53 protein-coding genes and 3 pseudogenes (2 of these 56 only partly in view) are annotated in these 56,817 nt (G+C 61.6%); 25 read left to right on the top strand and 31 right to left on the bottom strand.

Annotation, left to right across the window (positions count from 1 at the left end; translation table 11 throughout):
- The 3 genes and pseudogenes from arsB to AC13FW_RS00300 all read right to left on the bottom strand — a co-directional run.
- On the bottom strand, positions 1-9 hold the 5' end (the start) of the coding sequence (gene arsB, locus AC13FW_RS00290) for an ACR3 family arsenite efflux transporter (RefSeq protein ID WP_482987801.1). The gene continues 1,050 nt to the left of window position 1, outside the view; only the first 9 of its 1,059 coding nucleotides appear in the window; it begins with the start codon at positions 7-9; its stop codon lies beyond the left edge, outside the window.
- Between the two features lie 20 nt (positions 10-29).
- A pseudogene (locus AC13FW_RS00295) lies at positions 30-525 on the bottom strand (arsenate reductase ArsC).
- 24 nt (positions 526-549) lie between these two features.
- Positions 550-864: an ArsR/SmtB family transcription factor gene (locus AC13FW_RS00300; protein WP_482987802.1), complete on the bottom strand. Its 315-nt coding sequence runs from the start codon at positions 862-864 to the stop codon at positions 550-552.
- Positions 865-902: 38 nt separating this feature from the next.
- On the opposite strand from AC13FW_RS00300, the gene arsH reads away from it, so the two are divergent.
- The 4 genes from arsH (at position 903) to chrA (ending at position 3,893) form a co-directional block, all read left to right on the top strand.
- Positions 903-1,640 carry an arsenical resistance protein ArsH gene (arsH, locus tag AC13FW_RS00305; RefSeq protein WP_296248002.1) on the top strand — a complete coding sequence of 246 codons (738 nt, stop codon included), beginning with the start codon at positions 903-905 and terminating at the stop codon, positions 1,638-1,640.
- Positions 1,637-2,059, top strand: a complete 423-nt coding sequence (gene arsC / locus AC13FW_RS00310; RefSeq protein ID WP_296248004.1) for an arsenate reductase (glutaredoxin) — start codon at positions 1,637-1,639, stop codon at positions 2,057-2,059. The genes arsH and arsC overlap by 4 nt, the downstream gene beginning before the upstream one ends.
- A gap of 36 nt (positions 2,060-2,095) precedes the next feature.
- Complete coding sequence (gene arsN2, locus AC13FW_RS00315) at positions 2,096-2,524, top strand: arsenic resistance N-acetyltransferase ArsN2 (protein ID WP_296248007.1); 429 nt, start codon at positions 2,096-2,098, stop codon at positions 2,522-2,524.
- 166 nt (positions 2,525-2,690) lie between these two features.
- Positions 2,691-3,893 (top strand): chromate efflux transporter, encoded by a 1,203-nt coding sequence (gene chrA, locus AC13FW_RS00320; RefSeq protein WP_296248008.1) that lies wholly within the window; start codon positions 2,691-2,693, stop codon positions 3,891-3,893.
- Between the two features lie 842 nt (positions 3,894-4,735).
- Here the strand turns inward: chrA and AC13FW_RS00325 are convergent.
- The 10 genes from AC13FW_RS00325 to AC13FW_RS00370 all read right to left on the bottom strand — a co-directional run bounded on the left by AC13FW_RS00325 (position 4,736) and on the right by AC13FW_RS00370 (position 17,721).
- On the bottom strand, positions 4,736-5,485 hold the full coding sequence (locus AC13FW_RS00325) for a hypothetical protein (RefSeq protein WP_296248009.1): 750 nt from the start codon (positions 5,483-5,485) through the stop codon (positions 4,736-4,738).
- Positions 5,486-5,548: 63 nt separating this feature from the next.
- The gene (locus tag AC13FW_RS00330; RefSeq protein WP_296248012.1) at positions 5,549-6,274 is read right to left on the bottom strand and encodes a response regulator transcription factor; all 726 of its coding nucleotides are present in this window, start codon (positions 6,272-6,274) and stop codon (positions 5,549-5,551) included.
- A gap of 2 nt (positions 6,275-6,276) precedes the next feature.
- A complete protein-coding gene (locus tag AC13FW_RS00335; RefSeq protein ID WP_296248014.1) occupies positions 6,277-8,271 on the bottom strand; it encodes a heavy metal translocating P-type ATPase in 1,995 nt (664 codons plus the stop codon).
- 77 nt (positions 8,272-8,348) lie between these two features.
- On the bottom strand, positions 8,349-11,576 hold the full coding sequence (locus tag AC13FW_RS00340) for an efflux RND transporter permease subunit (RefSeq protein WP_296248016.1): 3,228 nt from the start codon (positions 11,574-11,576) through the stop codon (positions 8,349-8,351).
- Between the two features lie 11 nt (positions 11,577-11,587).
- On the bottom strand, positions 11,588-12,835 hold the full coding sequence (locus AC13FW_RS00345; RefSeq protein WP_296248018.1) for an efflux RND transporter periplasmic adaptor subunit: 1,248 nt from the start codon (positions 12,833-12,835) through the stop codon (positions 11,588-11,590).
- A complete protein-coding gene (locus AC13FW_RS00350) occupies positions 12,832-14,085 on the bottom strand; it encodes a TolC family protein (protein WP_296248020.1) in 1,254 nt (417 codons plus the stop codon). The genes AC13FW_RS00345 and AC13FW_RS00350 overlap by 4 nt, the downstream gene beginning before the upstream one ends.
- A gap of 59 nt (positions 14,086-14,144) precedes the next feature.
- A complete protein-coding gene (locus tag AC13FW_RS00355; RefSeq protein WP_296248022.1) occupies positions 14,145-14,483 on the bottom strand; it encodes a hypothetical protein in 339 nt (112 codons plus the stop codon).
- Between the two features lie 138 nt (positions 14,484-14,621).
- Positions 14,622-14,993, bottom strand: a complete 372-nt coding sequence (locus tag AC13FW_RS00360; protein WP_296248024.1) for a diacylglycerol kinase — start codon at positions 14,991-14,993, stop codon at positions 14,622-14,624.
- Between the two features lie 60 nt (positions 14,994-15,053).
- The gene (locus tag AC13FW_RS00365; protein ID WP_296248027.1) at positions 15,054-16,709 is read right to left on the bottom strand and encodes a phosphoethanolamine transferase; all 1,656 of its coding nucleotides are present in this window, start codon (positions 16,707-16,709) and stop codon (positions 15,054-15,056) included.
- Between the two features lie 820 nt (positions 16,710-17,529).
- Positions 17,530-17,721 carry a DsbA family protein gene (locus AC13FW_RS00370; RefSeq protein ID WP_296248029.1) on the bottom strand — a complete coding sequence of 64 codons (192 nt, stop codon included), beginning with the start codon at positions 17,719-17,721 and terminating at the stop codon, positions 17,530-17,532.
- A 134-nt stretch (positions 17,722-17,855) separates the two neighbouring features.
- Between AC13FW_RS00370 and AC13FW_RS00375 the strand changes: the two genes are divergently transcribed.
- The 5 genes and pseudogenes from AC13FW_RS00375 to AC13FW_RS00395 all read left to right on the top strand — a co-directional run.
- The gene (locus tag AC13FW_RS00375) at positions 17,856-18,221 is read left to right on the top strand and encodes an ArsR/SmtB family transcription factor (protein ID WP_296248031.1); all 366 of its coding nucleotides are present in this window, start codon (positions 17,856-17,858) and stop codon (positions 18,219-18,221) included.
- A 138-nt stretch (positions 18,222-18,359) separates the two neighbouring features.
- Positions 18,360-19,325, top strand: coding sequence for an arsenic resistance protein (locus AC13FW_RS00380; protein ID WP_296248033.1), 966 nt, complete (start codon positions 18,360-18,362; stop codon positions 19,323-19,325).
- Between the two features lie 277 nt (positions 19,326-19,602).
- Positions 19,603-19,839: pseudogene (locus AC13FW_RS00385) on the top strand (integrase core domain-containing protein); the annotation flags it as partial.
- A gap of 153 nt (positions 19,840-19,992) precedes the next feature.
- Entirely contained in the window at positions 19,993-20,406 is a 414-nt protein-coding gene (locus tag AC13FW_RS00390; protein WP_482987803.1) for a hypothetical protein, read from the top strand.
- A 138-nt stretch (positions 20,407-20,544) separates the two neighbouring features.
- A pseudogene (locus AC13FW_RS00395) lies at positions 20,545-20,736 on the top strand (arsenical-resistance protein); the annotation flags it as partial.
- 98 nt (positions 20,737-20,834) lie between these two features.
- Here the strand turns inward: AC13FW_RS00395 and AC13FW_RS00400 are convergent.
- From AC13FW_RS00400 to AC13FW_RS00415, 4 genes are all read right to left on the bottom strand, one after another.
- Positions 20,835-21,710 (bottom strand): hypothetical protein, encoded by an 876-nt coding sequence (locus AC13FW_RS00400; RefSeq protein WP_482987804.1) that lies wholly within the window; start codon positions 21,708-21,710, stop codon positions 20,835-20,837.
- On the bottom strand, positions 21,707-22,279 hold the full coding sequence (locus AC13FW_RS00405) for a hypothetical protein (protein WP_296251230.1): 573 nt from the start codon (positions 22,277-22,279) through the stop codon (positions 21,707-21,709). Before AC13FW_RS00405 ends, AC13FW_RS00400 begins: the two co-directional genes overlap by 4 nt.
- Before the next feature lie 116 nt (positions 22,280-22,395).
- Positions 22,396-22,875, bottom strand: a complete 480-nt coding sequence (locus AC13FW_RS00410) for a hypothetical protein (RefSeq protein WP_296251231.1) — start codon at positions 22,873-22,875, stop codon at positions 22,396-22,398.
- 60 nt (positions 22,876-22,935) lie between these two features.
- Positions 22,936-24,021, bottom strand: a complete 1,086-nt coding sequence (locus AC13FW_RS00415) for a hypothetical protein (protein WP_482987805.1) — start codon at positions 24,019-24,021, stop codon at positions 22,936-22,938.
- Positions 24,022-24,337: 316 nt separating this feature from the next.
- Between AC13FW_RS00415 and AC13FW_RS00420 the strand changes: the two genes are divergently transcribed.
- Positions 24,338-24,766: a hypothetical protein gene (locus tag AC13FW_RS00420; RefSeq protein ID WP_482987806.1), complete on the top strand. Its 429-nt coding sequence runs from the start codon at positions 24,338-24,340 to the stop codon at positions 24,764-24,766.
- 171 nt (positions 24,767-24,937) lie between these two features.
- On the opposite strand, the gene AC13FW_RS00425 is transcribed toward AC13FW_RS00420, so the two are convergent.
- Complete coding sequence (locus tag AC13FW_RS00425) at positions 24,938-25,306, bottom strand: hypothetical protein (RefSeq protein WP_482987807.1); 369 nt, start codon at positions 25,304-25,306, stop codon at positions 24,938-24,940.
- Between the two features lie 139 nt (positions 25,307-25,445).
- Between AC13FW_RS00425 and AC13FW_RS00430 the strand changes: the two genes are divergently transcribed.
- Complete coding sequence (locus tag AC13FW_RS00430; RefSeq protein WP_482987808.1) at positions 25,446-26,567, top strand: hypothetical protein; 1,122 nt, start codon at positions 25,446-25,448, stop codon at positions 26,565-26,567.
- 86 nt (positions 26,568-26,653) lie between these two features.
- On the opposite strand, the gene AC13FW_RS00435 is transcribed toward AC13FW_RS00430, so the two are convergent.
- A complete protein-coding gene (locus tag AC13FW_RS00435) occupies positions 26,654-27,367 on the bottom strand; it encodes a hypothetical protein (protein WP_482987809.1) in 714 nt (237 codons plus the stop codon).
- Between the two features lie 644 nt (positions 27,368-28,011).
- On the opposite strand from AC13FW_RS00435, the gene wecB reads away from it, so the two are divergent.
- The 11 genes from wecB to AC13FW_RS00490 are packed head-to-tail and all read left to right on the top strand — an operon-like array spanning position 28,012 to position 43,563.
- Complete coding sequence (gene wecB, locus AC13FW_RS00440; RefSeq protein WP_296251237.1) at positions 28,012-29,199, top strand: non-hydrolyzing UDP-N-acetylglucosamine 2-epimerase; 1,188 nt, start codon at positions 28,012-28,014, stop codon at positions 29,197-29,199.
- A gap of 59 nt (positions 29,200-29,258) precedes the next feature.
- Positions 29,259-31,412 (top strand): cellulose biosynthesis cyclic di-GMP-binding regulatory protein BcsB, encoded by a 2,154-nt coding sequence (locus AC13FW_RS00445; RefSeq protein ID WP_282266443.1) that lies wholly within the window; start codon positions 29,259-29,261, stop codon positions 31,410-31,412.
- A gap of 6 nt (positions 31,413-31,418) precedes the next feature.
- Positions 31,419-33,563, top strand: coding sequence for a glycosyl transferase family protein (locus AC13FW_RS00450; RefSeq protein WP_282266442.1), 2,145 nt, complete (start codon positions 31,419-31,421; stop codon positions 33,561-33,563).
- Positions 33,560-36,265 (top strand): NfrA family protein, encoded by a 2,706-nt coding sequence (locus AC13FW_RS00455; protein ID WP_482987810.1) that lies wholly within the window; start codon positions 33,560-33,562, stop codon positions 36,263-36,265. Before AC13FW_RS00450 ends, AC13FW_RS00455 begins: the two co-directional genes overlap by 4 nt.
- 29 nt (positions 36,266-36,294) lie before the next feature.
- Positions 36,295-37,275, top strand: coding sequence for an alginate O-acetyltransferase AlgX-related protein (locus AC13FW_RS00460; RefSeq protein ID WP_482987811.1), 981 nt, complete (start codon positions 36,295-36,297; stop codon positions 37,273-37,275).
- A 4-nt stretch (positions 37,276-37,279) separates the two neighbouring features.
- The gene (locus tag AC13FW_RS00465; RefSeq protein ID WP_482987812.1) at positions 37,280-38,404 is read left to right on the top strand and encodes an alginate O-acetyltransferase AlgX-related protein; all 1,125 of its coding nucleotides are present in this window, start codon (positions 37,280-37,282) and stop codon (positions 38,402-38,404) included.
- Between the two features lie 13 nt (positions 38,405-38,417).
- Positions 38,418-39,998 carry an MBOAT family O-acyltransferase gene (locus AC13FW_RS00470; protein WP_482987813.1) on the top strand — a complete coding sequence of 527 codons (1,581 nt, stop codon included), beginning with the start codon at positions 38,418-38,420 and terminating at the stop codon, positions 39,996-39,998.
- 15 nt (positions 39,999-40,013) lie between these two features.
- Entirely contained in the window at positions 40,014-40,247 is a 234-nt protein-coding gene (locus AC13FW_RS00475) for an acyl carrier protein (protein WP_282266432.1), read from the top strand.
- A 23-nt stretch (positions 40,248-40,270) separates the two neighbouring features.
- Positions 40,271-41,743, top strand: a complete 1,473-nt coding sequence (locus tag AC13FW_RS00480) for an AMP-binding protein (RefSeq protein WP_482987814.1) — start codon at positions 40,271-40,273, stop codon at positions 41,741-41,743.
- Complete coding sequence (locus AC13FW_RS00485) at positions 41,740-42,426, top strand: alginate O-acetyltransferase AlgF (RefSeq protein ID WP_482987815.1); 687 nt, start codon at positions 41,740-41,742, stop codon at positions 42,424-42,426. Before AC13FW_RS00480 ends, AC13FW_RS00485 begins: the two co-directional genes overlap by 4 nt.
- A gap of 3 nt (positions 42,427-42,429) precedes the next feature.
- Entirely contained in the window at positions 42,430-43,563 is a 1,134-nt protein-coding gene (locus tag AC13FW_RS00490) for an acyl-CoA dehydrogenase family protein (RefSeq protein ID WP_482987816.1), read from the top strand.
- 3 nt (positions 43,564-43,566) lie between these two features.
- Here the strand turns inward: AC13FW_RS00490 and AC13FW_RS00495 are convergent, their stop codons facing one another.
- From AC13FW_RS00495 to AC13FW_RS00540, 10 genes are all read right to left on the bottom strand, one after another.
- Positions 43,567-44,562, bottom strand: a complete 996-nt coding sequence (locus AC13FW_RS00495; protein ID WP_296251251.1) for a DUF4434 domain-containing protein — start codon at positions 44,560-44,562, stop codon at positions 43,567-43,569.
- 408 nt (positions 44,563-44,970) lie between these two features.
- Positions 44,971-45,480 (bottom strand): lipocalin family protein, encoded by a 510-nt coding sequence (locus tag AC13FW_RS00500; RefSeq protein WP_482988039.1) that lies wholly within the window; start codon positions 45,478-45,480, stop codon positions 44,971-44,973.
- Between the two features lie 37 nt (positions 45,481-45,517).
- Complete coding sequence (locus AC13FW_RS00505) at positions 45,518-46,594, bottom strand: SAM-dependent methyltransferase (RefSeq protein WP_482987817.1); 1,077 nt, start codon at positions 46,592-46,594, stop codon at positions 45,518-45,520.
- Positions 46,591-47,376, bottom strand: a complete 786-nt coding sequence (locus AC13FW_RS00510; protein ID WP_482987818.1) for a DUF1295 domain-containing protein — start codon at positions 47,374-47,376, stop codon at positions 46,591-46,593. Before AC13FW_RS00510 ends, AC13FW_RS00505 begins: the two co-directional genes overlap by 4 nt.
- Positions 47,373-47,921, bottom strand: a complete 549-nt coding sequence (locus AC13FW_RS00515) for a DUF2878 domain-containing protein (RefSeq protein ID WP_482987819.1) — start codon at positions 47,919-47,921, stop codon at positions 47,373-47,375. The genes AC13FW_RS00510 and AC13FW_RS00515 overlap by 4 nt, the downstream gene beginning before the upstream one ends.
- 1 nt (position 47,922) lies before the next feature.
- Positions 47,923-49,182, bottom strand: coding sequence for a class I SAM-dependent methyltransferase (locus tag AC13FW_RS00520; RefSeq protein ID WP_482987820.1), 1,260 nt, complete (start codon positions 49,180-49,182; stop codon positions 47,923-47,925).
- Positions 49,179-49,946 (bottom strand): DUF1365 domain-containing protein, encoded by a 768-nt coding sequence (locus AC13FW_RS00525; RefSeq protein ID WP_482987821.1) that lies wholly within the window; start codon positions 49,944-49,946, stop codon positions 49,179-49,181. The genes AC13FW_RS00520 and AC13FW_RS00525 overlap by 4 nt, the downstream gene beginning before the upstream one ends.
- Positions 49,943-51,220 carry an NAD(P)/FAD-dependent oxidoreductase gene (locus AC13FW_RS00530; RefSeq protein WP_482987822.1) on the bottom strand — a complete coding sequence of 426 codons (1,278 nt, stop codon included), beginning with the start codon at positions 51,218-51,220 and terminating at the stop codon, positions 49,943-49,945. The genes AC13FW_RS00525 and AC13FW_RS00530 overlap by 4 nt, the downstream gene beginning before the upstream one ends.
- Before the next feature lies 1 nt (position 51,221).
- The gene (locus tag AC13FW_RS00535; protein ID WP_482987823.1) at positions 51,222-52,178 is read right to left on the bottom strand and encodes an acyl-CoA desaturase; all 957 of its coding nucleotides are present in this window, start codon (positions 52,176-52,178) and stop codon (positions 51,222-51,224) included.
- 83 nt (positions 52,179-52,261) lie between these two features.
- Entirely contained in the window at positions 52,262-53,029 is a 768-nt protein-coding gene (locus AC13FW_RS00540) for a hypothetical protein (RefSeq protein ID WP_482987824.1), read from the bottom strand.
- Between the two features lie 132 nt (positions 53,030-53,161).
- Between AC13FW_RS00540 and AC13FW_RS00545 the strand changes: the two genes are divergently transcribed.
- From AC13FW_RS00545 to AC13FW_RS00555, 3 genes are read left to right on the top strand one after another with little or no spacing between them, the layout of a single operon-like run.
- Positions 53,162-53,785 carry a sigma-70 family RNA polymerase sigma factor gene (locus AC13FW_RS00545; protein ID WP_481512910.1) on the top strand — a complete coding sequence of 208 codons (624 nt, stop codon included), beginning with the start codon at positions 53,162-53,164 and terminating at the stop codon, positions 53,783-53,785.
- The gene (locus AC13FW_RS00550) at positions 53,782-54,456 is read left to right on the top strand and encodes a ChrR family anti-sigma-E factor (protein ID WP_296252094.1); all 675 of its coding nucleotides are present in this window, start codon (positions 53,782-53,784) and stop codon (positions 54,454-54,456) included. The genes AC13FW_RS00545 and AC13FW_RS00550 overlap by 4 nt, the downstream gene beginning before the upstream one ends.
- A gap of 17 nt (positions 54,457-54,473) precedes the next feature.
- Entirely contained in the window at positions 54,474-55,160 is a 687-nt protein-coding gene (locus tag AC13FW_RS00555) for a Rossmann-fold NAD(P)-binding domain-containing protein (RefSeq protein WP_482987825.1), read from the top strand.
- Positions 55,161-55,199: 39 nt separating this feature from the next.
- On the opposite strand, the gene AC13FW_RS00560 is transcribed toward AC13FW_RS00555, so the two are convergent.
- Positions 55,200-55,685 (bottom strand): TspO/MBR family protein, encoded by a 486-nt coding sequence (locus AC13FW_RS00560; RefSeq protein ID WP_482987826.1) that lies wholly within the window; start codon positions 55,683-55,685, stop codon positions 55,200-55,202.
- Between the two features lie 207 nt (positions 55,686-55,892).
- On the bottom strand, positions 55,893-56,817 hold the 3' portion of the coding sequence (locus tag AC13FW_RS00565; protein ID WP_282266399.1) for a TerC family protein. It continues 611 nt past the right edge of the window; only the last 925 of its 1,536 coding nucleotides appear in the window; its start codon lies beyond the right edge, outside the window; the stop codon is at positions 55,893-55,895.

Genomic DNA, 56,817 nt, shown 5'->3' on the forward strand with positions numbered 1-56,817 from the left:
AGTGGTCATGGGGCTTTCCGGGAAGACGGTCAGTGGATCTGCGCAATCGGATCAAGCTGGGCCTTGAGAGACTCACGGTCATCCCATGCCCCGTCAGGAATCTCCAGGAAGGCCTTCAGCCGGGCCTTGATGATCTGATGTGCCCGGTCGAACGCTTCAGCCTTCTGTGCATCCGAGCCTTCCACACCGGCCGGGTCGAACAGGCCCCAGTGCACGCGCACAAAATCGCCAAACACAACCGGGCACGCCTCAGCGGCCGCGCTGTCGCACACGGTGACAATCAGATCCATGGCAGCAGCATCCGCTTCGGCAAATTCGTCCCAGGACTTGCTGCGCAGGCCCTCCACCGGGAAGCCCTCGCGCTGCAATTGGGCAATGGCGAACGGATTGACCCGACCGGCTGGCTGGCTGCCTGCCTGCACTGAAGGACTGATAGCGGCCTTCGCCCCACATCTTCAGGGTCGATTCGGCCAACACGCTGCGCGCGGAATTGCCGGTACAAAGGAACAGAATACGACGGATCATTTTGGCGATCTCTGGGATATGGGGTCAGCAGCCTGCGGGGCGTTCACAGGCCTGTTCGTCGGCACAGCAGTTTTCGGTTAGGTAGGCCACCAGCTCGTTCATCGCCACGAACTCAGCTCGGTAGCAGATGGTCCGGCCACGTTGCTCGGCGCTGATCAGTCCCGCAGCCAGCAGTTCCTTCAGGTGAAAGGACAGCGTGGCACCGGGGAGGGCAAGTGCCTCGGCGATCTCACCGGCCAGCTTGCCGCCGCGACCTGCTTCGACAAGTAAACGGTAGATCGACAGCCTTGTGCCATGACCGAGGGCTGCTATAGCTCGCGTTGCAGTTTTATGTTCCATAGATCTAGAATAATGGAAATAAAGAGAAGGAACAAGTTATGCCCAATCTCCCGAACATCCATGCCGAGTCCCTGCAGTCGCCTTCGTGCTCAGACCTTGATGTGGCTGATCCGAGCAAGCATCGACCGCGCATCCTGATTCTCTATGGTTCGCTGCGTCCACAGTCCTTCAGCCGGAAGCTCGCTTTGGAGGCACAGCGCCTACTGGAACAGTTCGGCGCGGAGACTCGGCTGTTTGATCCACACACGCTGCCGATGCTGGATGCGGTACCGGCCGATCACCCCAAAGTGATCGAGCTGCGTGAAGCCTCCACGTGGTCAGAAGGCCAGGTCTGGATCAGTCCGGAGCGTCACGGGACGATGACCGCCGTGTTCAAGAATCAGATCGATTGGTTGCCGCTGGAGGAGGCTGGCATTCGCCCAACCCAGGGCCGCACACTCGCAGTGATGCAGGTCAGCGGGGGCTCACAATCTTTCAATGTGGTGAACGCGTTACGCGTGCTGGGCCGTTGGATGCGCATGGTCACCATCCCGAACCAATCGTCAGTACCCAAGGCTTGGCAGGAATTTGACGAGCGAGGTCGAATGAAGCCATCTCCGTACTACGATCGGGTTGTCGATGTAATGGAAGAGCTGGTGAAATTCACGTTGCTGGTCAGAGATCGCAGTGACTATCTGGTTGATCGCTACAGCGAGCGCAAAGGTGACGCAGCAGCAGCCGCTCTGGCGACAGCGTCCGGAGCCAAATCCTCTGCAACAGCGGGAGCCGCAGCATGAAGGCAACGATCTACCACAATCCCAACTGCGGAACCTCCAGGAACGCGCTTGCTCTGATCAGACATGCAGGCATCGAACCGGTGATCGTCGACTATTTGATCGAAACCCCTACCAAGACACGCTTGGCGGGCCTGATCGACCAGGCCGGATTGAGCGTACGCGAGGCGATCCGGCAGAAGGGCACACCTTACGAAGCGCTGGGTCTGGCTGATCCAGCTTTAAGCGACGATCAATTGCTTGATGTCATGCTGGCTCATCCGATCCTGATCAATCGACCGTTTGTGGAAACCGATCTAGGCGTGCGACTTGCTCGCCCCTCTGAAGTCGTTCTTGAGATATTGCCTGCAGTAGATGCTCCATTTATGAAAGAAGACGGTGAGGTTGTCATCGATGAACACGGTAGTCGTCCTAAATCCTGATCACCGCCAGATGGCCAAACCCCTGAAGGAAACGCCATGACTACGTTCGCGCCTGTTGCCTTGAACGCCGCGGTCGTGTCCATGCTGGTGGACGCCGGTTTGCCAGTGAGTGACCTGGAGGACGGCAGACGCAAGATCTTTGGTGGGCTCCACGACAAAGGCGAACTCATTGGTGTTGTCGGTGTCGAGCTGCACCTGCCTGTCGGCTTGCTGCGCTCCCTTGCGGTCGTCCAGAGTCACCGAGGACTGGGCTACAGTTCGGTGCTGGTGAGCCATGCAGAACAAATGGCAGCCAAGGAGGGAATCACAGAACTGTTCCTACTGACGGGTACTGCAGCACCTCTATTCGAACGTTGCGGATACAGTCATGCGTCCCGGATCGATGCGCCTGAATCGATCAGTCGGTCGGCGCAGTTCGCAAGCATATGTCCGGAGACCGCGGCATTCATGGTTAAGCACTTGTAGTCATCGTGGCCGGAGGAATTGCTCAGCAGGGCAGGGAACTGGGATTTTTTCGGAGCTTGCGTTGACTACCGCTGGTGACCGAAGCGGATACGTCTGGACTTCGATGCAGTAGAGCCTTTTCCGGGTTGAGCTAACCCTCGTTAATAACTGCAGGAGGCCATGCCTAGTGTCGTCGCTCGATCCCACAACAAGAGAAAGCGCTTGGCACGTATTCCTGGCGTTCCTGCGACTAGGCCTGACATCGTTCGGCGGTCCGATCGCACACTTGAGCTACTTCCGTCTTGAGTTCGTCGAGCGCCGCCGTTGGCTGACCGACCGCAGCTACTCCGATCTGGTGGCCCTTTGCCAATTACTGCCAGGTCCCGCCAGCAGCCAAGTAGGAATGGCGTTGGGCTTGTGCCGCGCAGGCTGGCCCGGTCTGCTAGCCGCTTGGGCGGGCTTTACCCTGCCATCGGCCGTGCTGATGATTCTGTTTGCCTTGGGAGTTGCCAGATACCAAGGCATCGTTGAATCCGGCTGGCTGCATGGCCTGAAGATCGTAGCAGTTGCCGTGGTAGCGCAAGCCGTATGGGGAATGGCCCGATCCCTGTGTACGGACCGTTTGCGAGTAGGGATGGCGTTTTTCTCCGCCGTGGCGACGTCGGTATTGCCCTCGGTCGTCGGCCAGATGGCAGTGATCATTTTCAGCGGGCTACTCGGTCGCTGGGCGCTAAAAATCGAACCAGCATCCGATCAGTCCCCGTGCAGCTATCCCGTCTCGCGAAGAACTGGCACGGTGGCACTGACATTGTTCGTGCTGCTACTTGCTCTGCTGCCGATGTGGGCGGCTGCGAGCAATTCCCCCCTGGCTGTTCTGCTGGAGGGCGTATACCGCGCTGGCGCTCTGGTCTTTGGCGGCGGCCACGTTGTTTTGCCCTTGTTGCAAACTGCGGTCGTGCAGAGCGGCACCGTAAGCACTGCGGATCTGCTTGCCGGGTACAGTGCGGCGCAGGCTGTGCCAGGCCCTCTATTCACTCTTGCAGCGTACTTAGGGGCAATGGCCGACGGACCGCTAGGTGGCTGGGTAGGTGGCTTTGCGATGTTGGCAGTCATTTTCCTACCCGCCGTACTCATCCTCGTGGGGGTCCTGCCGTTCTGGGAGTCTTTGCGCTACCGCAAGGATTTGCAGGCTTCGATTGCCGGCGTCAACGCCGGGGTGGTCGGAATCCTGCTGGCTGCGTTGTACGATCCGGTGTGGACAAGCGCAATCCATAATCGATGGGATGTTGCGGTGACGCTGGTGGCATTCGGGCTACTGGTCGTCGTGCGTACACCTCCGGTCCTGGTCGTGTTGCTAGTTGGCATGGCGGGTTGGGCGATGGCGCGATAAAACCACTAGATCGGACAGTCACGACAGCGGAAAGTTCTAGCGTTCGCCTCGCTTACGCTATGCGCTGGAAATTTCGGTGGGGACCAAAAACAGGTGCGCGGTAACGCACGCGATGGACGCCAGTAGTTCCGTTGCCTACTCCGCACGTCTCCATGGCTAGCAGTCTCGTTGCAATGGGAGCATTGGCACCCCGCACATACATCGCGACTTACCCCGACGTCGCCATGAATGCAAAGGAAAGATGCATCGCGAGCACACGTCGCTCTTAGCCAAAGATAGCCGTTGTCTAACCACACCCAGCCCAAAGCCTGCGCGCGCAAGCGGTGCGCGGAACATCGATCGGTGGTCAGATCGAAAGGCAGGACGAAGAAAGCCGAGCCGCCTCCGGTAGATAAGCTCGCCACGCACGCAAAGAGTGCCCACCTTGCAAGGTGGGATGGCGGATCCAGCGATCGCGAACGAGGACTAGGGGATTTCGGGATTCAGGGTGTCTATCGGGGGGATGTCTGCATTTGGCCGAAATCGGACACTATTGCATCAGTTCAGAAAGGGCCTTGGCTAGGTTTTGGCATTAAATTTCGTTCTTACTAAGCCAATCCCGGCAATAAATTTTTGCGAGACTGTTTTCTGCCCGGCACATGGAAGTCCTCTGGCATCGACCTATGCTTCGTTCGATGACGGGTGCGTCGAATCCTTAAGGAGAACAAAGACACTCATCCTCCGCGTCCGGGGTGTGACAGGGGGCAGCTCGACCTTGACCGGCAGTAGCTCGCGGTTGTCCAGCGAGAGGCGGTATCACTTGGGGCCCCCAATGAGGTCGTGGTGCAACAAGAGCAGCATCCTCATCGTCTCCGCTGCACTGGCCGCGTTCTCCTTCGTGACTTGCCGCCGCGCCGTGTTCTTACAGAAGGGTCACTGCGAGATCGAATAAGGTGCTTGCTGCACCACTCTTTAGCCCTCGATTCCCCTGTTATGAATCGAACGAGCGATCGCAACATGGGTGAGAAGGACAGAGAGGGATCACGTAATGCCGCAACCCAGTATGTCGATACGAAGACCGCGGAAATACCGCAAGCAAGAATGGATGCGGCGAACCAACCTTCGCTTAATGCCCCCGCTTCTGGAGGGTTAGATGCTGAAAGAAATGCGGAAAATGCAAAAGCAATCGAATGAATCACCATTACGGAAGTCGATGCGGTTATGCGCGCTTTGTATCGGACGGACGCAAAAACGAATGTTGTTGATGCGATCAGTACGAGAACAAATGCAGCACATAGCACCACAAGTTCAAACACCTCTCTCATTTGTGCCATCGAGGTCATGACGGCAAGCAATACCAGCGCAACTATCATGACGCTGCTCCCCAGGAACAACCATGTATGTGCGGCGGAGCTAATCTGAGAAGCCGCCGCACGGTCTACAATGACTGCAGCGACCCACGCCATGACCAAGCTCCCGCCTGCGACAGTGGCAGGAATCCACATCATCGATTCGTGCGGATTGGGTGCTAATGGCTGCATTGCCAGCATGCCCCACACAGATGCGGCGACGAATGCAGCCAATGGGACGCCCGCTCGGTAACTGCCCTTCATGACCGCCCTCGAGTGCGAACAGCTGGCGACTGGATCCCACCTTCAGGGGTGACGAGAATCCGCTTATTCACTTCGACTGAGCCCCTCCATCAGCACAGCTCGTGCCTCGATTGAGGACTGGATGGAGAGCCTGTAGCCAAAACGCGGCAACGTATGGATCAACTTCTCTTCGCATGGCCCGTCAACAATCTTACGCAGACTCGATATTTGCGAACGGAGCAGGTCACGGTCAGGCGGCTGGTGACCCCAGACTGCGTATTCGAGTTGCTCCCTAGACACTGCTCCTGGACTCTCCCGCATCAGAACTTGCAGAAGCTTCCAGGAGGCCGGGTAGAGATGAAGTCGCCTCCCTGCACGGAACACCTCTAGCGTCGTCAGGTCCATGGTCAAGTTGCCCACCGTGAGTTGACGCATCCCCACTCTTCCGCGAGAGCGGGCGACCAATGCCTCCAAGCGAACCTCAAGCTCAAGCAGTTCGAAGGGTTTGGTGAGGTAGTCATCCGTGCCTGACCGAAATGCATTGATCTTGCTAGCGAGATCGGACCTACTCGCCAGCATGAGTACCGGAACAGACGAGTTGTGCTCCCTCCGCAGACTTCTCACCACGTCCAGCCCGCTGACGCGAGGGAGTTCCCATCCCACGACGACAACGTCGTAGTTGTTGGACAAGGCTAAGTGCAGGCCTGTCACACCATCCAGCGCAACGTCCACGCTGTGATGCTTCGCTTCGATCTCGGCAAGTACGTTCCGGACGACTTGTCGGTCACTGTCAATCAACAGAATTTCCACGATTAGGATTCCCGGAATCCAAGCAACCTAAGTGCATTGACTACCACCAACAGCGTGGTCCCCTCATGCACCGCAACGGCGGGGCCTATGCCCAAACCCATGACCGTGGCAGGCACGAGCAAAGCCACCACGCCTAGGCTCACGTAAAGATTCTGGCGAATAACATTTTTGGTACGTCGACTGAGCGCCACGGAAAAAGCGACCTGCCGCAGGTCCTCTGACATGAGAGCAACATCCGCCGTTTCCAGGGCGACATCGGACGAAGCCGCGCCCATCGCGATACCCACATTGGCGCTGGCCATGGCGGGTGCGTCATTGACGCCATCGCCAACCATTGCAATCCTCTGACTTGCCTTTATCTTCCGTATGGCGGAGACCTTGTCGTCCGGCATGAGGTTGCCCCACGCTTCATCTACCCCGACGTCTCTGCCTACGGACTGCGCGACGAGTTGGTGATCACCGGAGATCATGATCATCTGGCTCACGCCCAGACCACGCAACTTGTCCAGCGCTTGGCGTGCCTCTGCCCGCGGAGTGTCCATTAAGCCGATGACGCCCAGATCCCTATCGCCGAGCCGCACCGCCATCGTCGTTCGCCCGCGACTGCGCAGCACATCGATGCCTTCTTCGGCGGACGGGCCCAAAGCCGGAACCCCGTCAGCCCCAAACATTTCCATCTTCCCGATCCAGGCAGTCTGCCCACCAACATCCGCACGCACTCCTCGTCCGGCGAGATTCTCGAATGCATTGGCCACCAACGTGACCGACTCGGAAAGACGTGTCTTCCCATCAGCTACGATGGCGGCCGCCAACGGATGGTCACTCAGCGCCTCCACAGCGACGCTGACCTCTAGTAACTCTCTCTCGGTTACGCCCTCTGTCACAACAATGTCGGTCACGCGGGGCTTGCCCTCGGTCAGGGTGCCGGTCTTGTCGAAGGCGATTGTCGTGACCATGCCAAGCTCCTCAAGCGGCGCACCGCCCTTGATCAGCACCCCGCTACGCGCCGCGCGTGCAATGCCGGCTAAAACAGCACTGGGGGTGGCAATGGCCAGTGCGCACGGGCTGGCAGCAACCAGCACCGCCATGGACCGGTAGAAGCTGTCACGGAACGGCTCATCTATCACCACCCAAGAGAACAGTAGAACGCTGGCAAGCACCAGAACGCAGGGAACGAAGATGCGCTCAAACTTGTCCGTAAGGCGTTGAGTGGGTGATTTTCGTGTCTCAGCCTCGCTGACCATCTTGACCACGCGTGCAAGCGCGGATTCCGTAGAGCGCCGGGTAACCTCTACCTCCAACGATCCGGAGCCGTTGATGGTTCCGGCAAACGCTCTCGACGCCATGTCGACTGCGTCGGGACGGCGCCTCGCTTCTTCGGCGTCAGATACGGGATGTTTGTCCACCGGGATGCTCTCACCTGTCACCGGTGCCTGGTTGACGTTGCTGGATCCCTTGACCACGAAGCCATCAGCAGGCAACCGATCATTCGCTCTTACCAGCACGATGTCACCGATCTGCAGCGCGGCGACCGGCACCTCCACAGGTCCGCCCTCCTTCACCACCAGGGCGGTCTCCGGTGCCAGTTTGGCGAGGGCCTCGATGGCGCGCTTGGCGCGCCCCATAGCGTAGTTCTCCAGCGAATGACCCAGGCTGAAGAGGAATAGCAGCAATGCGCCCTCTGCCCAGGCTCCGAGGGTGGCGGCACCTGCTGCTGCCACCAACATGAGCGTATCGATCTCGAAACGCTTCTGTCGAATGTTCTCTATTGCTTCGCGCAGGGTGAACCATCCACCGAACACGTAGGCAAGCATGTACAACGCCGTAGGGATCCATGCGATCCTGAACGCACCCGATTTCTCAATTATGAAGCCGGTCACGAGCAGTAGCCCGCAGATTATGGCGAACATCAGCTCTGCATTGGCTCCAAGCAGGCCATCGTGGGAATGGGCGTCTCCCTTATTCGGGGATGCGCCACTTTCTGTTGCTTGGCTCATCTCTATTCTCCGATTGTGATCTGAGCATTCAAGGCTCGGGCGCAGCAGATTCTGCGCCCGAGCACGGTGTCAGCTAATCAGTGATCTTTGTCCTTTCCTACGACAGCGGTGCTTGGCTTGGCTATGCGGCCAGCAAAGGTGGGAAGCACCAGCAACGTGAGAATGGTCGCGGTAAGCAAGCCACCAATAACGACGGTAGCGAGCGGCTTTTGGACCTCTGCACCCGAACCGCTGGCGATGGCCATGGGAATGAAGCCGACAATGGCCACCAGCGCAGTGGTGAGGACGGCGCGGATACGACTCGCTGCCCCGTTGAGAGACGCCACCAGTGGTGCATCACCTGCATCAAGCCGTTCCCGGATGGCCTGCATCAGCACCAGGCCGTTCAGCGTGGCAACGCCGGACACCGCAATGAACCCCACGGCGGCAGACACCGAGAACGGCATCCCCCTCAGCAACAAAGCCAGGATGCCGCCCACCAACGCCAGCGGTACGCAGCTGAACACTAGAATGGCTTCCTTGGCGCTACGGAGCGCCATGAACAGCAGTGCACCAATCAACAGGAAGACAACCGGAACCACCGCCGCCAGTCGCTTCTCTGCCCGCTGCAGGTTCTCGAACTGCCCGCCCCAAGTGAGATAGGAACCTGCAGGCAGCTTCACGTCCGCTACCGCCGTCTGCGCTTCGCCAACAAACCCGCCTAGGTCACGCCCACGGACGTTTGCTTGCACCACGACGCGACGGCTGCCGTTGTTGCGACTGATCTGATTGGGGCCTTCGCTTATGGTGATCCGGGCGACTGACGAAAGCGGTATTACCGCACCGGAGGGTGTGGCAATGGGCAACGAGCTGAGCTGATCCGGATTATTGCGGGCGGCGTCATCCAAGCGCACCACCACGTCAAAGCGGCGGTCACCCTCGAAGATCTTTCCGGCAGCAGTGCCGCCGATGCCAGTCGACAGAGCGTCGCTCACATCGGCCGCCGTCAACCCGTACTGCGCAGCTGCAAGATGGTCGATCTTGACGTTCAGGGTTGGCAGGCCGGAGATCTGCTCGACCCGTACATCCGCCGAGCCTTGGACGCTACGCAGCTTGAGCGCCACCTGGTCTGCAACCTTCTGCAGCTCACCGAAGTCATCACCGTAAATCATCACGGCAAGGTCGGTGCGCACACCAGAGATGAGCTCGTTGAAGCGCAGTTCAATGGGTTGGCTGAATTCGAAGCTGTTGCCGAGCTGCTTCGAGGCCACGGACTCGAACCGACCGACGAGCTCATCCTTCGAAAGTTTCGGATCCGGCCATGCGCTTCTGGGCTTTAGCACGATCACGCTGTCGGATATGTTGGTGGGCATCGGGTCGATGGCCGCCTCCGCGGTACCTGTCCGGGAGAACACCGTCTCCACTTCCGGCTCCTTGGCAATGGCTTTCTCCAGTGCCAACTGCATGGCCAGTGACTGCTCCAACGAGGTCGAAGGAACTCGCAGCGCCTGCATGGCCAGGTTGCCCTCATCCAGCGTAGGCATGAATTCACGGCCCAACATCATGAAGGAGGTCACACCCACAGCCAGGGTGAGCACGGCGCCACCCAACACGACGCGCGGCATGGCGACAGCCCGCTCAATCACAGGCTCGATCCGAGTGCGCAGCACCTTGATGAGTTTGGTCTCGTGCTCGCCGTGATGGAGCTCCTCGCCCGGCTTCATCTTCGGCTCGCGCACCCAGAGGGCGGTCAGTGCCGGCACCAGGGTAAAGGAGAAAATGAACGCGCCCAGCAGCGCCAGCATGAAGGTAGCTGCCATTGGCTGGAAGGTTTTTCCTTCGACACCTTCCAACGTCATGATCGGCAGGAAGACCAGCAGAATAATCAACTGGCCGAAAGCCGCAGGGCGCGCCATCTTTTTGGCCGATTCCGTTGCCACCTTCATCCGCTCCGTGGTAGTCAGTGGCCTGCCCAGTTCGGCGCGGCGCTGACCCAGCATCAACAGCGTGGATTCAATGACGATGACCGCACCGTCCACAAGGATGCCGAAGTCCAACGCACCCAGGCTCATCAGGTTTCCGCTGATCCCGAACCGGTTCATGCCGATCACGGCAAACAGGAACGACAGCGGAATCACCAATGCCGTAATGGTTGCGGCACGCAGGTTGCCCAGCAGCAGGAACAACACCACCACGACCAGCAGTGCGCCCTCGGTCAGGTTCTTGGCAACCGTCTTGATGGTTGAGTTGACGAGCTGGCTTCGGTCCAGCACGGGCACGGCAAAAATGTTTGGCGGAAGCGACTTGTTCACCTCGATCAGCCGGTCCGCAGCAGATTGAGCGACGGTGCGGCTGTTGCCGCCAGCGATCATCAGCGCCGTACCCAGCACGGCCTCGTGTCCGTTGCGGCTGGCGGCACCGAGACGCGGAGCGCGACTGAGCTCGACATCGGCAACGTCGGCGACACGGATCACCACGCCGTCCTTGGTAGCCACCGGGGCCTGCGCCAGGTCGCCCGTGGTCAGCGCCAGACCGTCGGCACGAACCACGAGGCCCTCGCCAGCGCGTTGGACAAAGCCTGCGCCAGCTTGCACATTCGACCGCTCAAGCGCTTGGACGAGGTCGGACAATCCCAGTCCGTATGCAGCCAAACGTGCGCTATCCGGATGGACGCCGTACTCCTTCACATAGCCGCCCACCGTATCCACGCCGGCAAGGCCTGGACTGGAGCGCATTTGGGGGGCGATTATCCAATCCTGCACGGTGCGCAAGTAGGTGGCACGCTCTTCTGCAGTTGTGAGTCGGTTGCCTTCTGGCGTTAGGTAAACCTCGCCCTCCTGCCAGCCGGCTTGCCCCTTCGGTGCCAGGTTCTTCGGGTCGTAGTCGGTGAAGTCGACCGTCCACATCAGCACCTCGCCCAGACCGGTAGTCACCGGTGAAAGGACCGGGGATACACCTTCCGGCAAGTCTTCCGCTGCTTCGCGCATGCGCTCGGCAACCTGTTGTCGCGCGAAATAGATGTCGGTCTGGTCGGTGAAGATCGCCGTGACCTGCGAGAAACCGTTGCGCGACAGCGAGCGGGTGGTGTTCAGGCCCGGAATGCCGGCCAATGCCGTCTCAAGTGGATACGTCACCTGACGCTCGATCTGCTCCGGTGTCAGTGCGGGCGCGATCGAATTGATTTGCACCTGTCTGTTGGTGATGTCCGGGACCGCGTCAATGGGCAGCTTGCTCAGCTGAAAGAGGCCCCAACTGGCCACCATTGCGGCGAGGAATACCACCAACCAGCGGAAGCGGACCGCTGATTCAATGATGATAGTGAACATGTATGGATTCCTTAGTGGCCGTGCTCGGCTTCACCCTTAGCCAGTTCGGCCTTGAGTAGAAAGGCATTGGTGCCTACGATGCGCTCGTCGCCTTTGAGGCCGTTGACGATCTCGACGCTGCCGCCGGCACGACGTCCCACCATCACTGGCGTGGCTTTGAAGCCTTCCGGGGTTTCGATAAACACCACGCTGGCACCGTTCACTGTCTGCACGGCATCGGCCGGTACGCTGAGCGAATCGGCGTCTCCGTCGGCCACCACCAGCGCCGAAATCGGTGAGCCTGCAGGCGGCAACGCTGCGGTCAGCGGCTTCGCACGAATCACCGTGGTGCCACCCTGCTGACGGATGTCGGCGGCCACACCGGTGACCTCTGCCTGGAACGCGCCCGTCGGAGCGGTCACCTCCAGCTTCATACCGGCGGCGACCTGTGAGGCCAGTGCAGGTGGTGCAGTGAAGACCAGCTCGTTCATGTCGGGATTCGAAACGTCGGCGACCACACTGCCCGCTGATACAACCCCGCCCGGCGTAACCTGCACGTTGCCGACGACGCCCGACACCGGGCTGGTAATGCTCACGCGGCCGGAACTGTCGGGCGAGCCATTGGCCGCCGCCTGGGCGCGTGCCGCCGCAGCCGCCGCTTCAGCGGCGATCGAGCGCGCACGCGAGGTTTCCATCTCCTGGCGGGCAACGACGCCTTGTTCCACCAGCGCCTTATCGCGCCCATACACCAATCGGGCGACTTCGGCCTCGGCTCCCGCCGAGACTGCCGCTGCACGGAATGTAGCCGCGTCACCGCTAACCACGACAGCAAGCGTCTGGTTGGCCTTCACTTGGGAGCCCGGTGCCACCAGGACACGTTCAACGCGACCGGTGACGGTTGCCGCGACCGATGCACGCGCGCCAATGGAGGGCTCTACGCGTCCTGCAATGCGCGTGGAAGCACCACCGCCCCGCCCTACGGCCATCACGCCCACGCCAGACGCCTTGATCTGGTCTGCGGTGAGCTTGACCACGCCCTCTGGGGCCTCTTCTTCTGCATGTGCGCCAGCTTCCTCACCGGCATGGGCGTCGGCGGGCTTGGTATTGCCCTCACCTTCGCCTTTATCCTCCTGGTGGCCATGGCCGTCATCTTTTCCCGATGCTTCCTTTTCGGTCGCGGGGGCTTCGCTGGAACCCTTGCAGGCGGTCAATCCACCAGTGAGAACCAGGGCCGACAGCAGCAGCGCGCCGACGAGAATGGGGTTACGGGGCTTGTTCATTTCTGCTCCAGAAAGGGGACGCGTCCTTCGAGACGGGCAAGTTCAATTTCGGCGGCGACGCGTGCCAGTCTTGCGTCTACGGCAGAGGCGCGCGCAGCGATCAGGGTCGAGCGGGTGCTGCGTAGCTCCAACTGGGAGATGCGGCCTGTTTCAAACCCGATGCGGGCGAGTCGGTAGGCCTCCTCGCCGGCCGTGACGCTATCGTCCGCAGCCCGCGTTCTGCTGTTGGAAGCCTTCAGTGATGCGATCGCGGAAAGGCGATTGGCTTCACTCTCGCGCTTCTGTTGCTCGAGCCGAGCATCGGCAGCACGCTGCTCGGCATATGCTGCGCGAATCCCGCCGCTGTTCCGGTCGAAGAGCGGGATCGAGAGACTCACTCCGATGTTGTAGGCACGCTCGTTTGCGAGGCGGAAGTTTGTCTGTGCCACGGTTGCGCTCAGGTCGGGAAGCGCGCGCTTGCGTTCCACGTCCACGAGCCTGCCCGCCGTCGCCGCTTCGGCCTCGGCGATCCGGACCGCCAATGCTGCACGGGTATCGCCCATGGGCAGCGGGGGTGCACGATCCAGCAGGCTTTCACCGATGGCGTTTACGGATGCATCCAGCTGCGCTGCTCCTGCCAGTCGCGCAAAGGCTGCATCCCTGGATGCCAGGGCTTCGTCGAGCGCGGCCTTTGCATTGGACACTTCACTCTGCGCTTGCAAGGCACGGAGCTGGGGCTCCCGCCCCTGTTGGACCATGGCACTGGTGGCGTCCGCGTCGTCCTGAATGAGCTGGAGTGCTTCATTAGCGAGCTCATAGCGTCTCAGTGCGCTCTCGGCCTGTGCATAGGTCGTTGCTAGGAGCGCGGCCACTTCGCTCCGGCTCAATTCGCTACGCAGCCCTGCGGCCTGGGCTTCGCTCTGCGCTGCACGCACACGCGCACCTCGCTGACCGAACAGCTCCAGCGGTTGGGACAAGGTGATGATCGAATCGGCGTTGCTGGTGCCGCGATATGCGCCGGTGCCCTGCGTGTTCTCGAGGTCGTAGGAGAGCGTCGGATTCTTGAGCGCACGAGCCTGTTGAACACGGGCATCGGCGGCTTCAGACAATGCAACGCCTTGAATGGTGCCCGACAGCTGATCAAGACGAACCAGCAGGTCGTCATAGGAGGGCGAAGCTTGCGCTGACGCAGGCCCCGCAGGCGCGAGCGCCAGCAGGACAGCCACGAACAGCCCGGCCGCCTGAAGCGGCCGACGTGTGGAGGTCGACATTTAGAGTTTTCCAGAGGTGAAAAGAAACGAGATCCCGCACTACGCGGGTCAAGCTCAGATCAGCCCTGGGGCGGACGCGTCAATCCATCAAGTACAACGGCATAGGCGTTGATGTCAGTAAACGCGTCCCATGCCGCCGACACCACCTGCGGCGGAGGGCTCACAGCTTCCAAAGGAAGACTGGCATTGGAATGATGGCAGTGGCCATGACTGCAACCGGCTGCTGGGACCTCGTGGCCTGCCTTCCCATCCGGATCACTCGCAACATCCTGTGCAGCACTCACCGTTGCGTGCGACTCAAGCGCGCAAGCCAGTGTGTCGGAAATGGGCACGACCACAAACGCCGCCATCAGCAGCATCATCAGGTAGAGCCCAATTTTCCGGGAAGTTTTACGCATTCGGGAAGGCTATCAATGGCTTGGGCATGGATACAATAACAATAGAGGCCGTTGCGACACGGGTTCAGATCTAAGCGCCCGTTGGACAGCTACAGAACCCACCAGCCCCCAGCTAGCGTAATGATTGGAACATGCACTTCACATGAGCCCGATAACACCCCATGCCAACACCGCATTGACGAGCATCATGAACACAGCGGCCGAGCCCATGTCCTTGGCCCGTCCGGCCAATTCGTGGCGTTCAGGCCCGTACCTCTCTATAACAGCCTCAACAGCGGAGTTGAGCAGTTCCGCCGCCAAGACCAGCAGCAACGAGCCCAGCAGCAGCACGAACTCGACCGGAGTTTCGGCTACCCAGAAGGCTGTGGGGGTAAGCAACAACAGAACAACCGCCTCGAGGCGGAATGAGGACTCGTGCAGCCAAGCCGCGCGAATCCCCAGCATGGACCATCGAAATGCCTTCAGCACGCCGAGCGGGCCGCGAGGTCGGTGTCCATAGGTGTCAGCCATGTCTATTCCTTGTTCTTCCGTCATGTGTGAAGGTTGCAGCCAGTGGGGATCTCTTCCCACTCATCTCTCGGCGCGGTCAAGCGACTTCTCGCATCGGCCAAACAGATTCAATGCTTCGTCCCTGGATCTGGTCTGCACTTGCATGAGCCCGAGCACCGAATGAAACAGGTTGTCATGACTTAGGGGTTTAGTTGCCTGCTCCCGAAGACATGCAGCATCGATTCCACGGCTCTTCTGGAGGCCATCCGACAGCCACACAACCATTGGCACCTTGACCTGTGTGGATGGGGCGATCGCATAGGGAAGTCCGTGGAGGTAGAGGTTTGCTTCCCCTAGCGACTCGCCGTGATCCGACAGGTAGATCATGGCGGTGTCGTGCGACGAATCCGCCGCTAGCATGTCAACGGTTTTTGCAAGAAAGTCGTCAGTTGCGACAATTGCGTTGTCGTAGGCGTTGACGATCTCCTCTCTAACGCACTTTCCAAGATCAGCGCTGCGACAGTCCGGCACGAACGTCCTAAATTCCTCACCGTAACGTTTGAAGTAGGCCGGACCGTGGTTTCCAAGCTGATGCAGAACCACCACGACGTCCCCAGGATTGTCGTCAATGGCATCGTGTAGTCCGCTGAGCATCACTTCGTCTCGGCAGGCCTGGTCCGTACACAGCGGATGCGTGGGGGGGACCCTGTAGGATTCAAACGCAAGGTCTGCGCAGACGCCTTTGCATCCAGACTGGTTATCGCGCCATAGCGTCTTGACGCCCGCACGCTCCAGCACATGCAGTAGCGACTCAGAGCGCCTGATCCTATCCCGGTCATAATTTCGCCTTCCATACACGGAGAACATGCAGGGCACGGAGACCTCTGTGTTAGATCCACAGGCGGTCACGTCTTCGTAGTTGACCACATTGCGCCTAGCCAGCTGCGGCGTTGTCTGCCGTGCGTAGCCGTTCAGCCCCCAGTTCTGCGCGCGGACAGTCTCACCTACCACGATCACTAAAAGATGGGGCTTCGAACCTACCGGATGCATCTCGATCTGTGCATCCTCGGCCACCTTGGCCAGGGGGCCGGGCTGAGCGCGGCGATCCTGTTGGAGCACGCGGATGCTGGACACGATGTAGTTCTCGGGTGTGATCAGGTAACGCGCGGATTTGTTGTTGCGCATGAGCGAGGACAGATCATCGAACTGTGAGAGGACCGCACCGCCGCTGATGCCAACGGTTACGATCAGCAGCAGCAGACGCGCGGCCAATAATCGCTTCAGACTGCGGGCAGGACGAATGCGAACCCATAGCAACGCAAGCAACGGAGGCGCACTCTTCAGGAGCATCGCGCCCGCAAAGCCTAGCGTCATCAGCTCACTGGCTTCCGCCGTGTCTGTCCTGAACACGTTGCGCAGCATGCTGGCGTCAAAAACGATGCCGTAGTTGTCTGCGTAGTAGGCCGTCGCGGCGGACGCAGGCACCAATACGAAAAGGATAGGCTTCAGTGACCAGCGCCAGCCGATAACGGCGAACAGCACCACATGAATGCCGGTGATGAAGATCAGTGCCGCGCCCAGAACCAGTGCCTGCGCAACTCCCTCTTGGTTTGCCGCACCGATGACGAATCGAGCGAATGCGTTGTTGAACACCGCCGTGAAGTAGAGCGACGAAATGAGAATCAGCGCTATCTGACCGACTTCCGGACGATTGCGCCAACGCGGTAAGCCGGTCATGCCAAGACTCGCCGTGGTGGGACTGAATAAATCAGAAAAACAGATAGTGCGGCCCGGAGCGCGTAATGCGTCCAAAGCAGGAAGATGGCCATGGATATACCCAGGAGGAAAGCGTGCGATGGGGGCGACAAGCACACGCGGTTCCGCATCCACAATTCCCCATCACAACGACGTGAATCGCTGCGCTGTGTCATTCGCACAGCTTGGGGAACTACCGAGGGTGCAGCGGTGATGCCGCCGTTCAGTCGCTCAGCAGGCGAGCGACACGGGTTCTGTCAGCCCCTGGGAGGCCGGATCAAGCCGTCGCGCCTGTCCGATGGGAGGTTGCCTGCGGAGACCAAGGCAAGGGATTCAGATGCAGCCGCAACATCTTCCATAGTCAACGCAACGGGCACTTGGCACACGCCACCGTGATGACAGTGTCCGTGCGTGGAAACGCTATCTTTTCTTGGGTCAGATAGCTTCGACGATTCCTGCAATGCATGCACCTCCCCTTGATCACCACACACCATGGTTTCGATCGATGGCACGGCAAGAAACACCGCCATAAGTAGTGCGAGCAGAAGACGGATGGCTGGGGAGGTGCCTCGATGCATTGAGCGAAATGACCAGATGCTGGCGGAAAATGAACGCTGCTCCATAGGGCGTCCGTGGCTGCATTGTCTACGATAAGAATGGAAAAAACACCTGAATTCAAGGCGAATTTAGATGATACAACCGCCCTCATCGCCGCATTCCGACATTCCTCAGACGTTTGCTTTTCCGCGATGCCTTTGGCTGCGGGGTGATGCAGGATCAACTACAACGTTTTTCCGACAATCTAGAATCGGCACGCGGAATTGGTCACGCAGCTCGATACCGCTGCGCGCAGCGCGGTGGGTGATAGTGCCATCAGCGACTTCCCGTTGATGTAGAACGTTGCTGTACCCCAGATGGCAGCCACCTTGGCGTCTGCATAGTCCTGGGCGATGAGCATCTCGACAGGCTTGTCCTGTAGGAACTTCAGTGCCATTCCAACGTCCAGCTCGGCACAGCACGCAACCAACGAGATCAGATCAGACGATCTGACGATGTCAGAGGAAGTGCGTTTGACACCAATTTTGCGCGTGGATACCCTTACATTTAATCATTACATGAATAGTTGAAATGAATGAGGCGGAAGCGCTGCGAGGATTTGGCGCAATTGCACATCAAGACCGTCTGCGCATCATACGAATGCTCGTGGTGGCCGGGCCGGCTGGAATGTCCGCCGGATCTATTTCGCACGAGTTGGGAAATGCAAGCCCGTCTAGGGTGTCCTTTCATCTCAAAGAACTGGAGCATGGCGGCCTTGTTGCGGGCCGCCGTGCGGGCAGGTCAATCATCTACAGTGCTAGCTTCGCAGCCCTGTCCGACCTAGTTGCGTTCCTGATGCGTGACTGCTGCAACGGCCACTGCATCCACTGCGATAGAGCGATCAAACTCTTTGCCCAGTGCACTGGCCGGCCTGCTCGATCAGTCGTTGATCCGTGAGAAAACGCAGTGAATACGCGGCCCGCAAGAGTAAAGCGTGCAAGAACCCACGCTTCTGCCCAAGCTGGGAAACGGATAAAGCGATGACGGCGAGATGCTCAGGTGTGGCCGAATGACTGAACGATCTGGGGTTTATAAGTGAAGCTGCATCACCTGCGCGAGCAAATGGAAAGGCACCAGACGGCGATCTACTTCGCCGCCATGGCCATGGGTTTTCTTCTGGCTCTCAAGGTCCCTGGGACGGGACGGCTGGAGGTGCTCATCACGCCGGCCTTGGGGGCGATGCTCTTCGTGACGTTCCTGCAGGTGCCGCTGTCATCTATAGCAGCGTCCTTGAGGAATTTGCGATTCGTCGCTGCCTTGCTAGTCACCAATTTCATAGCAATCCCGTTGCTAGTTGCATTGATGGTACCGATGTTCCCGGAGCAGCCGCTGATCGCCATCGCCATGCTCTTTGTACTTCTATGTCCGTGCATCGACTATGTGGTTACTTTCTCGCATCTTGGCAAGTCGGACGCTCCACTGTTGCTGGCAACAACTCCAATCCTCTTGATTGTCCAGATGATTCTGCTGCCACTCTACCTTAAGATCTTTCTTGGTCAGGCTGCCGCAGATCTGGTTCGGCCAGGTCCATTCCTGCATGCCTTTGGCTTTCTTATCGTCATCCCAATATTGCTGGCTGCTACTCTGCAGGGATTGGGCCGAAGATCCGTCTGTATGGAAGAGGTCGAGCGAATTGCTGGCGCCCTTCCGGTACCAGCCACAGCTGCAGTCCTGTTGATCGTCATAGCCGCGGTAACTCCTCAGCTGGAGGCTGCACTGCAAGCCGTGGCTGCGGCGCTTCCGGTCTATCTCATTTACGCAGCTATCGCCCCCCTAGTCGGCCTGGCCGTAGCAAGAAGTTTCAACATACCAGCCGCTGCCCAGAGGGCCATCGCGTTCTCGGCAGCTACCCGCAACTCGCTGGTGGTGTTGCCTCTGGCTCTAGTTGTGCCCGGAGCTTTGCCAATCATTCCCGCCGTGATTGTTACTCAGACCTTGGTAGAGCTTGTCGCCACGTTGGTTTACATCCCTTTGATCCCGCGACTGGCGAAAGCGCCATGATGTAGGTCAACGCTTCAACAACCCAATCTTGCAGTTGCACCTAGGTAGAACAAGACTCCGCCAAGCGGCACCATCGCCTGATCCCATGGCGTCCAGGCAAGTCCAGAATTCATACTAAGCCCGCAGAAATGCGGGCTTTTTTGTGCGTCTTGGTCCGGGCTTGTCCACGTACATCCAGCGGCTTTGGGGGTACAAGTGGGGGTACATTTCGAAAAAAGGAGTTCAGCAAGGAGGATGTACCCCCAATGGGTGCTAAGCAATTGACAGATATGGCCGCGCGCAATGCGAAGGCATCCGGATCGAGCACATCCAGTCGGGTAAACCGCAGCAGAACGCCTACGTCGAACGCTACAACCGCACCGTTCGCTACGCCGAGCAGGCCATGACCTTGTTCGAGACCATCGAACAGGTGCAGGACAAGGCCACACGCTGGCTATGGACGTACAACCATGAGCGCCCCAACATGGCGCTCGGTGGCATCACGCCAGCAGTGAAACGGGCGATGACCGCATAGCTCCACTTTTGGCGACCGCTAGAAGCGGGGGGATTACCTTCCACTTTGCGGAATATTTTTGGAAAAAAAAAAGAAGCACGATCGAAGAGGGTTGGCGGTATGAAAAATTCTTGTTCGCCCCACCAATTCCGAGGGACCAAAACGAGGACGCTCTTGCTGAGCGCCCTCCTCTCGCTTTCTGTTATTGGTTGTTCCCGCCCGTCAACAGTGTCGGAGGAAGGGGTATGCCCACCGCTCGAACTGCTGGAGGCAATCCAGAAGGACCAGGAGATCGAACGTTACGTCACCGGATTCTTCGAGAAATCCGAGCTATTGGTCCTCTGGGATGACATGCCGAGCAAACTGGAGGATTGCAGCAATGGCCGCGGTCACATCAGGTTCATCAGATCCTCCACCCCAAAGGTTTCGAGGAACGCCGATTTCATTCTGATTGAACGAATGTACTTTGATGCGGATGCAGCATTCGTCAATGCATACCTGTATCCCTCAGGCAAAAACATCGATGCGCTCTTGCGGAAGCGAAATGGACAGTGGCAGGTGATGCAAAGATCTCTGTGGGAGAATTGAACAATCCTGGATTGCAAGCGGCAGAGCCGAAGAGAGCATTTTCAAGTCAAAAATTTTGACTCGGGAAAGTTGAAGTGGATCGATGAGCTTATGTGCTGAGCTTCAATAACGTAGATCTAGAAGCGATATGTCGCAGCGATCGTAAAGCAGCCTCTGATGATCGCACCGATTGCCATCCCCATTTTGTTCCAAGTTTACTTCTCCCCAGGACTGACCTATCTCCTCAACCGCCGCCTCGGTGGAGTCCACTGCGTTGCCGGGCCATCCGCACCGATCAGAGCGAGCAAGTTCTTTGAGCTGGCGGTGGCAACGGCCGTGGGGCTGTACGGGTGGGTCAACAGCGTGGGATAGCCGGAAGGCATCGTTTTTCAACTGTGTTGCGAGTGCCCGCAGCGACAATGCAGCGTGAGGGAGTTCCAGGTCCTTGACTAGGAGCCAATCTGTCTTCCATCTGCGGGGACGGGTAGTTTTTCCGGGTCGGCGATGGGCTGGCAGGTACCACGGATCAGGTCTTCGCCCCCATTTTCTTGGGCCATATGGCGTTCCTCGAATTCGCCGGTCGAGCGCTTGTATATGAAGGTGCGCGTCATCAACAGTTGTTCGCCGCCCTCCGAATACAGGTGCGAAACCTGCGTGTAGCGGTCACCCTCCACCTGTAACGGCGAAGGGGTGCGCTGTGGTTCCCATAGGTGTGGTTGCCAATGCCGGCCTTCGCCCGCATGCAGTTGTTTGATGTCACTCCAGAACCACATGCGGTGATCGGCGATCTTGATGATCCAGCCGCTGCGGACCTGCTTGCCGGTGACGCCAATGCCGACGATGCTGCACTCCAATACCAGCGGCGGCGATGGCGGCGGCAGATCGCACCGGCCGGTCTGTGCCTCGCACCACGGCCACTCGCGCTCGCTGGCAACCTGTGCCAGTTGCCCGAAGGCCGGCGCAATGTCCGCGCCTGCGCCGCGAAAGAACCCCTCCATGAAGTGGCTGGCCTTCAGTGTCTGGTAGTCGTGCCAGGCGTTCGGGCCAGGCATTGGCCGGACACCCGTTGCGATGCAGTTCAGCGTAAAGCGCAGCGGCGAGCCCTTTTCGAGGGCGCCACGGAAGTCCCGTAGTACGGTCGCCTCCACCTCGCAGTTTCCCCGTGCTTGCCCACGCAGAAGCGTCACCTGCGTCACTTGCAATTGCAGGTGATGTGGTGCCTGCTCGCGTGCCTGCTGGTAATACTCCGAAGCCAGCGCAGCATGTGCTGTCGGCGAGACAATTGCCGCTGCTGCCATTACAGTTCCCAGGGTCATCCACTTCATGCACAACTCCCGTTGCCAGCTTCGTACTCGACATTTCCCGTAAACAATCCCACGCGCAGCTTTCCGTTGTCGTAGGTGTCGATCAATAGCTGGCTGTCATCATGGTTCAGCCTCGGCTTGCGGCAGCGCCACCATGTTGATGAAGTTGATGTCGGTGCCTTGGCGGCCGCTTCCGCGCCTAATAGTTCCTCCAGCGTGAACTGGAGTCGCAGCTTGCCATCAGAGGCATATACGGCCAGCACTGTGCCGTGCCCCATCTGCGCCCAGTCATCCAGCGCAACCAGTTGGCCCTGCCCGGTCAGCAATATCTCTACTGGGGCGATGCGGTTGCGCAACTGGAAACGGGTTTTCAGGGCGTACTGCGCGTTCTTCGCGTCATAGCTATATAGCTCTACATCGGATTCTTTGCCGCCACGCAAGCTGCCGGGTGTCACCCGCGCCAACGCTTGGCCATCGCTACTGGCGACCACCTTCAAGGAGGGCGGTGCCCATGAGTCTGCCTGCGCCGTGCCGATGATCGACAGCAGCAGGCATGGCAGTAGGTAACGAAGGAAACGACGCAAAGGCATGGGCGACTCTCTTGGTAAAGCAGACTGAATTGTCACGGCACAATCATCGGATAAGTGTTCCGACCTTCTGGGTGAGGGGGCGCGCAACGAGTGCGCACCTGCCGATGGTTCGGGCATCACAATCGCGCAAGATGGAGCGCGGTTGAGTGCGTTTCTAAGGGGAAGTCGGGCGGCCCTCCACCTATCGCCATGCAGAGTCCGCTGAACTCCAACTTCAAACGTTTGCCGCCATCGGGCACATGCGTGCCGTCGTCTATTCGCAGGCGGTAAGCGCCGCTGCGAGGTTCCAGTGTTTCCTCGCGTCGATAGATTCCCCCGATGCGACGATCGGTGAGGGTGTAGGTCAATACGTGGTGCTGCCGGGCAAAGCGGCAACGCCATTCTTCTATCTGATGCGAGGTCTGCACTTGTCGTCCATACAGTGGTGGCCCCCATGCGTCGCCGCTCCATTCCCGCCAGCCTTCGGTAGGGGATGCCTGCATCCAATCTGTGCCTTGACCTTCCGCTTCGCAGCGCAGGGCTTTAGCAGCGGCGTGTGGCATCAGAAGGAGCAGAAGGCTAATGGTGCTGGTGGCAATGATGATTCGAGCTGGCATGGCGTGTGTTGGGAGGTGCCTCTGGAGCAATTGTTGCCGCGAGGAGTTACTGCCGGCGGGTCAGGACCTGCCTTTGCACGTTGATTGCAGGGACCTGATCGCGCTTTCCACGTCATCGGCTAGCTTGTCCGTGACTCCGATACTCGCGTAGGGCACACGATTGGGTGTCGACACATCAAAGCGGGTCCAGCCGGGATTGGCGTTGTTCGTGCGGACGAACGTGGACCGTCTCCAGTCTATGGAATACGAACCGTTGAACATTGCCTTGGGATCTGTGTGGAGCGTGTAAATCCACTTGCTGTCCTCATTGATTTGCATCTCCTTCACCAACGGGTCGGTTGGGAAGTCGAAATTCCCCCCACTGAGGCTTCCATGTGCACCTTTTACTACGACGCTTCGTGCCGATGTCGTACACGTGTCTTGCGCTCCCTGTGGATTGACGCTTTCGAAATTCGATATTTCTAGCCGCACGAGGTAGTTGGTCTGAGAGCTGCGATACTCAACCCAGCCCCTCAGAAACTTCCGTCTGTAGCTGGCATCGGTTGCGGCTATTTTTGGCAAAGCGCCGAAATTTTGATCAATGACGTTACCGATCTGAAAATGTGCTGTTTTGTCTTTGAGAAACCCGAGGAGAAGCGCTTGTGCTTCGTCTGGCGTTCGTGATGCAGTCCTGCGGGCTTCGATAGCTGCAGCTTGGGAATCGGTGAGGCATGTTCCCGTCATGTTTCCGCGCCAAGTTCCACCGGGCGCACCCCTGATAATAGCCTCGACTTTCGCTTTGCCCGTCTGCAGGTCAATGGAATACTGAGCGAGGTAGTTCAAGTTGAAGGTTTTATTCTGAAGGTTCGTGAAGGTCCCGTGGGAATCAGCGTCAACACCTTGAATTTCCTTGCCGCCAACGAGAGAGCCAAACAGAACCCAGTCAGGACGTCTATAGTCCTCTCGTGCATACAAAGCGTTCCCTTCGACTTTGAAGTTCGTGAATATCGGTGGCTCATTGAGCCTCGAGTATCCAGCGCGAAGCGCGTTGTCGAACTCATTGTATTGGCAGTTGTAGACTTCGGACTGAGGCTGGGCAATTGCAAAATTTATGCAGGACAGCAATAAGGTAAGAGTGGTGGTCAGCTTTAGAAAGACGTTTGTCATGGTTGTCCCCGGGTGAGCTTTAATGTTCTCGCGTGAATCGATCCACGAGAATCGCCTCCTTGCTCTGGTCGGCATTGGAGGTGGCGTTCCTTATGAATTTTCGAGCCTTTCGCTATAAACAATATTTCTAGCGACGAAAAGCTGTCCGAATGGAAGTGACACGAGAGCGGGAATGTAGTGAAGCATCATAGTTACTTCGCAGCCTCTTGTAGGTTTGTGGTGGCTGCGTGTCGGGAGAGTAATTTTTGTGGAGAGTGACGTCTGATGGCACCTCTTCCCTTTTGAGGCGTCACTAATATGTAGCTAGAGACTGATCATGCTCGCGAGTTCCTATCCAACCGACTTTTCTTCTCAGTGGGAAGATCTTCAATGTGGAGTTGCTGGTCGCCACTGTTCCAAGGCCTCAAATGGCGATGAAAGCTCCAATGTCGTTGGCACCGCCCAAACCTGCGCGGTGCCTGTTGCATTCTTCATGCCTTCAGTTGCTGCAATAGCGAACATCCGTTACATAAACTCGCATCTCTTCTGGCTCACAGTCCAGCGAGAATTCGCGTTTGATTTCATGCGAATCACCAAAGCAGCTGGCCCCGCCGACAAAATTCCTTATGGTTCCACTGGCCGGATAAGAGCTTCCGTACTTGGTGGGGCAGTTGGCGCTGTAATCGATGTCAATGCACTCGTTGATATTCGGACGGTCCCCTATCAAAAATGGTTTGTTTCCTCCGCCAGGACAGGTTGTGGCTGACAGTCTTATTTCTGTCCTCAACGTAGCAGGGGGTTTACTGTTCCAGGTTTGAGCGAGAGATGCGGCAGAAGCTCCCAAGAGGGGCAGCAACGCGAGCAGGAGGACTTTTTTCTTCATTGGTGATTCCCTTCTTTGGGCGATCTTTGGGGTGGAGGAACGAAGCGCGCTGGTTCAAGGCCTCCAATGTACAAACACGGGCTCAAATGGCCGAACGGCGCGACGCTGTGCAGCGGCTTGGCGATCGCGCTCCATGCGTACAGCTAACAATTGTTCGTCGTGCCAGCAGCGCTCGTAGCCCGCGTTGGCACCGAAGCGGGCGTCGACGTTGTGGGCAAAGGCAATGGCGAAGGTGGTGTCGTTGTCGTAATAGCGACGGCGCTGCAAGGAGAATACTTCCGAATAGTACGTTCGCCCCTGGATGATGTCGGTGGCCGCGCAGTAGGCGTGGATGACGTCGGTGTCCTGTACCGGGCCGGACGCCGCAGGCAGGGCAAGCACAAGTGTCAGCACCCCCGCTGCGGCCTGAATCCTCGCCTTCATGTCTTGTCCCCAGTGGAGCACCAGCCACGCGATTGCCAATCCGTGCGGGCTGGGCGACGCACGATGCCAGCGACAGTTGACCGCAGCCACAGAACCCAAAGACACTCCCATCCTGGGCTTGACAACGGGGGGCAATGCCTTGAACCAGGAACGACAGTTGGCGGCGGTGCTGGAGCCGCTGTATGCGGCTGCGCTGCAGCCCGAGCGCATGGCCGAGTTCAGCGCGGCGTTGTGCGCTGCAACAGGTAGCCATGTGGGTGCTGTGATGGTGCACGACAGTGGGCATGGGCAGGGTCGGCTGGATCTATTGGTGGGCGCTGACCCAGCCCAGGCAGCGGTCTATGAACAGGAGTTTGCCGGCGACAACCTGTGGATGCAGCGGGGGCAGCACCGAATGGCTGCTGGCACGGTGATGGACAGTGACACCGTGGCAACTCGGACCGAGCTGCGCCGCACCCGTTACTACAACGAGTATCTGAAGCAGGGTGACGTGGAGCAATCGCTGGCCATGTGCGCCAAGGCCGACGCCGAGGGAGTTGTGGTTGCCACCCTATGCCGTAGTGGCAGTCTGCAACCCTACAGCCGGCGCCAATTGGCACTGGTGCAAGCGGTGGCTCCGCACTGGGTTAATGCCTACGCCATCCAGCGTCGGCTCAGCTTGTTGGAGCAAAGGATCGAAACGCTCGAAAAGGCGGTCGAGGCAGCGCCATTGGCAATGGTGACATTGGATGAATCGCAGCGTGTGAGCCGCATGAATCCGGTGGCCGAGCAACTGTTCCGTGATGGACAGACGGTGCATCTGAACCAAGGGCGGCCGGAAGCAGCGTTTGCGCCACTGCAACTTCGCAAGGCTATTCAAGAGGCGGTGGTGGGCTGCCACACCGATGGTAGGCAGCAGCGGGCTGCGGCTAAGGTGATCCTGCAAGATGCGGCGGGGCGCAGCGTGCTGGTCGCATCGGTGCATCCTTTGGCGGCGTCGGATCGAACGGGTCAACGTGCCGCCATCTTGTTCCTGCAACCGCTGGCAGGAGGCAGGGCACTGACTGTGGACCTGCGCCAACTGTTTGGCCTGACGGCCGCCGAAGCCGCATTGGCCTGCGCCCTACACCGTCAGGGTGATCTTGCGCAGGCGGCGGAGCACTGTGAGATTGCGCTGACCACCGCACAGACCCGGATAAAGTTGATCTACGACAAAACCGGCGAGCGTGGTCTGCCGGCATTGATGCGCCTATTGGCGGTGGTGGCGATGACGAGCAACTGAGTCATCTTGGTGTCGTGGTATGCAGTGCGGAGTTCATCGCTGATCCGGGACAATGCCCACCCCGCTGATGGCGTGCAGACTGGTTCTTAGCCGAAGGAATACATTACGCCCCAGACGTACTGCCGCTGCCGACATTCGCACCATTGTTCGAACGTGAGGTCTTCTGGCCGATCACGCCATGCGAGGAAGTCCTCAATCAGCTCGCGCTGCTGTGTCAGCGCCCGAGTGAAGAGTGCCTTTTCTTCATCATCTTTCAGCTGCGCCAGAAGCTCCGTGGCTTCGGCCAGGCACTCACGTACGAACGTGGTTTCGCATACCAGCTCGCCGTCCGGCAAGTGATGGGTGGCGAAAGCCAGGCTATTGATGAGATCGCGCAACAGATAGTTGCGGGCAGGCATTTCATCCGCATCCAATGCCACAGCGGTGCGCAACGCCGCACGATCCTTGTGCAGAATGCCCAGCCAGCGGTGGACTACAGCGTCCTGCGGCTGGTCCTGCCGCCATTGGGCGAGCGTTGGTTCTATCAACTGCTTGGCAAGCGGGTGCGGGATTAAGTTGTGAACAGTGGGGTTGCGGTGCTGGATTTCCAGTAACCATTCGACCAGTTGCCTGCGCGTAGCGAAATCCAAGATCAGTGCTTCTGCGATGAAGTCCTCCAGCGCAGCTTGTGATTGTTTGCGCAGGCCCTTTGCCTTGAGTTGGCAACTGCGCGCGAAGGCTTGCAGGCGCGGCAAGGTTTCGGCCTGTCTAGCTATGGCATCCAAACCTTCAAATTTTTCCTGATTCCAGTATTGGGTCATCGGGGAGCCGCCTAGAGTCACAAAAAACGCACGGTGGGAGAGGGGCTGATCCCATGCAGGCAGCGCAAAATATCCTAGCAAGAACTCTCAGGAGCAATGCTGCCTTCCTCTTGCTCGCCAGGGTCGTTGACCGTAGCGGGTGACCACCTCCCAGCGCTTTCAGCCATTCAAAAGTACAGAAATTCGGCGAAACGAGTCCCAGGCAGAGAGGAGGCGTTGCCATGAAGGAGTCCAAGTTCACCTAGGCGCAGATTGCGCTTGCCCCGTGTCAGGTCGAGGGCGGTGCATCGGTAGGCGGGACGTGTCGGAAGATGGGAACTTGCGGGACCACATGTTGGCAGCTGCAAGAGCGAGTGCCTGGACTGAGTGAATCCGAGGAGCAGCCTTGCCGTCGCGCGATGGCGCAGTTGCTGGCTTGGCCAGTGCTTTTGTTTTCAGTGCGCTCCCCGCGATGACTTGCGCATGTATCGAACGTTTGGCTGGAGCGCCACCGTTTTGCTACGAAGATTCAGGTTTCGTTCTGTTTGTCACTCTCGCTCTTACGATAATGTGATGAGTGTCCCGTTTTTAACATTTCAGGGGTACAGCGCATATATGATGCAGCGGCGAACAAATCGGTACGCGTAGCCTCTGGGGGAGGGGTCTTGAGAATTCTGTCTGTTTTCGGCACTCGCCCTGAGGCGATCAAGATGGGGCCGTTGGTGGGGGCTTTGGCGAAAGCACCCGGTATAGAGTCGGTCGTGGCTACCACTGGTCAGCATCGTGCGATGTTGGATCAGGTGCTGGGGTTGTTCCAGATCACGCCGGATCATGATCTCGATGTCATGGTTGGCAATCAGACCTTGAACGGGCTGTGTGCACGCCTGTTCGAGCGTCTGGATGAACTCTATGCACGTGTCGAGCCTGATCTGGTGTTGGTGCACGGTGATACAACCACGGCCATGAGTGCGGCGATGGCCGCATTCCACCGTCGCATCCGTATCGGTCATGTCGAAGCGGGTTTGCGCACTGGCAACCTGCAACAGCCGTGGCCGGAAGAGCTCAATCGCCGCGTCGTTGATCTGGTCAGTGACCACCTGTTTGCGCCGACGCCTGAAGCGGCACGGAACCTTGCAGGCGAGCGGCCGTCTGGGCAGCTCATCGTGACCGGCAACACCGTGATAGATGCCTTGAAGCAGACCGTGGAACGCATTGAGCGTGATGCCGGGCTGCGTGGTGCGATCGACGCTGGGTTGCCGTTGCGCGAGGGCCGGCGCCTGCTTCTGGTCACCGGACACCGTCGCGAGAGTTTTGGCAATGGTTTTGCCGAGATCTGCGCGGCGTTGGCTGCATTGGCACGCGAGCCGGGATTGGACATCATCTACCCGGTGCACCTCAATCCGAATGTGCAGGGGCCGGTGCATGCGCAGTTGGCGGGGCTGGAAAATGTCCATCTGCTGCCGCCGCAGGATTACCTCAGTTTCGTAAGGCTGATGCAGCTTGCCGATGTGGTGCTGACCGATTCCGGTGGCGTCCAGGAAGAGGCGCCTGCACTGGGGCGACCGGTGCTGGTCATGCGCGATGTCACCGAGCGCCCGGAGGCGGTAGCGGCGGGTGCGGTAACGCTCGTCGGAACCTCCGCCACACGCATCATCGATGGTGTTCGGCAGGCGCTCGCTGCGCCGGCAAAACCCGCCATGTTCAATCCGCTTGCCAGCCCCTACGGCGATGGCAATGCGAGTGATCGCATCGTAGCGGCGCTGTTGGGGGCGTCGTATTCCGAGTTCATGCCACAGCTGTCGTTGCGGGCAGCGCGGGCCAACGCACCACATCTTATCGAGCACGCCGAATGAGCAATCACGCATACCGAGCTGGAAACTTGAGTACGTCGCTGTCGTTGGTGGCGCTTTCCATGGCCGTTTCGCTGCAGGCCTTTGCCGCCGATTCGGTCAGTGGTCAGTTCCGCGAATGGGGCGCAAATACAGTTGTTTCACGCAGTATGACGCTGCGCGACCTCGGTTTTACCGAGCCGGTCAGCCTGCGCGGGCAGGACAACCAGCGCGAGCTCTATCTGCCGGTGCCGGCGGGTGTCGCCACCCGCAATGCGCAGTTGCAGTTGGATGCGCGCTATCTGCGTGGCCATCCGGGCCGTACCTCGAACCTGCTGAGCATCGACGATGATGCCGTGGCCGCGCGCACCATCACCGACGCACAGGGCGACCTGAGCCAGTTGATCGGCATTGATGGTTTCCCGCGCGCCAGCGGTTTCGTGCGTTTCGGCATCGGTTGGTGGTCGGTGGTCTCGGATTACCAGTGCACGGACCAGAGCGCCCCCGCCAATGTGCTGCGGATTGGCCCGGACACACGCTTCAGCTATGAATTCGATCGGCGTGCGATTGATACCGTTGCCAAGGCCTGGACCGCGTTGCCGCGGCAGGTACGTTTGCTGGTGGATGGACGTCAGCTGGATGCTGGCAGTTACGACACGGCGTGGCGGGTGGGCGCGGTGCTGGAAGCAGCTGGCAAGCGGGTGACGGTGCAGGCATTGCCGAAGGTCGGCGACACGGTGGACACCAGCGGCTTGCAGATCCCCGCGAGCCTGGCGTCGGTTCCGGCCTATGCAGCGCTGTCGTCGGCAAGCGCGCAGCACCGTATTGCCAACGAAGCGGAAATCGGCGCGTTGCTGTCATTGGGCAAGGACGGTGTGCTGCCGATGGATGTGGCGGTCGCCGGCCCGGGGCTGCAGGGTGCGGTCAAGCGCGCGTTGGATGCGCTGGGCAGCCAGGTGGCTGCGACGGATGCTGATGGTGCAGCCGCGTTCAATGCGTGGCGCAAGGACAGCATGGCGACGCTGGAAGCCACCCTGCCAGGCAACGGTGTGGTCGCCGGCGTGGTCGCCGGTCAGCCAGTGCTGATGGTCGGTACCGGTGCCGCGGCCGAAGTGGCGGGGCTGTTCAGCGCGCAGTGGCGCGCCTATGCACTGGGCCAGAACCTGCAGGTTGCCAAGGCACAGCAGCTGATGACCGACAAGGGCGTGGTGTTGCTGGACCGCCTGGGTGCGTTCTCCGGCACCCAGGACATCATCGCGCGCAGTGATCGCACCGCCAATGCCGATCTTGGCCTGTTGTCGGGCGAGGGTCGCTTGCCGAAGGAAGTGGTCATTGACGTATCGGCCGCGCCCAACGCGAGTGGCGAAGGCGCAGTAGCGTCGATCTTCTTCAATGATTACCTGCTGGGCGCGAGGGTGTTGAACGCCGACGGCAAGCCGCAGCGTATCCGCGCGAATGTTCCACTCTACGCAATCACGGCACGCAACCAGGTGCGTGTTTCCTTCCTGCGGCAGCCGGCGCGCCCGTACTGCCACGACCCGGCGACGGCGTATCCGGTGACGGTGCTGCCCAGCAGCCATATCGTGCTGGCCGAGCGTGGTACCGCACCGGATTTCGTCGGTGCGGCTGCTCATCTTTCCGGCCCGCACAAGGTGCTGGTGCCGGCTGCGTGGTTGCAGAATGCGCCTGCAACGCTGCAGACCGTCATCCGCGTCAGCGCTGCGGTGGGGGCTTCGGCGGAACGCGCGACGTTGGAAGTGGTGAAGGACAAGAATGCTCCTGCCCAGAGCCAGTCGTATCTCGCGTTCAACGTGCCGCCGCAGGGCAGCACGAGCGCGGCCTCGGTCGAGGGCGGTCAGCTGCGCATCACCAGCAAGGACCAGGAAACGGTGCTGGACCTGGCGGGCCTGGATCGTGCAGCGCTGGTGGAAGTGACCGGTGACGGCGCCAACACCGGCGTCGTCTACCGTGAGTTGGGCAACGGCATTGCAAGCATCGCTGAACCGTTCCGGTTGGTGCGAGGCTCGGTGGCGCTGCTGGATGGTCGCGGGCTTGTACAGGATTTCGATCGCGAGGATCCCGAAGGACTGCGTATTGCCGTGGATGGCAATCCTCAGCCGGTTTGGCAGCGGCACATGGTGCTGTTGCTGGTGCTGGTGGGAGTGATCGTGTTGATGCTGCTGGCTGCACGCATTGCGCAGATCCGCCGCCGTCGCAAGACCGACGGTGCGCACTGACCGGTCATGAGCGCCGTTCTCTGGAACATTCATCTGGCTAACTACCACGCAGCCCTTGAAACGGCTGCGGTGGTACTGGCTGTGCTGATCCTGCTGTCGAGCCTGGACGACCTGTTCATCGACGTCTGGTACTGGACGCGGCATCTATGGCGCAGGCTGACGGTACTGAAGCGTTCCTCCTACCGGCCGCTGTCGGTCGATGCCCTGATGGAGCGGCCGCAGCAGCCCATCGCGATCATGGTGCCAGCCTGGGCCGAGTACGACGTCATCGCCCAGATGGTGGCGAACATGATCGACGTGCTCGATTACCAGGAGTACGTGATTTTCGTCGGTACCTATCCCAACGACACGCAGACCATTGCCGAAGTGGAGCGTATGCGTCGACGTTACCGTCGGCTGCAGCGGGTGGAGGTGCCACACCCCGGGCCAACCAACAAGGCTGACTGCCTGAACTGGCTGGTGCTGTCGATCTTCGAGTACGAAAAGCGCAATGACATCGAGTTTGCTGGCGTGGTGTTGCACGACAGCGAGGACGTGCTGCATCCGTGGGAGCTGCGTTTCTACAACTACCTGCTGCCGCGGAAGGACATGATCCAGCTGCCGGTGACGTCACTGGACCGGGAATGGTACGAATTGGTCGCCGGCACCTACATGGACGAGTTCGCCGAGTGGCATGCCAAGGACCTGGTGGTGCGTGAAAGCCTGTCCGGCACCGTGCCGTCGGCGGGCGTCGGTACCTGCTTCTCGCGCCGCGCGTTGCTGGCGCTGAGCGAGGAAACAAACAACCAGCCCTTCAATACCGACAGTCTCACCGAGGACTATGACATTGGTGCCCGCCTTGGGCGGATGGGCATGCACTCGATCTTTGCCCGCTTTCCGGTGGAATTCCGTGTGCGGCGCCCGTCGTCATGGTTTGGTTGGGGCGGTGCACGCGAGCGCACGGTGAAAATGGCGTTGTGCGTGCGCGAGTATTTTCCCGACAACTTCCGCGCTGCGTACCGGCAGAAGGCGCGCTGGGTGCTGGGCATCGGAATGCAGAGTTGGGAGACGCTGGGCTGGGGTGGCAGCCTGGCCAACCGTTACCTGTTGCTGCGTGATCGCAAGGGCATCATCACTTCGTTCGTCAGCATTCTGGCCTACATATTGTTTGCGCAGTTGCTGCTGTTCTGGTTGTTGAAGGTGACTGGCGTGTGGACGATTGAGTTTCCCACGGTGTTCCAGGCCGGTTCCTGGCCGATGCGCATCGCCTTGTTCACCACTGCCGCGCTGGGCATGCGGGTGCTGCAGCGCATGTATTTCGTCAATCGCCTGTATGGCTGGGAACATGCGTTGATGTCGGTGCCGCGGATGATCGTGGGCAACGTCATCAACTGCGCGGCCACGGCGCGTGCCTGGCGTCTGTTTGCCGGCTACCTGCTGCTCGGCAGGCAGTTGGTCTGGGACAAGACCATGCATGACTTTCCCAGCAACTCCCAGTTGGTACAGACGCGCCGACGTCTGGGCGAGCTGTTGGGCGTATGGCAGGCGGTGGAGCCTGCACGCCTGCAGCAGGCGCTTGATGAGCAACAGCACGGACGACAGCAGCCCTTGGGTCGAATCCTGGTGTCGCAGGGTTGGTTGGATGATGAAACGTTGGCCGAAGCGATTTCCTTCCAGGAAGAGCTGCCGCGCGCCAGTATTGACGTGGACTACCTGAAGCAAGGCTATTTCCCGCTTTCGGTGGATGCCTGCGTGCAGTGGCGGGTACTGCCGTTGCCCAGTGCCAGCGCGGATGTACTGCGCCTGGCTGTTGCCAGCGCGCTGCCCGAGGCGACGCTGCAGGTACTGGCCCAGCACGCCAAGGTGGAGCAGGTCGAGCAGTTTATTGCCCGCGAAAGCGAGATCAATGCCGGCCTTCGTTTGATCTGCGGCGCGGACTATCGGATCAATGCCGTGCCCCTGCTGGGCGATCTGCTGGTGGAAATGAAACTTATCTCACGCGAGCACTTCCAGGCTGCCCTGGACGAGTACCGGCCGCATCGCGACGGCCGCATCGGTGACTACCTTGTGCGCCGTGGTGTTGCCAGCGAGCAGGCCATCGCTACCGCCGTGGAAGAACAACAACGACGTGCCGATGGAGCACGTCTGCACCCGGATGTGTTCCTGGCATGAGCATGAAGTTGCTGAAACCCCTCGTTGCTTTCGTCCTTGCCGGTGCCAGCGTGACGGCGCTGGCGCAGGAATTGCCGTTGTCGGGCGCTGCGTATCGTGTGGCTGAGCAGGCGTATGCGGCGTATGCCCGCGGTGACTATGCGGAAGCCGCGAGGCAGGCCCGCGAAGCGGTGCGTTTGCGCCCGGATGTGCAGCGTCTGCACGACCTGCTGGCGCAGTCCCAGGCCCGCGCTTCAGGCCGTGGCGCCACCAATGCCCCACGCACGCCGGGCCCAGCCGCAGCGGCAGGCACGGCACGCCAGGCTGCCCGCAGACAGGCGGCTGCCGCAGCGCCGGTGACGCAGACACCGTTCGAGAAGGGCTATCCCCTGGCCACCGAGGCCTACGCCAGCTACTACCGCGGTGAGATGGCGCTGGCTGAGCAGCAGGCCGAACAGGCCTTCCGGATCGATCCGACCCAGGGCACCTGGGCCATGTTGTGGGTGGATTCGCTGGAAGCCCAGGGCAAGCCGGATACCGCCTTGCAGGCGTTGCAGACCGCAGTGGACCTGGGGGCGCAGAACATCACTGACCTGGAGGCGCGAAAACTGCGCATCAAGCGTGCGCAGGCGGTGGCGCCGGCGCAGGCCGGTTACGCGGCCATGATGGCGTTTCGTCCTGCCGATGCCGTGGCACCGGCCCGCGAAGCGGTGGCATTGGCGCCGGAGTCGGCAAGTCATCGGTTGCTGCTGATCAGCGCATTGATGCTCGACGATCAGCTGGAGGACGCCGTGCAGGCCGCCACCGACGCACTGGTGCAGGACAGCGAAGACATCAATGCACTGGTGTTGCGTGGTTACCTGCTGCAACGGCTGGGGCGCGATGCCGGTGCCAATGCCGACTTCGACCGCGCACTCGCACAGGATTGGCTGGATGAGCAGCAGCTGCACAACATCCGGCTGCTGGCGGTGGATGCAGCCCTGGCCGCCGGCGATGCTGAGCGTGCCGGGGTATTGCTGGGTCCAATGGATGCCAACGACGAGGCGGTGATCAGCCGCCGTACCGCCTCGCGCAAGCGCTCCTTGGCGCGGGCATTGGATGCAACCCATTTCCCCGCGCCACTGCAGGCCTGTCGCGACACGCCTTATGGCACGCAATGCGAGATGCGGCCGGCGGACCAGACCCTGGATACACCAGCGGCCCGCGCCTATGCAGCCTATGGCCGCCAGCAATGGGCTGAGGCCATCACCCAGGCACAGGCGGCCGTGCAGGCGGCCCCGGATGATCCGGCCATGCAGCGACTGCTGACTTCGACGCTGGCAGCGGGCAATGCCGGCCAGCGGGCGCAGGCCGTACAACGATTGAATACTGGCCTGCAGAAGGAGCCAGACAACGTCGACATGCTGATGCAGCGCGCCAACCTGCACCAGCGTGCGGGGGAGGCCGAGCTTGGTCTGGCTGATCTGGAAGCGGCAGCGGCCACGGGCAAGGCACCGCCAACGATCGAGCTCGACCAGGCGTATGCGCGCATTGGCATGGGTGAGCGCGGGCAGGCATCACAGCAGATCCGGAAATCGCTGGAACGCTCCGAGCGCGGTGAACTGGCACTGACGCCAGAGCAACGGCGCTATGCGCGCAGTTCGTTGACCGAACTGGAACGACGCTGGGGCATCACCGCCAGTGTCGGCTGGCGCGGTGCGCGGCAGACCACGGCCACGCTGGGCGGGGCGGCGCTGAGCACGCCCGGCGATGCGGCCTTCAGCTCGGTTGAAGCCTATTGGCGGCCGATCGCCTACCAACCCAACGTTGAGCTCTACGCGCGGCTCACCAATGTGTTGTACGACGGCGGCGGCAAATACGAAGCCTTGCGCAACATCGACCCCTGTACCGGCGAGGATATCGGCGGGCTTGATGACACCCGGAATGGCATGACCACGCGCACCGCGACCGGTTGGCCCAGCAGCATCGCAGCGCTGGGTGCACGCTTCCGGGTGCCGGACACCGGGCTGGGGTTCGGTATCGAGCGACGCCAGTTCATTGGCTCCGCCAACCGCCATGGCGGGCTCTACGCGCAGACAGCAGCCGAGCAATGCCGTCTATCCGCAACCGTGGGCAGCGGAGAGGCCGTGCAGGGGCGTTACCAACTTGACGATGCCGCAGGTGGCTGGATGACCTATGTGTCCTATGGCTGGTACCACGGTGCTGCCAGCAGTCCGGATGACCGCAGCTGGCCGAGCATGCAGCTGTACGCGCAGGGTGGTTATGCGTGGAGCAACAACGATGCGGACTTCCGCGTGGGCCGCGTGGACTTCAACGGCACGCAGGTGCAGGAAGTACGTTCCAGCGGCCAGCTCAAGCGCAGCCAGCTGTTTGCCTCCAGCGAGTTCCGCTTTGGCTGGAGCTATCGCCCGCGTACGGCCAGCGACAACTGGACCATCAATCCTTTTGCGGTGGTGGGGGCTGACTGGTACCGGCAGCGTGATCGGGCAGAAGGCGTGGTCTATCCCGACGGATCCCGGCAGAGCTTCCGGCTGGCTGCCGAAGATGGCGACCTGGCGCTCGGCGCTGGTGTCGGCATTGGAGTACGTCGACTGTTCCGCGAGGACCGCCTGCACGGGCCGCGTTCGTCGTTTGATGCCAGTGTGCAATACCGCTTCGCGCTCAATGGTGACCAGGCAGAACGGAACCGCGGTCTCTTCATCAACATGACGTTGTCTTACTGAGCATGACGATTGGATTGGGAAACATGGGCATGAAGAAAGCAGGATGGATGAGGCGTACCGCCGCTGCGATGGCGCTGGTTGCAGCGACGCTGGCTGCACCGCTGCAGGCGCAGCAATCGGACGTGGTTATCGTCGGCAAGGAAGGTTGGCTGTTCCCGGCATGGGGCAGCTTGAGTGAGGTGGATGAGGCTGCAGTGCAGTCCTCGACCGCGCTCATTGCCGAAGCCAAGCAGGCGTTGGCGGCAGGTGGCGTGCAGCTGGAAGTGCTCGTACTCCCTGACAAGGTCACGTTCTATGAAGATCGGCTGCCCGAGGGCAGGGTGATCAGTGATTCGGTGACCAGGCGCTACGACACCATCCGCAACGCATTGCAGGCGGCCGGCGTGGATACGCTGGATGCCCGCAAGGTTTTGGCCGATACCCGCGCCAGCGGCAAGGATGTGTTCTACCGCAGCGATCAGCACTGGACCCAGCCGGCGGCCGACGCCATCGCCGACGCCATCGCCGCGCGCATCAAGCAGAAAGTGCCGAACCTGGCCGGTACGCCAGGCACCGGCATGCCGTTGGGCAGTGAAACCCGTGAGCGCCGCTATGGCGACCTGGCCGAACTGTTCCTGGACCCCGCGCAACGCGCGGCAATTGGCCGCGACACCTTCGTGGTACGACGTGCAGCCGAGGGCCAGTCGTTGCTGGACGACGACAAGGCACCGGTGCATGTCACCGGTCATAGCATGGTGCAGGCGTACTTTGGTTTTCCGCAGAAGCTGTCCAACGACATCGACCGTCCGGTAACGGTGAACTGGAAATCCGGCAATGTCGGGCCGTGGGTGGTGTTGCTGGAATATCTGGAATCGGCCGAGTTCCGAGACAATCCGCCGCAGGTATTGGTGTGGCAGATGTTCGAGCCGGTATACGGATTTGGCCCGGCTGCGCAGGGGCAATGGGACAACGCCTCGATCATGACTGCCGCGCAGTGGCAGGCACGACTGCACAAGGCGCTGGGGCGTTGATTCGATGAGTACTCGTCCTGGCGCGCCGGCGCCATTGCCGGCCGCAGCCCCGCCGCGTGCGCACCGTGCCACGTCCTGGGTGGTGTTCGTGCTGCTGCTTGGTGGTTTCTGTGCCGGCGCCTGGATGTTGGCCAAGGCGCAGTTGCCGGCGGACAAACTTGCACCGTCGCAGTGGACGGATGGCGCGGCGGGCAAGGTCATCAACGACGCGCTGAAACTGCCGATGCAAGGCAGCGCCGATACCTGGAATGCAGCCTTGCGCTATCGCCTGCTGGGCGACACCGGGGCGCAGGTAGCAATGGGCTGCCCAGGCTGGTTGTTCTATCGCGACGGCTTGCGTCCGCAGCCGGGTGTGGGCAACGAGGTGTTCGAGCAGCGGATCAGGTTGATGCGGCACTGGTCGCAGCAATTGCAGGCGCAAGGCGTGCAGCTGCTGGTGGTGGTGGTGCCGGATAAATCGCGGGTCGAGCAGGCGCATGGCTGTGGCCTGCGCCACTGGGCACCGATGCGCGAGCGTTATGGCCGCTGGCAGCAGGCGCTGCAGGCCGCTGGAACTGGCGGCGTGGATCTGCTGCCGGCGTTGCAGACCGGCGATGCGCCGGTGTTTTTTGCAACCGACGTGCACATGAATCGCACGGGTGCACAACGTGCTGCCGATGCGGTCGCCGCGCAGGCCCTGCCGCTGCTTGGTGGGCAGGGCACGCAGGCGTTCGAGGCGGGACCGCTGGGTGCGCCGCAGCCGCGCATGGGCGACCTGATCGTGCTGGCTGGCCTGGAGCACGCACCGCCGGCATGGCGACCGGCGCTGGATATGGAGCCGGAACAGGTGATTGCGCCGCTGCGTGGTGGTGGACTGCTGGACGACACTCCGCCGGTGGAGGTGCTGCTGCTGGGCAGTTCCAATGGCCGCCGCAGCCTGTTCGCCGAGCGTCTCGGCAAGGCCTTGGGTCGCGAAGTATGGAACCAGAGCCTGGATGGCGGCCAGTTTTCCGGGGCGCTGCTGGCCGCATGGCCGCAGCGAGCACAATGGCCGCCGAGCCTGAAGCTGGTGATCTGGGAATTTTCCGAGATGGCGCTGTCTTTGCCGTTGACCGACGGCGAGCAGGCGGCATTGGCCGATATCGACTGAGCGCCTGACGACGATGCTGTTCAACTCTTTCCTGTTCCTGCTGATTTTCCTGCCCATCGCGCTCGGCGTGCACTACCTGCTGGGCGCGTTGCGGCCTCGGTTGGCGGCGCTGTGGCTGTGCGTGGCCTCGCTGTTGTTCTATGGCTGGTGGAACCCCCAGTTCGTGGTACTGCTGTCGGCCTCGATCCTGTTCAACTACCTGGTCAGCCTGGCTATCCTGGGTCTGGCCAAGCGTCCGCGCATGCAGACGCTGGTGACTGGCCTGGGCATCGCGGCGGACCTGTTGCTGCTGGTGCACTACAAGTACGCTGCAGCAATGGTGACCTTCGTCCATGACCTGGGTTTTGCGGTCGGGCCAATGGATGCGCTGATCCTGCCGCTGGGCATTTCCTTCTTCACCTTCACCCAGATCGGTTACCTGCTTGATTGCCGCAGTGGTGTGGTCAACGACCGTAGCCCACTGAGCTACGTGCTGTTCGTGACGTTCTTCCCGCATCTGATTGCCGGCCCGATCCTTCACCACAAGGAGATGATGCCGCAGTTCAGCAAGCCGGAGAACTACCGTTTCAACGCCGACAACCTGTCGGTGGGCGGCATGCTGTTCGTGATCGGTCTGGCCAAGAAAGTTCTTTTGGCCGACAGCATCGCACCGTATGCCGACGCCGGGTTCGCGGGTACCGGTGAGCTGCAGTTCTGGGGTGCCTGGGCCACGGCAATCAGCTACGCCTTGCAGCTGTACTTCGATTTTTCAGGCTACTCGGACATGGCACTGGGCCTGGCGCGGATGTTCGGAATCCGCTTCCCGCTGAATTTCAACTCGCCGTACAAGGCCACCAGCATCATTGATTTCTGGGCGCGCTGGCATATCACCCTGACCCGTTACATCACCGCCTATCTGTACTATCCGGTGGCGATGGCGGTGACGCGTTGGCGCAGTCGCCATGGCCTTCCCGGTGGCCCTGCTGCCGTGGCAACCGCCGGAGGCTTTGCCTCGTTGATCGTATTGCCCACCGTGTTTGCGATGGGACTGGCGGGTATCTGGCATGGCGCTGGCCTGCAGTTCCTGATCTTCGGCTTGCTGCATGCAGGCTATCTGGCCATCAATCACGCCTGGCGCATCTTCCGTGGCGGACCCATGGCCGCGGCGCAGCGCAAAAGCAATTGGTTGCAGCACGTGGGTTACTTGATGTTGACCTTCGCTGCAGTGCTGGTGGCGCAGGCGTTCTTCCGTGCCGATGGCGTGGCACAGGCGTGGCAGCTGGTGCAGGGCATGGCCGGCGTACGTGGCTGGGAGAGCATGGAGAGCCTGGGCTACCTCGCCGGCATGGGCGTGGCCGATGGATGGCGCCTGCTGGCGGGCCACCATGTGCAGTTGCTGTACGTTGCGGTGTTGTTGGCTATCGTGTGGCTGGCACCCAACGCGCACCAGATCATGGGCGTGTACTCGCCAGCGTTGGCCAAGCCTGATCCGGCGCCGCGCACGTGGATGCGTTGGCAACCCAATTTCCAATGGTTGCTGGTGATGTTGTGCCTGCTCGCGCTGTGCCTGCTCAACCTGCACAAAGAAAGCCGTTTCCTTTATTTCCAGTTCTAGGCAAGGAGAAAAACGATGGACATGCAAGCACTGCAGGCCCAATTGATCGACACCGTGGAGGCCGTCATCGGCGTACGCGTGCAGCCTGACGAGTACATGGAGTCGCTGTTCGACTCGATGTCCAAGGTGCAGTTGATGGTGGAAGTTAAGGACCGCCTCGGCGTGACATTACCGGTCGATGAGATCGATACGCTGGTCGAATCGGTGCAGGTACTGGCTGACTACGTGGCCTCGCGCCGCAACGCCTGATCACTGGACCGGGAGCGGCAGCCATGCGTTTTGATTTCGAGCATTGCAGGTTCGCTGAATGTGACGTGGCCGCTGCCGCGCCGGCGCTGTACAGCAGTGACGGGGTGATGGATTGGGGCAGCCTGCAAGCTGCTACCGATGCCTGGATGACGCGTGCGCAGGCCGCCGGTGTCAGCGCGGGACATGCGCTGGTGATCAGCGGGCACAAGCAGGCGGCCTTTGTGGTGGCCATGTTGGGTTGCCTGCGCCTGGGCGTGACCTACGTGCCGGTGGATACCATCAACCCGGAGGCGCGCCTGCACAAGATCACCCTGCTGGTACATGCGCAGGCGGTGTATGACGCTGGTGCCGATGTATTTCTGCCCGGCGCGGCGCAGCCAAAGCCGCTGGCCGAGCGCGATCTGGCTTACATCATGTTCACCTCCGGCAGCACCGGCGACCCCAAGGGTGTGCAGATCGGGCGCGACAGCGTGGCGCTGTTCACCGGTTGGATACGTGATTGCCTCGGGTTGGGGCCAGCTCCGGCTTTCATGAACCAGATGCTTTTCAGCTTTGATTTCTCGCTGTTCGACCTGTGTGGCGCGCTCGGCCTGGGTGGTAGCTGCGTATTGTGTCCGCGTGAAGTCATTGCCGACAGCAACCAGTTCATCGATCACCTGCGGAATGCACAGGTGGCGGTGTGGGCGTCCACGCCGTCGTTCGTACGCCAGCAGATGCTCAACCCACAGTTCAATGCCGAGCACCTGCCGGCGCTGAGCATGTTCGTGTTCGGTGCGGAATCGCTCACGCCTCGCGTTGCCGAAGAGCTGTGGGCTCGGTTCCCCCAGGTGCGGATCATCAATTCCTACGGGCCGACCGAGGCGACCTGTTCCACCACCTGGGTGGAGATCGACGCGGCATTGCGCGCAGCTGCGCCCAATCCATTTCCGATCGGCGTGGCCAAGCCATACGCGGAAGTGTTCATCGACGATGGTGAAATCTGCATGGCCGGGGACCATGTGATGCGGGGTTACCTGGAGCGCCCGGACCTGGATGCAGAGGTGCTGTTCGAGCATCACGGCAAGCGCGCCTACCGCAGCGGTGACCTCGGCGACGTGGACGCACAGGGCCGGGTGTATTTCCGCGGTCGCAAGGATGACCAGATCAAGCTCAATGGTTATCGCATTGAACTTGCCGAAGTGGATGCGGTGCTGTCCACCTTGCCGGGCGTCATTGCTGGCGCCACCGTGGCGATGCGCCGTCCCGACGGTACGCTGGTGCGGATGGTGGGGTTCGTCGAACTGGCAACGCCGGGGGAGGGAGCGCTGCAGGCGTTGCCACCGGCGTTGCAGGATTGGAAGGCGCAGCTCGCCGAGCGGGTGCCGCCCTACATGATTCCGTCCGAACTACTGGCGGTGGACAGCTTTCCATCGACGGTCAGCAACAAGGTTGACCGCAAACAATTGGAGCAGCGCTACGCATTGGCGCGTACGCTGCGCACGCAGGAGCCAAAATGATCACGTCCATCAAATGGATGCTTGCCGCAGCGTTGTCGTTGTCGCCGATGTTTGCCAGTGCACAACATGCAACCGGAGAAGGCCGCTTGGCGCAGTTGTACGCCGCGCGGCCGCCGGCCGGGTCGGCCTTCGTGCGTGTGGTAAATCCCGGCACTGCCACGCTGACGGTGGCAACGGGCAGCGGCGCCGCACAGCAGGTGGGTCCGGCCAGACGTGCCACGCGCTATGCCATTGTTGAAGGTGGCAAGCCGTTCACCGTGCGCGTAGCGGGCCAGGCGCGCACGCAGCCTGCGGTGGCGGCCGGGAGCTTCACCACGCTGGTGCTGGATCCCGCCGGAGCAACCCGGCCGCTCCAGGTGATCGCCGATGGCGGTGGCAGTACCGATGCACTGAAAGCGGAGATCCGTTTCTACAACCTTGCCGGTAGCTGCCCGCGGGCCAAGCTGGCAATGGTCGACAACGGCCCGGTGGTGTTCAATGCAGTGCCGGCAGGCAACGGCGTTGCCCGCGCCATCAATCCAGTCAAAGCACGCTTGGTCGCTGGTTGCGGCGCAAAGGACAGCGCGGCGTTTGAGTTGCCGGCTCTGCAGCCGGGGGATCGCTACAGCCTTTTCCTGACCGGCAACGCCGGCGCGCCGGTATTGCAGGGGCAACCCGGCAGTACCGATGCAGCAGGGCGCTGAACCATGCCCGCGCGCAGCATCTTTGGTGAAGACCACGCGTTGTTTCGCGAGCAGGTCAGGCGCTTCATCGCCGAACAGATCCTGCCGAACTACGCGCGTTGGGAACAGGACGGCATCACCCCGCGTGCGTTGTGGCGCGCGGCCGGCGACGCGGGCCTGCTCAACTGCCAGTTGCCTGAACCCTATGGCATGGGCGGTGACGTTGGCCACGCCGCCTGCGTGATCGAGGAACTGGCACGTGCCAATTGCCTGGGGATCGGTTTCTCCATCCATTCGGACATGGTGGCGCCGTATCTGCTGCAGTACGGCAGCCAACAGCTGCGTGACATCTGGTTGCCGGCCATGAGCCGCGGCACCGCCATCGGCGCCATCGCAATGACCGAGCCGGGCGCCGGCAGTGATCTCAAGGCGATCCGCAGCCGTGCTGAGTTGCGCGGTGACCACTACCTGCTCAATGGGCAAAAGACCTTCATCACCAATGGCGTCAATGCCGATGTGGTGGTGGTGGCTGCCACGGTTGCGCCGGAGCTGGGGGCGCGTGGACTGACATTGTTCTGCGTGGACATGCGTCTGCCTGGTGTCAGCAAAGGTCCGTCGATGGCCAAGATCGGGCAGCACGCGCAGGACACCGCCGAGCTGTTTTTCCAGGATGTGCAGGTGCCGCTGGACTGCCTGCTCGGCGAGGAGCAACGCGGCTTTGAGTACATGGGCGAGCAACTGGCCGGCGAACGCCTGGCCATTGCCCTGCGCGCGGCGGCCTCGGCCGAAGGCATGCTCGATGAAACGCTGGCATACGCGCGTCAACGCAAGGTGTTTGGTCGCCTGCTTGTTGATCACCAGAACACCCGCTTCGTCCTGGCTGATGCGGCGTCACAACTGGCCATGCTGCGCAGCTTCCTGGATCACTGCCTTGGCCTGCAGATGCAAGGCGTGCTGGATGCCAACACGGCGGCCATGGCCAAGCTCAACGCAACCGAAATACAGGGCCGTGTGCTGGATGCATTGCTGCAGTTGCACGGAGGCTACGGTTACAGCAGCGAGTACGGCATCGGCCGGGCCTGGGCAGATGCGCGTGCGCTGCGCATTTTCGGCGGCAGCAGCGAGATCCTGCGCGAAATCATCGGTCGTGCGCTGTAGCTGCTACAGCCGCCAGGCACGCCGCAGCGCTTCTGCTTGCGGCGTGTCCTGGGTAAGCCAGGGCTCCAGTGCGTAGACCAGCACATTGCCGGCACCGCTGTTGCGTGCCCACTGCAGCTGCTGTTGTACGCGTGCGAAATCGGCACTCTCGCCACGAAACTGGGTGCCGTCGCCCCCCGCCGTTGGCAGTTCGTGGAACAGCTCGACGATGGCATCGAACGCGACGCCGCGCTCTTTGAAAAAAGCCAGCAAGGGCGCCAATGCCAGGTGGTCGTCTTCACCGGCCACGCCGACGCCATCCTGGATCATCGGCCGCAAGGTGGTCGTGGCCAGCACGCTTTCCCACAGGCTGACCAGGCTGCCATCGGTGGCCAGCCTGCTGTAGTAGGTGGATATGGCGCAGTCGCCGCCGCGTGCCACTGCCGCCCGCTGCAAAGCCTGCAACCACTCCGCCAGCCATTGACGGCGTTGCGCGTCGGCCCAATGGTATTGCTCCAGCTCATATGGCACGTACCAGCCGGCGAAGCGTCGTTGGCGCGGCAGGGTGGATTGCTGCAACCACTCATGTGCGCGTTGCAGGCTTTCTTCAAAGAAGGCGCGAAGCGCTGTTTCATCGGCGCTGATTGCCTGCCACCAACGTTGCTCGAATGGCAAGCCGACACGAATGTTGATGCCTGCCTGGTCGGCTGCGTTGAACAGCATGCGGAAACTGGAATCGGACAATTGCCAATCACCTTCGGTGCCGCCGAGGATGCCGCTCCATTGCACGACCAGCTGCCGACAGCCCACGCGCCGGGCCAGGTTCAACGACCGTTGCCAGTCCGCGGCTGTCCAGTTTGTGTGGTCCAGCCAAGGCTGCAGGAATGTGCCGTCTACCTGTTCCGGAAGCGAGCACCCCGGCAGGCCGGCCAGGGCCGCCAGCGTTGGCGCCAACAACGCTGCCTGCAGCAAGCGGCGACGTCCAGGGGAGGTCGGCTTGGACAAAGGAGTTTCTATCATCGTGTGTATGATCGCAGGCTGGCGGGGACCATGACTACACAGTTCAGTGTTTCTTCCTGAACGTCAAGCCGGATTGGAGCGTCATGGGTGGTTTGATATGACTGATCAACAACTGTGGCAGATGAAACACAGGCGCCGAAAACGTGTGTTTGCGCGGCGGTGCGTCATCGATGTTGATCGCACATGTCACCTCCGCGTGAACGTGGTCCAGACACTATCGGGGATCTGCGGTGGCGCGAGTTCCAAGAGAAGCGGCGACGTGCAGGCAGGAAGTCACTCAAAGCCGATGGCGCCCGGGCTGATTGCCGCCATCGGCCGGATCGATACCGAACGGAATTGCCTCTGGTGGAAGTTCCCAAACCCTTCCCTGGCATGGGCCGGTCATGATGAGGTTCCCGTGTCGATGCATTACCGCGCCGATTGCGGCACCCGTCGCAGCCTGCTGACGTCATACCCCATCGCCTTGATGCGCTCCACCGCGCCCTGATAGTCCGCGTCCGAAACCTGCGGGGTGCGCGCCATGTACCAGACGTAATCGCGCTTGCTGCGGGCGACGATGGCCTGGCTGTAGCCCTCGTCCACCCAGGCGATGATGTATTCGGCCTGGATCGGCCAGATGAACTGCATGCCCCAGACTGCGCCATTGCCTTCGGCCTCGACCTTGCCGATGGGGTGCATGGTTTTCAGTGGCGCCTGGAAACTGCCCTTGCGGTAGGTGAAGGTGGTCTGGATACGTCCGTCGGGCCGCGGTGCATAGCTTTCAACCGCATCGAAGGCTTCTCGTTCCGGTCGCGACGGAATATGCGCGATCACATACCAGTCGCCCATGAAGCGCGGAACATCCACCGATGCTGGGCGCGGGATCGGACGCGTGTCCAGGTTGCTGCAGCCAGCGCCGAACAAGGCGATGGACAGCATCGACAGCAGCGGCAAGGTTCGCATGCGCGTGTCCTTTTCAGCGGGGACGGAACAGGTAGTGCGCCACCAGCCATTGCTGGCCGTCGTCGTAACCGAACAGCTCCGCGCAGGCCATCCAGAACATGCGCCAGCGCTGCCACCAGATACGTGCCGCGGCATCACTGCCGTAGGTCTGCGCCAGCAGCGGCATGAGCTGCTCGCGGGCGGCATCCTGGCGCTGCAGCCAATGGTTGGCGGTGCGTTGGTAGTGGCGGCCATCCAGCAGCCAGCGCTGCTGCAGCCGCATGTCACGCTGGAAATGCAGCAGGGTATCGGCAGCCGGCATCAGCCCGCCGGTGAAGAAATGACGCCCCATCCAGTTGTCCTCGCCCATCGTGTCGAACGGATACATATGCGTGCGATGGGCAAAGATATGCACGAACAAGGCGCCGTCCGGCTTCAGCCAGCGCGAGATGCGGCCAAGCAGGCGTTCGTAGTTGCGGATGTGCTCGAACATCTCCACCGATACACAGCGGTCGAACGTGGCGGCAGGCAGCTGCAGCTGGTTGACATCGATGGTCAGCACTTCGACGTTGTCCAGGCCGCGTGCCTTGCACTGGGCGAGGATGTGCTTGCGCTGGCTGTGTGAGTTGGAGACTGCGGTGATGCGCGCGCCGGCATAGCGTTCGGCCATCCACAGGGTCAGCGAGCCCCAGCCGCAGCCCAGTTCAAGGATGTGCTGGCCATTGGCGAGCCCGGCGCGTTGCCCGTACAGCTCCAGCATGGCGTCCTCGGCCTGATCCAGGGTCTCGGTGCCGGTATGGTAATAGCAGCTGCTGTACTTCAAGCGGTGGCCAAGGCAGGCCTGGAAGAACGCAGCAGGCACTTCGTAGTGCTGGCGGTTGGCAGCATCCACATGCAGGGCGAGTGGACTGCTGGACAGCTCGGCGATGCGCCGGCTGAACCGCTCCGATTGCGCTTGCAGGCCTTCCTCCGATTCCTCCTCCAGTCGCTGTGCGCACAGGCGGCGGATACCCCAGCGCAGTGCGGAATCCGGCAGCCAACCGCGCTCGGCCCAGCCGGTCAAACCGGGCTCGGCATGGATGGCGGAATCCAGTTGCGTGGCTGCGTTCATGGTGATTGCTCCTTGGCAGTGCGAGGAAACCAGGGGAAGAACATCGGGGTGCTGCGCTGGTAAGCGCGGTAATCCTCACCGCGGCTGCGTAACGCCTGCTTCTCGGTGAACGGCACGCCGCTCAGGTAGCGCAGGAACAGGTACATCAGCACCGGGCCGGTCCATGCCAGCCACCATAGTGGCGAGCCAATGGCCAGCAGCACGTAGGTGAACCAGTGCAGCCATTCGAAGAAATAGTTCGGATGCCGCGAGTAGCGCCACAGCCCCTGCCGACAGGTGCGGCCTTTGTTGGTTGGCGCTGCACGGAAGCGCGCAAGCTGACGATCGGCGATGGACTCGCCGAGCACGCTCAGCAGCCAGACCAAACCTGCTGCCATCACCCAGATGTAGCCATCGGTGCGCGGATTGCTGGCCACCGCGAGGAACGGCAGCGCGAACAGAACTATCAGCAACGCCTGCGCAATGAAGAAGCCGAAGATCTTGCCCTGATGGCTGTGCCAATGTTCGCACAGATACGTGTAGCGACCATCTTCGGACTCATGTCGCACGCGCTGCCATAGATGCAGGGCAAGCCGGCTTCCCCACAATCCGCCGAGCACGGCCAAGCTGATGCGCGGCAACGCTGCGCCGTCGCCCAGCCACGCGAGCATCAGCGCGGCGGCAGCCAGGCCCTTGGCCCAGAGCACATCGACGATGCCGATGTTGCGATGGCGGCGCTGCCAGGCCCAGCCACAGAGCATGATCGCCACGGCGTACAGCAGTACCCAGCCCAGATTGTTCATGTGCGAGCACCTGTTGGTTGCCCTTGTGTTGAACTGCGGCTCCAGCTGCGCGCGTTCGTGACCAGCAGCGTCAGTGCCACGCTCCAGCCGATGCCAAGCAACAGCAATCCATGCCAGGCGGGCCCGGCAAAATGCACGGCATCAAAGCCGCGTGCAGCGGATAGATAGGCCAGCGGTGCCAACAGCAGGCCGAAGGTTGCCGGCAGCAAGCTGTTCCGCTGCAGGAAGGCCAACGACGAGGTCAGTGTCATCGCGAACGCGGCCCACAGCGCCAAGATCCAGGGCGGCGGTGCCCAGCCGAACGGCGCTGCGGCGTAGGCGACACGACCGCTTCCTGCCGCAATCCCATCGACCAGCCAGGCGCACGCGAGTGCGAGCAGCAGCAGACGCAGCTCGGTCCGCGGCTGCGCGGCGCTGTAAAGCTGGCTGGCGATGTAGAGGGCGGAGGCCAGCAGCGCCGGCCATTGCAAACCCCGTCCGGCACCGGCCACGGCGCACAGCCAGACCAGTTGGTTGCCCAGCAGGTTGAGCAGGGTCCGGCGCATGTCAGCCGATCAGCCCGGCGTTGGCGGCGGGTTGATGACCGGGCCGGGCCAGCAACAGGTGTGAGACGCCGATCGAACGTTCAAGGAAGCCGCCCTCGCAGTACGCAAGGTAGAACTCCCAGAGCCGGCAGAAACGCGCGTCGAAGCCTTGTGCGTGCACTGCCGGCAGCTGTGCCATGAAGCGTTGGCGCCAGGCGCGCAGGGTCAAGGCATAGGAGTAGCCGAAGTCGTGCTGGGCCACCAGCTGCAGGTCGCTGGCTCGCGTCTTCGCCGCCAGGATCGCTGCAATCGAGGGGATGAAGCTGCCGGGGAATACGAAGCGCTTGATGTAGTCCACGCTGCGCCGGGCCTGCTCGTAGCGATGGTCTTCGATGGTGATCGCCTGCAGCAACGCAACCCCATCGGGCTTGAGCAGGCGCTGCAGGGTGGCCATGTAGGTGTCCAGGTATTCGGCGCCAATGGCCTCGATCATCTCGATCGAGACCAGCTTGTCGAACTGGCCTTCAAGATCACGGTAGTCCTGCATCAGCAGGGTGATCCGGTCCTGCAGCCCGGCCTCGCGCACGCGTTGCGCGGCCAGTGCGTGCTGTTCGGCCGAGATCGTGGTGGTGGTGACATGGCAGCCGTAGTGCCGCGCCGCGTGAACGGCGAAACCACCCCAGCCGGTGCCGATCTCGATCACGCGGTCGCCGGCCTGCAACTGCAGCTGCTGGCAGATGCGGTCCAGCTTGCGCTGTGAGGCCTGCTCAAGCGATGTGTTTTCGTCGGCAAACAGTGCGGAGGAATACATCAGGTCCGGCGACAGGAACAGCGCGAAGAAATCGTTGCCGAGGTCATAGTGCGCGGCGATGTTGCGGCGGCTGCCTTCGCGGCTGTTGCGCCGCAGCCGGTTCCAGCCACGCAGCAGCCAGCCACCAATACGCGCGGGGCCGCGTTCCATGCCATCGAGCAGGTCGCGGTTGCGCACCAGGATGCGCACCAGCGTGACCAGGTCATCGCAACGCCAGTCGCCGTTGATATAGCTCTCGCCAGCACCGACGCTGCCTTGTGCGGCAACCTTGCGATAGAACGCGGGATCATCAATGGTCACCGTGGCCTGCAGCTGCGCTGAAGCATCGCCGAGCACCACCTCGCCGAGCACGTCGTGCACACGCAGACAGCCCTCACGCAACGTTGCGAGTTCGGCCAGCAGCCGGCGCCGCAGCAGTGCATCCAGCGCACCGGGCTGTGGCAGGGCCACCGAGGAAGTCATCTGGTTCATCGCGTTTTCTCGGCGAGGGAAGGATGGTCATGGACCGGGTTGCGCTTGAGCCACAGCCGCAGTGCCTGCCAGTGGATGGCGGCGACCACCTGCAGCGTCATCAGCGGGTAGCAGGCCAGCACCCGCGCCAAGCCGGCGCCGTTGAGCGGGTGGCGCTGCATGGACTGGGTTGCATCGAACTGGCGCAGGCCTTCGCGCCATACCTGCATATGCACCTGCAGCTCGTCCTCGGGTGCGGTGAGGCGCCAGTCGTAGCGGCAATCCATCGCCATGAACGGCGAAACATGGAAGCACTTGTCGAACTGCCAGCGCAGCGCCCGGCTGTTGCTGAGCGCGGTTGCCGCGGGCAGTACATAGGCGTGGCGTTCTTTCCATGGCGTGTTGGTGATGTCCGCCACGATGCAGTCCAGGCTGACGCCATCGGCCCGGTAGCAGTAGTAGAAGCTGACCGGATTGAACACGTGGCCGGCAACGCGCAGATGGGTAAGCAGGCGCACCGGTCCGGCCGGCCGATGGCCAAGCACGGTTGCAGCGTGGTCTTTCACCGCATCGGCCAGCGGCCGCGCCGGATCGCCGAAATAGTCGCTGCGGCGGAATTCGGCCAGGTTGCGACGGTTCACCGACCACAACCAGCGCCCGGCAAATACCTGCTCCAGTTCGTCCAGGTCCAGCAGCAGCTGGGCGATCGGATAGCGGAACGCATGTGGATGCGGCAGATGGCGGCGATGCACCACATGGCCGAGGTAGATCGCACTTCCGGTCATGCGGTCGCCTCCTGCTGCGGCAGCCAGAAGGTGCTTGGCCTGCGCGCAGTCAACGCATCCACCACGCGGCGGGCACTGCGTATGCCGTCTTCGTGGAAGCCCCAGCCCCAGTACGCGCCGGCGAACCAGGTGTGGCGCTGGCCCTGGATATCGGCCCAGCGCTGTTGTGCCGCCACGGCGGCGTGGTCGTGCACCGGGTGCGCGTAGCGCATGCGGCGCAGCACCTTGGCCGGATCGATCCGAGCGCTGTCGTTGAGCGTCACCACCAGCGGCGTATCGCCTGGAAGTCCCTGCAGCAGGTTCATGCAGTAGCTGACCGTGCATGGTGCCTCGATTGCTTTCGGCACGTGCGCGTTCCAGGCCGCCCACGCCTTGCGCCTGCGTGGCAGCAGGGAGGCATCGGTATGCAACACCACTTCGTTGTGCTGGTAGTTGATGGCGCCCAGTATCTGCTGCTCAAGCGGGTCCGCGTCATCGAGCAGGCGCAAGGCCTGGTCGCTGTGGCAGGCCATGATCACTTCATCGAAGCCTTCAACGCCTGCGGAGCTGTGGACCCACGCCCCGTCCGCTTCGCGCTCAACCTTCCAGACCGCGCATTCAAGCCGTTCGCGCACCTGCCAGCGTGCCCGCAGGGCGTCGATATAGCGCGCAGAGCCGCCTTTCACCACGCGCCATTGTGGACGCCCGCTGATCTGCAGCATCTGGTGGTTGGCCATGAACTGGACCAGGTAGCGCGCCGGGAAATCGCGCACGGTGGCGGTCGGCGAAGACCACAGCGCCGATGCCATCGGCAGCAGGTGTTCCTCGACGAAGGCTTCGCCGTAGCGCTGGCTGCGCAGGTATTCGCCCAGCGTGGGGCCGGCACCGCCATCCAGCAGCGCCGGTGCATCACGGTAGAAGCGGCGCAGGTCACGCAACATGCCCCAGAAGCGTGGCGACAGCAGGTTGCGACGCTGGCAGAACAGGCCATCGAGCGAGGTCGCGTTGTACTCCACGCCGCTGCGCTCGCTGTGCATGGAGAAGCTCATCGTGGTCGGCTGCGATTCCACCCCAAGCTCATCGAACAGCGCGCTCAGCAGCGGGTAGTGCTGCGGGTTGAAGACGATGAAGCCGGTATCCACGGCCATCGGTATCCCGTCCACCTGCAGCGCATGGGTATGGGTGTGGCCGCCGAGGTAGTCATTGGCCTCGAACAAGGTGACTTCATGGGCGCCATCCAGCCACCAGGCGCTGGCCAGCCCGGCAATTCCCGAACCAATGACGGCGATACGCATGTCAGTTCCTCGCCTTGGCCAGCACCCAGGCCGGGATTGGCTTGAGCTCCTTGACCAGGCCCAGCATCGCCATCAACCGCAGGCCATACCAGGTCAGGTCGATCTCCCACCAGCGGAATCCCTGGCGCACCGTGCCGGGGAAGAAATGGTGGTTGTTGTGCCAGCCCTCACCGAAGGTGAGCAGCGCCAGCCAGAAATTGTTGCGGCTGTCATCGCGGGTGTCGAAGCGACGGCGACCGAAGCGGTGGGCCAGTGAATTGATGGTGACGGTGGCGTGGAACAAGACCACGGTGGAGATGAAGAATCCCCAGACCAGCAATTGCATGCCGGAGGTCTGCAGGGCCGGTGCCCAGCGTTCAAGCGCCGCGCCCAGTGCGTACAGGGTGGCGGCGAGCAGCAGCGGAACCACGGTGTCGAAGCGGTCCAGCCAGCGCAGCTCCGGGAAGCGGGCCAGATCCGGCACGCGCTGCAGGTCGGTGGCGAAGGCTTCGCGGGTCAGGAACCAACCGACATGGCTGCGCCAGAAGCCTTTCTGCTGCGGAGAATGTGGGTCCAGCGGCTGGTCGGCGTGGCGATGGTGATGCCGGTGATGCGCCGCCCACCACAGCGGCCCGCGCTGCACGCTGGAGGCGCCGACAAAGGCGAACAGGAACTGCACCGCGCGCGATGTCTGGAAGGTGCGATGGGAAAAATAGCGGTGATAGAACGCGGTGATCGCGAACATCCGCACGGCATACAGGGCCAGCGCGATGCCAGCCGCCGTCGACGACACACCCACCCAGATCACCCCCAGGCAGCCGATGTGCAGCAGCGCGAAGGGCAGGGCGCGCATCCAATCGATGCGATCGCCCGCCTGCGTCTCGCCAACGACATCAGCGCTACCGGCGGTGTCGAACCAGCGCTGGATCGTACGCAGCAGGGCCACACGGCGGCGGGGAAGGGGCGCTGCGGATGCCATGGCGCGTATCTCGAGAGGTTTCCTACCCTTCTCTACGGCGCGCGGCGGTGATTGGATGCAGCGTAATGAAGATTTCATCAGGATCAGCCACGCGTGGCGGCACAGCGCGGCACCAGCGCCTGCTGCAGCTCGGCCTGCCATTGCGCCTGCGGACGCTCCACTGCCTTCTGTGCGAAGCGCACCGTCACCACCGGGTAGTCACCGCGGGCATCGCGCAGGTTGCTGGTGCCGTGGAATTCCAGCAGCCGCCGATCAGCGTCGGCATAGACCAGCGCCAGACGCGGCGCGACCACCCCGTACCAGGCATCCAGCTGCACCTGGATGGACTGGGCATCCAGCCCCTGCCAGCGGACGGCGCCGACACGCTGCACCTGCACCGGGTAGTAGCGCTGGCGGCTGGGGACCAGGAACTGCAGGCTGAGCCGCTCGCCCTGCATCAATTGCTGCCAGTGCGCGCGCACGGCGGCGTCGAACCCGGCGTCGATCACCGCATCGGCCGGAAGCGGAAGCCGCTGCGCCCGCGTTTTCGCCGCCGCGTCCTCTTTCCAGTTCAGTTGTACGACGCCTGCCGTCGCTGCAACGCTGGCGGCCTGGCCACTACGGCGATCCTCCCAGCGGTAGCTGGGGGCCTGGGCGGAACCGTTGACCTGCATGTGCTTGCGCGCGAAGGGCTGGCCGTTGGGGCACAGGTAGTGCACCCAGCGCTCGGCTGCGTCCCCGGCGCCGCGTTGCCAATGTACTTCGCGGTAGGCCACTGCCCCGTCGCGGGTCGTGGCAACGCCTTCACCGCGCAGCAACGGCGCTGCCGACGCCATGCAGGGCAGGAACAACAATAAGCAGACCATGCGCATGGGGGCATCCCGGAATGAGCTCTCCCTGCCTACGGGCGAGGCCAGCCGCTGGATGCAGGCACGGCGGTGCATCCAAACGCCGCCACCGCGCGTAGGAAGGACAACACATTCACTGCAGCCCTGCCCACGCAGATGTACCCTGATCCCCGCAACCTCCCTTCCCCCTTAGACACCGCCCGGATCGTGTCCAGTTCACAGCAGCTGAGCAAAGAGCCAATGAACTGGGCCGGTGACATGGACGGTGTGGCGCGGCTGCGTGATCGCGACTGCTTCATGCGCATCTACGACCACTTCATGCCGCGCCTGTGCGTCTACCTGCGCGGCCTGGGTGCCCCGGAGGCGGTAGCCGAGGAGCTGGCGCAGGAATGCCTGCTGCGCTTGTGGCTGCGGGCCGCGGAGTTCGATCCGGCACAGGGCGCGCTGAGTACCTGGCTGTACCGCATCGCGCGCAACCTGCACATCGATCGTGTCCGCCACGAGCGCAGTTGGACGCTGGTGCAGGCGGCGGTGGAGAACGCGGCCACGGCCGATGTGCTTGATCGCAGCAGCGCCGAACAGTTCGCCGATCATGCGAGGTTGCGCCAGCGCATCAACGAGTTGTCGGCGGTGCAGGCGCGGCTGGTGCGGATGTCCTACTTCGAAGCAAAGAGCCACGGCGAGATCGCGCAGGCGTTGGGAATGCCCTTGGGTACGGTCAAATCACATCTGCGGCGGGCCTTCCTGTTGCTGCAGTCGAAGGTCGGGGGGGCGTCATGAACCCGCACCACCACCTGCATGAATCCACCTTGATGAGTTACGCCGCCGGCGCACTGCAGGCGCCGTTGAGCATTGTTGCCGGTACCCACCTTGAGCAGTGCCCGCACTGCCGTCAGCGTCTGCGTGATGCCGAGGCGGTCGGCTCGGCATTGCTGGAACAGACCCAGCCGGTGCTCGACGATACGCGGCGCGAAACGCTGCGCGCCGCCATGCTGGCGCGGCTGATGGACGCGGGCACGGTAGCGATGCCGCCACCGGCGCGGTCGGCACCACCGGAGCGGCCGCAGGCCGACCCGGAGTACTTGCCGGCGTCACTGCATCCTTACTTCGGTGACTCACTGGCCAGCTTGCGTTGGCGTTGGATGGCGCCGGGTGTGCATTGCATCCGTGCACGGCAGATGCCGTCGCTGATCATGTTGAAGATCGCGCCGGGCAAATGCCTGCCCATGCACAGCCATGGCCGCAGTGAACTCACCCAGGTCTTGCGTGGTTCGTACAACGACGCGCTGGGGCTGTTCGCTCCCGGCGATGTGGCGGACCTGGATGCCGAGGTGGAACACCAGCCGGTGACCGCGCCGGGTGTGCCGTGCATCTGTGTTTCGGCACTGGATGCACCGCTGGTATTCAGTGGCTGGCTGGCACGCAAGGTGCAGCGCTTCGTCAAACTCTAGCTCGTACGGAGGGGCCAATGGTGAACGATGGCGGGCGCCTGAAGATCGTGTTGACCGGAGCCAGTGGGCTGGTTGGTCAAGGCGTCGCGTTGGCCTGCGCGGGCTCCGTGCATGTAAGGCGCACGGTCGCGTTGGTGCGACACGCCGGCGGCCTGGTCACGGCAACCGAGGAGTTGGTGCTGGAGGATTTCCTGCAGGCCCATCGTCGCCAGGCTGACCTGGTGGGCTTCGATGCCTGCTTCTATTGCGCCGGCGCCCCGCCCTTGGGCACAGCGGAAGACGCGTACCGGCGGGTCACGCTGGACACCACACTGGCTGTTGCGCAGACCTGGTTCGCAGCCAATCCACAAGGAATGTTCCTGTATGTATCGGGTGCGCACGCCAATCCAGAAAGCCACTTGATGCCGCTGCGCATCAAGGGCGAAACGGAGCTGGCACTGGCCCGGCTGACGGGACGTACGGTGATGCTGCGGCCGGGTGGCGTACGGCCGGTCGCTGGCACCGGCAGCCGGCATGCGCTGTTGAAGCCGCTGTATGTGGTTGGTGGACCAATGATGCAGCTGGCAACAGCTGCCCTGCCGTCGGTGTTCACCAGCAACCTGGTTCTCGGTCGCGCGATGATCGCGTTGGCGCGCATGCGTGATCCACCCGCCGAGGTGGAATGCTCGCAGATCAATCAGCTCGGGGATGCCGACGCAGCCTAGGCCTGCTGCGGCAGCACGCCGACGCACGGGCTTTGCCGTTTACAGCAGCCCGGGATTTGCCTGCCAGACCGCGTAGTTGAGCACGCTGGCAAAGCCCACCCACGCAAGATAGGGCAGCAACATGCAGGCCGCGACCTTGTGGATACGCCAGAACGCAATCAGCGTGGCGACGATCAACACCAGTAGTAACAGGATGTCGGCAAAGGCCAGCGCACCCTGCTTCCAGCCGAAGAACAGCCAGCTCCACAGCGTGTTGAGGCCGAGCTGCAGCAGGTACAGCGTCAGGGCCGGTGTCGCCGCACGCCAGCCGCGCTCTCGCCAGACAAGGAATGCCGCCAGCGCCATCAGCGCATACAAGGCGGTCCACACCGGCCCGAACAGGCTCGCCGGTGGCGCCCATGCGGGTAGTACAAGGTCGGCGTAGAAGCTGGCGGCGGAGATGGAGGCCCGCGCACCGAGCGCTGCGGCGAGGAAGGTGACCAGGAACCAGCCAGAGAAGCCAAGGAGCTGTCTAGGTATCTGCATGGCGCTTGCTCGTCCTTTCCGGCGTGATCAGATGTCGCTTGTACGTAACAGTGCAGGGTTTGGATGCAGTGACGACAGCCAAGGATGCTGATCGGTGCCTGGATCACCGTGGCAGGCTGATCCGCCTGCCTTGCATCCTGGCCTGAATCGGGACGGTTTTCAGGACGCGCACGGCTGCATGTGGCAGCCGTGGCGCCCCGGCAGTGGTTACTGCTTGTCGATCGCGGAGATCCGCGTCTTGCCGATTCTCCTGCCTTCCAGGTCAATCACCTGCAGGCGCCAGCCAGTCGACTCAACGGTATCGCCAGCCACCGGCAGCCGCTCCAGCGCATGCAGGAACAAGCCGGACAGGCTGACATACATCGGGCTTCGTTCCAGCGTGATGCCGGTGATGCGCTCCACGTCTTCGATCGACATGGACGCGTCGACGATCCAGCTGCCGTCCACCTGTTCGGCGCCGAAGTCGGCGTCGCGGGTATCGGCAAGATCGCCTGCAATCGCCGCCAGCAGATCGTTGGCGGTGACCAGGCCCTGCACGCTGCCGTATTCGTCGACCACCACCGCCAATGGAATTGGATGCTGCTTGATCCGCTCCAGCGCCCGCAGCGCGGTCGCGCCTTCCGGCAGGGTCAGCGGCTCGCGCAGGTAGTCGGCCAACACCAAGGGCTTGCCGGCGAGCACGCCCGCCAGCAGGTCGCGGCTCTGCACTACGCCTTGCAGGTTATCCAGCTCGCCATCGGCCACCAGCAGGCGGGTATGCGGCGAGGCCATCAGCTGCGCGGTGGTGTGCTCCGGGCCCTTGCCCAGATCGATCCATTGGATATCGGCACGCACCGTCATCACGCTTGCGACCGAGCGGTCGGCCAGGGCCAGCACGCCGCGGATCATGTCATGCTCGGATGCGGCAAGACCAGATGGCAGCTGATCCGCTGGCTCGTGGCTCTCACCGGCAACGGCCTGCGTCGGGCGTGAGCCCAGCAGCTTGAGCACCGCGTTGGAGGTGCGCTGCCGGAAGGACAGATTCTGTGCGTGCTTTTCGCGGTTGAACTGCGTCCACTGGTTGAAGCCCTCGATCAGGATCGAGAAGGCGATGGCTGCGTACAGATAGCCCTTGGGAATCTTGAAGCCCAGG

Source organism: Stenotrophomonas sp. 21LCFQ19 (assembly GCF_056861425.1).

Bases quoted from the DNA above. Each gene is read 5' to 3' on its own strand.
- AC13FW_RS00300 (WP_482987802.1), bottom strand. From the start codon at position 864: ATGGAACATAAAACTGCAACGCGAGCTATAGCAGCCCTCGGTCATGGC.
- arsH (WP_296248002.1), top strand. From the start codon at position 903: ATGCCCAATCTCCCGAACATCCATGCCGAGTCCCTGCAGTCGCCTTCG.
- arsC (WP_296248004.1), top strand. From the start codon at position 1,637: ATGAAGGCAACGATCTACCACAATCCCAACTGCGGAACCTCCAGGAAC.
- arsN2 (WP_296248007.1), top strand. From the start codon at position 2,096: ATGACTACGTTCGCGCCTGTTGCCTTGAACGCCGCGGTCGTGTCCATG.
- AC13FW_RS00325 (WP_296248009.1), bottom strand. From the start codon at position 5,485: ATGAAGGGCAGTTACCGAGCGGGCGTCCCATTGGCTGCATTCGTCGCC.
- AC13FW_RS00335 (WP_296248014.1), bottom strand. From the start codon at position 8,271: ATGAGCCAAGCAACAGAAAGTGGCGCATCCCCGAATAAGGGAGACGCC.
- AC13FW_RS00340 (WP_296248016.1), bottom strand. From the start codon at position 11,576: ATGTTCACTATCATCATTGAATCAGCGGTCCGCTTCCGCTGGTTGGTG.
- AC13FW_RS00345 (WP_296248018.1), bottom strand. From the start codon at position 12,835: ATGAACAAGCCCCGTAACCCCATTCTCGTCGGCGCGCTGCTGCTGTCG.
- AC13FW_RS00350 (WP_296248020.1), bottom strand. From the start codon at position 14,085: ATGTCGACCTCCACACGTCGGCCGCTTCAGGCGGCCGGGCTGTTCGTG.
- AC13FW_RS00355 (WP_296248022.1), bottom strand. From the start codon at position 14,483: ATGCGTAAAACTTCCCGGAAAATTGGGCTCTACCTGATGATGCTGCTG.
- AC13FW_RS00360 (WP_296248024.1), bottom strand. From the start codon at position 14,993: ATGGCTGACACCTATGGACACCGACCTCGCGGCCCGCTCGGCGTGCTG.
- AC13FW_RS00365 (WP_296248027.1), bottom strand. From the start codon at position 16,709: ATGACCGGCTTACCGCGTTGGCGCAATCGTCCGGAAGTCGGTCAGATA.
- AC13FW_RS00370 (WP_296248029.1), bottom strand. From the start codon at position 17,721: ATGGCACTGAAGTTCCTACAGGACAAGCCTGTCGAGATGCTCATCGCC.
- AC13FW_RS00375 (WP_296248031.1), top strand. From the start codon at position 17,856: ATGAATGAGGCGGAAGCGCTGCGAGGATTTGGCGCAATTGCACATCAA.
- AC13FW_RS00400 (WP_482987804.1), bottom strand. From the start codon at position 21,710: ATGAAGTGGATGACCCTGGGAACTGTAATGGCAGCAGCGGCAATTGTC.
- AC13FW_RS00405 (WP_296251230.1), bottom strand. From the start codon at position 22,279: ATGCCTTTGCGTCGTTTCCTTCGTTACCTACTGCCATGCCTGCTGCTG.
- AC13FW_RS00410 (WP_296251231.1), bottom strand. From the start codon at position 22,875: ATGCCAGCTCGAATCATCATTGCCACCAGCACCATTAGCCTTCTGCTC.
- AC13FW_RS00415 (WP_482987805.1), bottom strand. From the start codon at position 24,021: ATGACAAACGTCTTTCTAAAGCTGACCACCACTCTTACCTTATTGCTG.
- AC13FW_RS00420 (WP_482987806.1), top strand. From the start codon at position 24,338: ATGCTCGCGAGTTCCTATCCAACCGACTTTTCTTCTCAGTGGGAAGAT.
- AC13FW_RS00425 (WP_482987807.1), bottom strand. From the start codon at position 25,306: ATGAAGGCGAGGATTCAGGCCGCAGCGGGGGTGCTGACACTTGTGCTT.
- AC13FW_RS00435 (WP_482987809.1), bottom strand. From the start codon at position 27,367: ATGACCCAATACTGGAATCAGGAAAAATTTGAAGGTTTGGATGCCATA.
- AC13FW_RS00445 (WP_282266443.1), top strand. From the start codon at position 29,259: ATGGCCGTTTCGCTGCAGGCCTTTGCCGCCGATTCGGTCAGTGGTCAG.
- AC13FW_RS00450 (WP_282266442.1), top strand. From the start codon at position 31,419: ATGAGCGCCGTTCTCTGGAACATTCATCTGGCTAACTACCACGCAGCC.
- AC13FW_RS00455 (WP_482987810.1), top strand. From the start codon at position 33,560: ATGAGCATGAAGTTGCTGAAACCCCTCGTTGCTTTCGTCCTTGCCGGT.
- AC13FW_RS00460 (WP_482987811.1), top strand. From the start codon at position 36,295: ATGAAGAAAGCAGGATGGATGAGGCGTACCGCCGCTGCGATGGCGCTG.
- AC13FW_RS00465 (WP_482987812.1), top strand. From the start codon at position 37,280: ATGAGTACTCGTCCTGGCGCGCCGGCGCCATTGCCGGCCGCAGCCCCG.
- AC13FW_RS00470 (WP_482987813.1), top strand. From the start codon at position 38,418: ATGCTGTTCAACTCTTTCCTGTTCCTGCTGATTTTCCTGCCCATCGCG.
- AC13FW_RS00475 (WP_282266432.1), top strand. From the start codon at position 40,014: ATGGACATGCAAGCACTGCAGGCCCAATTGATCGACACCGTGGAGGCC.
- AC13FW_RS00480 (WP_482987814.1), top strand. From the start codon at position 40,271: ATGCGTTTTGATTTCGAGCATTGCAGGTTCGCTGAATGTGACGTGGCC.
- AC13FW_RS00485 (WP_482987815.1), top strand. From the start codon at position 41,740: ATGATCACGTCCATCAAATGGATGCTTGCCGCAGCGTTGTCGTTGTCG.
- AC13FW_RS00490 (WP_482987816.1), top strand. From the start codon at position 42,430: ATGCCCGCGCGCAGCATCTTTGGTGAAGACCACGCGTTGTTTCGCGAG.
- AC13FW_RS00495 (WP_296251251.1), bottom strand. From the start codon at position 44,562: ATGATAGAAACTCCTTTGTCCAAGCCGACCTCCCCTGGACGTCGCCGC.
- AC13FW_RS00500 (WP_482988039.1), bottom strand. From the start codon at position 45,480: ATGCTGTCCATCGCCTTGTTCGGCGCTGGCTGCAGCAACCTGGACACG.
- AC13FW_RS00505 (WP_482987817.1), bottom strand. From the start codon at position 46,594: ATGAACGCAGCCACGCAACTGGATTCCGCCATCCATGCCGAGCCCGGT.
- AC13FW_RS00510 (WP_482987818.1), bottom strand. From the start codon at position 47,376: ATGAACAATCTGGGCTGGGTACTGCTGTACGCCGTGGCGATCATGCTC.
- AC13FW_RS00515 (WP_482987819.1), bottom strand. From the start codon at position 47,921: ATGCGCCGGACCCTGCTCAACCTGCTGGGCAACCAACTGGTCTGGCTG.
- AC13FW_RS00520 (WP_482987820.1), bottom strand. From the start codon at position 49,182: ATGAACCAGATGACTTCCTCGGTGGCCCTGCCACAGCCCGGTGCGCTG.
- AC13FW_RS00525 (WP_482987821.1), bottom strand. From the start codon at position 49,946: ATGACCGGAAGTGCGATCTACCTCGGCCATGTGGTGCATCGCCGCCAT.
- AC13FW_RS00530 (WP_482987822.1), bottom strand. From the start codon at position 51,220: ATGCGTATCGCCGTCATTGGTTCGGGAATTGCCGGGCTGGCCAGCGCC.
- AC13FW_RS00535 (WP_482987823.1), bottom strand. From the start codon at position 52,178: ATGGCATCCGCAGCGCCCCTTCCCCGCCGCCGTGTGGCCCTGCTGCGT.
- AC13FW_RS00540 (WP_482987824.1), bottom strand. From the start codon at position 53,029: ATGCGCATGGTCTGCTTATTGTTGTTCCTGCCCTGCATGGCGTCGGCA.
- AC13FW_RS00545 (WP_481512910.1), top strand. From the start codon at position 53,162: ATGTACCCTGATCCCCGCAACCTCCCTTCCCCCTTAGACACCGCCCGG.
- AC13FW_RS00550 (WP_296252094.1), top strand. From the start codon at position 53,782: ATGAACCCGCACCACCACCTGCATGAATCCACCTTGATGAGTTACGCC.
- AC13FW_RS00555 (WP_482987825.1), top strand. From the start codon at position 54,474: ATGGTGAACGATGGCGGGCGCCTGAAGATCGTGTTGACCGGAGCCAGT.
- AC13FW_RS00560 (WP_482987826.1), bottom strand. From the start codon at position 55,685: ATGCAGATACCTAGACAGCTCCTTGGCTTCTCTGGCTGGTTCCTGGTC.